51 protein-coding genes (2 of these 51 cut by a window edge) are annotated in these 56,792 nt (G+C 62.0%); 25 read left to right on the forward strand and 26 right to left on the reverse strand.

Annotated features, from left to right (window positions below; translation table 11 throughout):
- Nucleotides 1-2,326: the 5' portion of an excinuclease ABC subunit UvrA gene (uvrA, locus tag J3P93_RS03440; RefSeq protein ID WP_203419689.1), read on the reverse strand. 509 nt of this gene lie to the left of the window's left edge; the window shows 2,326 of its 2,835 coding nt (coding positions 1-2,326); the start codon lies at nt 2,324-2,326; the stop codon falls past the left edge of the window.
- Between the two features lie 191 nt (nt 2,327-2,517).
- On the opposite strand from uvrA, the gene J3P93_RS03445 reads away from it, so the two are divergent.
- On the forward strand, nt 2,518-3,909 hold the full coding sequence (locus tag J3P93_RS03445) for an MFS transporter (protein ID WP_090286764.1): 1,392 nt from the start codon (nt 2,518-2,520) through the stop codon (nt 3,907-3,909).
- A gap of 15 nt (nt 3,910-3,924) precedes the next feature.
- Entirely contained in the window at nt 3,925-4,446 is a 522-nt protein-coding gene (locus J3P93_RS03450) for a single-stranded DNA-binding protein (protein ID WP_042610650.1), read from the forward strand.
- Between the two features lie 196 nt (nt 4,447-4,642).
- On the opposite strand, the gene J3P93_RS03455 is transcribed toward J3P93_RS03450, so the two are convergent.
- The 7 genes from J3P93_RS03455 to J3P93_RS03485 form a co-directional block, all read right to left on the reverse strand.
- Nucleotides 4,643-5,800: a glutathionylspermidine synthase family protein gene (locus J3P93_RS03455; RefSeq protein WP_434595088.1), complete on the reverse strand. Its 1,158-nt coding sequence runs from the start codon at nt 5,798-5,800 to the stop codon at nt 4,643-4,645.
- A gap of 2 nt (nt 5,801-5,802) precedes the next feature.
- Complete coding sequence (locus J3P93_RS03460) at nt 5,803-6,498, reverse strand: DUF1190 domain-containing protein (protein WP_434595090.1); 696 nt, start codon at nt 6,496-6,498, stop codon at nt 5,803-5,805.
- A 17-nt stretch (nt 6,499-6,515) separates the two neighbouring features.
- On the reverse strand, nt 6,516-6,941 hold the full coding sequence (locus J3P93_RS03465; RefSeq protein WP_434595093.1) for a DUF350 domain-containing protein: 426 nt from the start codon (nt 6,939-6,941) through the stop codon (nt 6,516-6,518).
- 14 nt (nt 6,942-6,955) lie between these two features.
- Nucleotides 6,956-7,606 (reverse strand): DUF2491 family protein, encoded by a 651-nt coding sequence (locus tag J3P93_RS03470; RefSeq protein ID WP_434595095.1) that lies wholly within the window; start codon nt 7,604-7,606, stop codon nt 6,956-6,958.
- 212 nt (nt 7,607-7,818) lie between these two features.
- Nucleotides 7,819-8,517, reverse strand: coding sequence for a PspA/IM30 family protein (locus J3P93_RS03475; protein ID WP_090286755.1), 699 nt, complete (start codon nt 8,515-8,517; stop codon nt 7,819-7,821).
- Nucleotides 8,518-8,534: 17 nt separating this feature from the next.
- The gene (locus J3P93_RS03480) at nt 8,535-9,116 is read right to left on the reverse strand and encodes a YjfI family protein (protein WP_203419683.1); all 582 of its coding nucleotides are present in this window, start codon (nt 9,114-9,116) and stop codon (nt 8,535-8,537) included.
- Nucleotides 9,117-9,346: 230 nt separating this feature from the next.
- Nucleotides 9,347-9,901, reverse strand: coding sequence for a cysteine hydrolase family protein (locus J3P93_RS03485; RefSeq protein WP_434595097.1), 555 nt, complete (start codon nt 9,899-9,901; stop codon nt 9,347-9,349).
- Between the two features lie 101 nt (nt 9,902-10,002).
- Here J3P93_RS03485 and J3P93_RS03490 point away from each other — a divergent pair, with 101 nt between their 5' ends.
- From J3P93_RS03490 to J3P93_RS03500, 3 genes are all read left to right on the forward strand, one after another.
- Nucleotides 10,003-10,983 carry a GlxA family transcriptional regulator gene (locus J3P93_RS03490; protein WP_434595099.1) on the forward strand — a complete coding sequence of 327 codons (981 nt, stop codon included), beginning with the start codon at nt 10,003-10,005 and terminating at the stop codon, nt 10,981-10,983.
- A gap of 299 nt (nt 10,984-11,282) precedes the next feature.
- Nucleotides 11,283-12,392 (forward strand): DUF3182 family protein, encoded by a 1,110-nt coding sequence (locus tag J3P93_RS03495; protein WP_434595101.1) that lies wholly within the window; start codon nt 11,283-11,285, stop codon nt 12,390-12,392.
- A complete protein-coding gene (locus tag J3P93_RS03500; RefSeq protein ID WP_093097875.1) occupies nt 12,382-13,140 on the forward strand; it encodes an alpha/beta hydrolase family protein in 759 nt (252 codons plus the stop codon). The genes J3P93_RS03495 and J3P93_RS03500 overlap by 11 nt, the downstream gene beginning before the upstream one ends.
- 114 nt (nt 13,141-13,254) lie before the next feature.
- Here the strand turns inward: J3P93_RS03500 and J3P93_RS03505 are convergent, their stop codons facing one another.
- The 4 genes from J3P93_RS03505 to J3P93_RS03520 are packed head-to-tail and all read right to left on the reverse strand — an operon-like array spanning nt 13,255 to nt 17,229.
- A complete protein-coding gene (locus J3P93_RS03505; protein WP_090286742.1) occupies nt 13,255-14,241 on the reverse strand; it encodes a lysylphosphatidylglycerol synthase domain-containing protein in 987 nt (328 codons plus the stop codon).
- On the reverse strand, nt 14,238-15,512 hold the full coding sequence (clsB, locus tag J3P93_RS03510; RefSeq protein WP_093097878.1) for a cardiolipin synthase ClsB: 1,275 nt from the start codon (nt 15,510-15,512) through the stop codon (nt 14,238-14,240). Before clsB ends, J3P93_RS03505 begins: the two co-directional genes overlap by 4 nt.
- Nucleotides 15,509-16,306, reverse strand: coding sequence for an endonuclease/exonuclease/phosphatase family protein (locus J3P93_RS03515; protein WP_434595102.1), 798 nt, complete (start codon nt 16,304-16,306; stop codon nt 15,509-15,511). Before J3P93_RS03515 ends, clsB begins: the two co-directional genes overlap by 4 nt.
- Complete coding sequence (locus J3P93_RS03520; protein WP_434595104.1) at nt 16,303-17,229, reverse strand: DUF72 domain-containing protein; 927 nt, start codon at nt 17,227-17,229, stop codon at nt 16,303-16,305. Before J3P93_RS03520 ends, J3P93_RS03515 begins: the two co-directional genes overlap by 4 nt.
- 370 nt (nt 17,230-17,599) lie before the next feature.
- Between J3P93_RS03520 and J3P93_RS03525 the strand changes: the two genes are divergently transcribed.
- On the forward strand, nt 17,600-19,702 hold the full coding sequence (locus tag J3P93_RS03525; protein ID WP_434598280.1) for a mechanosensitive ion channel family protein: 2,103 nt from the start codon (nt 17,600-17,602) through the stop codon (nt 19,700-19,702).
- A gap of 123 nt (nt 19,703-19,825) precedes the next feature.
- On the opposite strand, the gene J3P93_RS03530 is transcribed toward J3P93_RS03525, so the two are convergent.
- A complete protein-coding gene (locus J3P93_RS03530; RefSeq protein ID WP_434595106.1) occupies nt 19,826-24,112 on the reverse strand; it encodes a DEAD/DEAH box helicase in 4,287 nt (1,428 codons plus the stop codon).
- 303 nt (nt 24,113-24,415) lie between these two features.
- On the opposite strand from J3P93_RS03530, the gene J3P93_RS03535 reads away from it, so the two are divergent.
- Nucleotides 24,416-25,300, forward strand: a complete 885-nt coding sequence (locus J3P93_RS03535) for a sugar nucleotide-binding protein (protein ID WP_434595108.1) — start codon at nt 24,416-24,418, stop codon at nt 25,298-25,300.
- Nucleotides 25,293-26,225, forward strand: a complete 933-nt coding sequence (locus J3P93_RS03540; RefSeq protein WP_434595110.1) for an NAD-dependent epimerase/dehydratase family protein — start codon at nt 25,293-25,295, stop codon at nt 26,223-26,225. The genes J3P93_RS03535 and J3P93_RS03540 overlap by 8 nt, the downstream gene beginning before the upstream one ends.
- A 384-nt stretch (nt 26,226-26,609) precedes the next feature.
- Here J3P93_RS03540 and J3P93_RS03545 read toward each other — a convergent pair whose 3' ends face one another.
- The 5 genes from J3P93_RS03545 to J3P93_RS03565 form a co-directional block, all read right to left on the reverse strand.
- Nucleotides 26,610-27,308: an OmpW/AlkL family protein gene (locus tag J3P93_RS03545; RefSeq protein ID WP_016985285.1), complete on the reverse strand. Its 699-nt coding sequence runs from the start codon at nt 27,306-27,308 to the stop codon at nt 26,610-26,612.
- Between the two features lie 221 nt (nt 27,309-27,529).
- Nucleotides 27,530-28,048: a DUF3299 domain-containing protein gene (locus J3P93_RS03550; RefSeq protein WP_434595112.1), complete on the reverse strand. Its 519-nt coding sequence runs from the start codon at nt 28,046-28,048 to the stop codon at nt 27,530-27,532.
- 11 nt (nt 28,049-28,059) lie between these two features.
- Nucleotides 28,060-29,325, reverse strand: coding sequence for an ABC transporter permease (locus J3P93_RS03555; protein ID WP_434595115.1), 1,266 nt, complete (start codon nt 29,323-29,325; stop codon nt 28,060-28,062).
- Nucleotide 29,326: 1 nt separating this feature from the next.
- Entirely contained in the window at nt 29,327-30,037 is a 711-nt protein-coding gene (locus J3P93_RS03560) for an ABC transporter ATP-binding protein (RefSeq protein ID WP_090286721.1), read from the reverse strand.
- Nucleotides 30,038-30,175: 138 nt separating this feature from the next.
- Entirely contained in the window at nt 30,176-30,775 is a 600-nt protein-coding gene (locus J3P93_RS03565; protein WP_434595118.1) for a DUF2796 domain-containing protein, read from the reverse strand.
- Nucleotides 30,776-30,910: 135 nt separating this feature from the next.
- Between J3P93_RS03565 and J3P93_RS03570 the strand changes: the two genes are divergently transcribed.
- Nucleotides 30,911-31,270, forward strand: coding sequence for a hypothetical protein (locus tag J3P93_RS03570; RefSeq protein WP_434595121.1), 360 nt, complete (start codon nt 30,911-30,913; stop codon nt 31,268-31,270).
- A 4-nt stretch (nt 31,271-31,274) separates the two neighbouring features.
- On the opposite strand, the gene trxA is transcribed toward J3P93_RS03570, so the two are convergent.
- The 3 genes from trxA to J3P93_RS03585 all read right to left on the reverse strand — a co-directional run bounded on the left by trxA (nt 31,275) and on the right by J3P93_RS03585 (nt 33,460).
- On the reverse strand, nt 31,275-32,147 hold the full coding sequence (gene trxA / locus J3P93_RS03575; RefSeq protein ID WP_434595122.1) for a thioredoxin: 873 nt from the start codon (nt 32,145-32,147) through the stop codon (nt 31,275-31,277).
- A gap of 198 nt (nt 32,148-32,345) precedes the next feature.
- Nucleotides 32,346-32,999, reverse strand: coding sequence for a class I SAM-dependent methyltransferase (locus tag J3P93_RS03580; protein ID WP_434595125.1), 654 nt, complete (start codon nt 32,997-32,999; stop codon nt 32,346-32,348).
- The gene (locus J3P93_RS03585) at nt 32,996-33,460 is read right to left on the reverse strand and encodes a YbaY family lipoprotein (RefSeq protein ID WP_434595128.1); all 465 of its coding nucleotides are present in this window, start codon (nt 33,458-33,460) and stop codon (nt 32,996-32,998) included. The genes J3P93_RS03580 and J3P93_RS03585 overlap by 4 nt, the downstream gene beginning before the upstream one ends.
- 128 nt (nt 33,461-33,588) lie before the next feature.
- Between J3P93_RS03585 and nrdR the strand changes: the two genes are divergently transcribed.
- The 12 genes from nrdR (at nt 33,589) to J3P93_RS03645 (ending at nt 42,403) form a co-directional block, all read left to right on the forward strand.
- On the forward strand, nt 33,589-34,053 hold the full coding sequence (gene nrdR, locus J3P93_RS03590; RefSeq protein WP_172833237.1) for a transcriptional regulator NrdR: 465 nt from the start codon (nt 33,589-33,591) through the stop codon (nt 34,051-34,053).
- Complete coding sequence (gene ribD, locus J3P93_RS03595) at nt 34,050-35,180, forward strand: bifunctional diaminohydroxyphosphoribosylaminopyrimidine deaminase/5-amino-6-(5-phosphoribosylamino)uracil reductase RibD (protein WP_434595131.1); 1,131 nt, start codon at nt 34,050-34,052, stop codon at nt 35,178-35,180. Before nrdR ends, ribD begins: the two co-directional genes overlap by 4 nt.
- A gap of 47 nt (nt 35,181-35,227) precedes the next feature.
- A complete protein-coding gene (locus J3P93_RS03600; RefSeq protein WP_434595133.1) occupies nt 35,228-35,890 on the forward strand; it encodes a riboflavin synthase in 663 nt (220 codons plus the stop codon).
- Between the two features lie 21 nt (nt 35,891-35,911).
- A complete protein-coding gene (ribBA, locus tag J3P93_RS03605) occupies nt 35,912-37,003 on the forward strand; it encodes a bifunctional 3,4-dihydroxy-2-butanone-4-phosphate synthase/GTP cyclohydrolase II (RefSeq protein WP_434595136.1) in 1,092 nt (363 codons plus the stop codon).
- Nucleotides 37,004-37,093: 90 nt separating this feature from the next.
- Nucleotides 37,094-37,570, forward strand: coding sequence for a 6,7-dimethyl-8-ribityllumazine synthase (gene ribH, locus J3P93_RS03610; RefSeq protein ID WP_003228649.1), 477 nt, complete (start codon nt 37,094-37,096; stop codon nt 37,568-37,570).
- The gene (gene nusB / locus J3P93_RS03615; RefSeq protein ID WP_434595141.1) at nt 37,567-38,067 is read left to right on the forward strand and encodes a transcription antitermination factor NusB; all 501 of its coding nucleotides are present in this window, start codon (nt 37,567-37,569) and stop codon (nt 38,065-38,067) included. The genes ribH and nusB overlap by 4 nt, the downstream gene beginning before the upstream one ends.
- A 27-nt stretch (nt 38,068-38,094) precedes the next feature.
- Nucleotides 38,095-39,060 carry a thiamine-phosphate kinase gene (gene thiL, locus J3P93_RS03620; protein WP_434595144.1) on the forward strand — a complete coding sequence of 322 codons (966 nt, stop codon included), beginning with the start codon at nt 38,095-38,097 and terminating at the stop codon, nt 39,058-39,060.
- Nucleotides 39,057-39,560, forward strand: a complete 504-nt coding sequence (locus J3P93_RS03625) for a phosphatidylglycerophosphatase A family protein (protein ID WP_203419661.1) — start codon at nt 39,057-39,059, stop codon at nt 39,558-39,560. Before thiL ends, J3P93_RS03625 begins: the two co-directional genes overlap by 4 nt.
- A 31-nt stretch (nt 39,561-39,591) precedes the next feature.
- Nucleotides 39,592-40,326 carry a substrate-binding periplasmic protein gene (locus J3P93_RS03630; protein ID WP_434595147.1) on the forward strand — a complete coding sequence of 245 codons (735 nt, stop codon included), beginning with the start codon at nt 39,592-39,594 and terminating at the stop codon, nt 40,324-40,326.
- A 243-nt stretch (nt 40,327-40,569) separates the two neighbouring features.
- Nucleotides 40,570-41,187 carry a GTP cyclohydrolase II gene (gene ribA, locus J3P93_RS03635; RefSeq protein ID WP_090286700.1) on the forward strand — a complete coding sequence of 206 codons (618 nt, stop codon included), beginning with the start codon at nt 40,570-40,572 and terminating at the stop codon, nt 41,185-41,187.
- Nucleotides 41,184-41,603 carry an MFS transporter gene (locus J3P93_RS03640; protein ID WP_090286698.1) on the forward strand — a complete coding sequence of 140 codons (420 nt, stop codon included), beginning with the start codon at nt 41,184-41,186 and terminating at the stop codon, nt 41,601-41,603. Before ribA ends, J3P93_RS03640 begins: the two co-directional genes overlap by 4 nt.
- On the forward strand, nt 41,603-42,403 hold the full coding sequence (locus tag J3P93_RS03645) for a cobalamin-binding protein (protein ID WP_434595152.1): 801 nt from the start codon (nt 41,603-41,605) through the stop codon (nt 42,401-42,403). Before J3P93_RS03640 ends, J3P93_RS03645 begins: the two co-directional genes overlap by 1 nt.
- Before the next feature lie 135 nt (nt 42,404-42,538).
- Here the strand turns inward: J3P93_RS03645 and J3P93_RS03650 are convergent, their stop codons facing one another.
- From J3P93_RS03650 to J3P93_RS03670, 5 genes are all read right to left on the reverse strand, one after another.
- Nucleotides 42,539-44,422, reverse strand: a complete 1,884-nt coding sequence (locus J3P93_RS03650; protein WP_434595155.1) for a TonB-dependent receptor domain-containing protein — start codon at nt 44,420-44,422, stop codon at nt 42,539-42,541.
- 165 nt (nt 44,423-44,587) lie between these two features.
- Nucleotides 44,588-46,486 carry a 1-deoxy-D-xylulose-5-phosphate synthase gene (gene dxs, locus J3P93_RS03655; protein ID WP_434595158.1) on the reverse strand — a complete coding sequence of 633 codons (1,899 nt, stop codon included), beginning with the start codon at nt 46,484-46,486 and terminating at the stop codon, nt 44,588-44,590.
- Between the two features lie 91 nt (nt 46,487-46,577).
- Complete coding sequence (gene ispA, locus J3P93_RS03660) at nt 46,578-47,465, reverse strand: (2E,6E)-farnesyl diphosphate synthase (RefSeq protein WP_434595161.1); 888 nt, start codon at nt 47,463-47,465, stop codon at nt 46,578-46,580.
- Complete coding sequence (locus tag J3P93_RS03665; RefSeq protein ID WP_003228627.1) at nt 47,462-47,704, reverse strand: exodeoxyribonuclease VII small subunit; 243 nt, start codon at nt 47,702-47,704, stop codon at nt 47,462-47,464. The genes ispA and J3P93_RS03665 overlap by 4 nt, the downstream gene beginning before the upstream one ends.
- Before the next feature lie 106 nt (nt 47,705-47,810).
- Nucleotides 47,811-48,944, reverse strand: coding sequence for a Fic family protein (locus J3P93_RS03670; protein WP_434595165.1), 1,134 nt, complete (start codon nt 48,942-48,944; stop codon nt 47,811-47,813).
- A gap of 275 nt (nt 48,945-49,219) precedes the next feature.
- Between J3P93_RS03670 and J3P93_RS03675 the strand changes: the two genes are divergently transcribed.
- The 4 genes in view from J3P93_RS03675 to J3P93_RS03690 are tightly spaced (at most 35 nt apart) and all read left to right on the forward strand, a layout consistent with a single transcriptional unit that may run on beyond the window.
- Nucleotides 49,220-50,014 carry a YfaP family protein gene (locus J3P93_RS03675; protein ID WP_434595168.1) on the forward strand — a complete coding sequence of 265 codons (795 nt, stop codon included), beginning with the start codon at nt 49,220-49,222 and terminating at the stop codon, nt 50,012-50,014.
- A gap of 35 nt (nt 50,015-50,049) precedes the next feature.
- Nucleotides 50,050-51,762: a DUF2138 domain-containing protein gene (locus J3P93_RS03680; RefSeq protein ID WP_434595171.1), complete on the forward strand. Its 1,713-nt coding sequence runs from the start codon at nt 50,050-50,052 to the stop codon at nt 51,760-51,762.
- A complete protein-coding gene (locus J3P93_RS03685; protein WP_434595174.1) occupies nt 51,747-52,412 on the forward strand; it encodes a DUF1175 domain-containing protein in 666 nt (221 codons plus the stop codon). The genes J3P93_RS03680 and J3P93_RS03685 overlap by 16 nt, the downstream gene beginning before the upstream one ends.
- Nucleotides 52,409-56,792, forward strand: partial view of an alpha-2-macroglobulin family protein gene (locus J3P93_RS03690; protein WP_434595177.1) — the 5' portion only. Its footprint extends 191 nt past the window's final position; 4,384 of the gene's 4,575 nt are visible here — the first part of the coding sequence; it begins with the start codon at nt 52,409-52,411; its stop codon lies off the right edge, out of view. Before J3P93_RS03685 ends, J3P93_RS03690 begins: the two co-directional genes overlap by 4 nt.

Genomic DNA, 56,792 nt, shown 5'->3' on the forward strand with positions numbered 1-56,792 from the left:
CAAGGGTTTCGCGGTTATAGCGCTTGCTCTTGCACACGTCGCACGGCACATAGATGTCCGGGAGGAAGTGCATCTCCACCTTGATCAGGCCATCGCCCTGGCAGGCTTCGCAACGACCGCCCTTGACGTTGAACGAGAAACGCCCCGGTCCGTAGCCGCGTGAACGCGACTCCGGCACGCCGGCGAACAGTTCGCGAATGGGCGTGAACAAACCGGTGTAGGTCGCCGGGTTGGAACGCGGTGTACGGCCGATCGGGCTCTGGTCGATGTCAACGACCTTATCCAGATGCTCGAGGCCTTTGATGCTGTCGTGTGCGGCCGCTTCCAGCGTGGTCGCACCGTTGAGCGCGGTGGCGCTCAGCGGGAACAGCGTGTTGTTGATCAGCGTCGACTTGCCCGAGCCGGACACGCCGGTCACGCACGTCAGCAGGCCGATCGGAATGTCCAGATCGACATTGCGCAGGTTGTTGCCGCGCGCGCCTCTGAGCGACAGGTTGAGCTTCTTGTTGCGCGGTGTGCGCTTGGCCGGCACTTCGATCTTCACCCGGCCCGACAGGTATTTGCCGGTCAGCGAGTCCGGGTGGGCCATGACTTCGTCCGGCGTACCTTCGGCAACGATTTGCCCGCCGTGTACACCGGCGCCCGGGCCGATATCCACGACATAGTCAGCCAGACGAATCGCGTCTTCGTCGTGCTCGACCACAATCACCGTGTTGCCGATATCACGCAGGTGTTTGAGGGTACCGAGCAAACGGTCGTTATCGCGTTGATGCAGGCCAATGGACGGTTCATCGAGGATGTACAAGACGCCCACGAGACCGGCACCGATCTGACTGGCCAGACGAATCCGCTGCGCCTCGCCGCCGGACAGGGTGTCGGCACTGCGATCCAGCGACAGGTAATCGAGCCCGACGTTGACCAGAAACTGCAGACGCTCGCGGATTTCCTTGAGGATCTTGTCGGCGATCTCGCCACGGCGGCCGGTCATCTTCAGGTCGGCGAAATATTCGCAGGCATCGCCGATTGGCAGGTTGGTCACGGCCGGCAGGGTTTTCTCGCCTACCCACACGTGCCGCGCTTCACGACGCAGGCGGGTGCCGCGGCAGTCCGGGCAAGCCTGGTGGCTGAGGAACTTGGCCAGCTCTTCCCTTACGCTTGCCGACTCCGTCTCGCGGTAGCGGCGTTCGAGATTCGGCACGATGCCTTCGAACGGGTGCGAACGCTTGACGATGTCGCCGCGGTCGTTGAGGTATTTGAAGTCGACATTCTGCGAGCCACTGCCGTGCAGGATGTTTTTCTGCTGTTCGGCGCTCAGTTCGTTGAAGGGCTTGTCGAGACTGAACTTGTAATGCGAAGCCAGCGAACCGAGCATCTGGAAGTAATAGACGTTGCGCCGGTCCCAGCCGCGGATCGCACCTTCGGCCAGGGTCAGCTCACCGTTTACCAGGCGCTTGATGTCGAAGAATTGCTTAACCCCCAGGCCATCGCAGGTCGGGCAGGCGCCGGCCGGGTTGTTGAAGGAGAACAGCTTGGGTTCCAGCTCGCTGATTGCATGGCCGCAGATCGGGCAGGCGAAGCGCGCGGAGAAGATCATTTCTTCGCCGGGCTCGTCGTCCATCGGTGCCACCAGGGCAATGCCGTCGGCCAGTTTCAGCGCGGTTTCGAACGACTCGGCCAGGCGCTGTTGCAGATCGGCGCGGACCTTGAAGCGGTCGACGATCACATCGATCGAGTGCTTCTTCTGTTTATCCAGTTTCGGCAGTTCGTCGAGCTCGCAGATGCGGCCATTGACCCGGGCGCGGACAAAGCCCTGCGCGCGCAGCTCTTCGAAGACCGACAGGTGCTCCCCTTTACGCTCGCGGATCACCGGCGCCAGCAGCATCAGCTTGCTGCCTTCCGGCTGGGCCAGCACCAGGTCGACCATCTGGCTGACGGTCTGTGCTTCCAGCGGAATGTCGTGATCGGGGCAGCGCGGCGTACCGACGCGGGCGTAGAGCAGGCGCAGGTAGTCGTAGATTTCGGTGATGGTGCCGACCGTGGAACGCGGGTTGTGCGAGGTCGACTTCTGTTCGATGGAGATTGCTGGCGACAGGCCTTCGATGGTGTCGACGTCGGGTTTTTCCATCATCGACAGGAACTGGCGGGCGTAAGCCGACAGCGATTCGACATAGCGGCGCTGACCTTCGGCATACAGCGTGTCGAACGCCAGGGACGACTTGCCGGATCCGGACAGGCCGGTGATGACAATCAGTTTGTCCCGTGGCAGGGTCAGGTCGATGTTCTTCAGGTTGTGGGTACGGGCCCCACGTATCAGGATCTTGTCCAAAGTGGCCTCGCTCGGCGGGCGTCGAAAACGTAGGAGTATACGGCCAAATACTGGATGGATGCACACTATCAAACGAAGGGCGTTTCACCGTTCATGAAGAGAGTTTCATCTATACGCGTCATAGCGTCGCGATATACCCCGTCTTCCGATGGGACTGGTAGAATCGCCGCCGGTTCACACGAGGTTTTTCCATGCACGATCCCCACAGCGAACGCATGAGTGGCAGCGAGACCCGCGCGGCGAGCGGTCTGGCCCTGGTGTTCGCCTTCCGTATGCTGGGCATGTTCATGGTGTTGCCGGTACTGGCGACCTATGGCATGGATCTGGCGGGCGCGACCCCGGCCCTGATCGGCCTGGCGATCGGCGCTTACGGCCTGACCCAGGCGATTTTCCAGATTCCGTTCGGGATCATTTCCGACCGCATCGGCCGCCGTCCGGTGATTTATCTGGGGCTGATCGTCTTCGCCCTCGGCAGTGTCCTGGCCTCGCAGGCCGATTCGATCTGGGGCGTGATCGCCGGGCGGATCCTGCAAGGCGCCGGGGCGATTTCCGCAGCGGTGATGGCGCTGCTGTCCGACCTGACCCGCGAACAACACCGCACCAAAGCCATGGCGATGATCGGCATGACCATCGGCCTGTCGTTCGCCGTGGCCATGGTGGTCGGGCCGTTGCTGACCCGTGCGTTCGGACTGTCCGGTCTGTTCCTTGCCACTGGCGGCATGGCGCTGGTCGGCATTCTGATCATCATGTTCATGGTGCCGCGTTCCACCGGGCCGCTGCAGCATCGTGAATCCGGGGTGGCGCGGCAGGCATTGCTGCCGACGCTCAAGCATCCGGACCTGCTGCGCCTCGACCTGGGCATCTTTGTGTTACATGCCATGTTGATGTCGAGCTTCGTCGCCTTGCCGCTGGCGCTGGTGGAAAAAGCCGGTCTGCCCAAGGAGCAGCACTGGTGGGTCTACCTCACCGCGCTGGTGATTTCTTTCTTCGCCATGATCCCTTTCATCATCTATGGCGAGAAGCGACGCAAAATGAAACGAGTTTTGCTCGGTGCCGTCATGACACTGATGCTGACTGAACTATTCTTCTGGCAGTTCGGCGACAGCCTGCGCGCTCTGGTGATCGGGACGGTGGTGTTCTTCACCGCGTTCAATCTGCTGGAGGCTTCGTTGCCATCGCTGATCAGCAAGGTTTCACCGGCAGGCGGCAAGGGCACGGCCATGGGCGTGTACTCCACCAGCCAGTTCCTCGGTTCGGCACTCGGCGGGATACTCGGCGGCTGGCTGTTTCAGCATGGCGGTCTGTCGGTTGTGTTCCTTGGATGTGCCGGGCTGGCTGCACTTTGGCTGGCCTTTGCTGTTACCATGCGCGAACCTCCCTACGTGACGAGCCTGCGCTTGCCGTTGTCGCCCGAAGCGATCCGCGAAGCGGGTCTGGTCGAGCGTCTCAAGGCCCTCGTAGGGGTAACGGATGCAGTGATAGTCGCTGACGAGGCGGCTGTTTACATCAAACTGGACAAAGAATTAGTGGATCGCGACACCCTCGAACGCCTGGTGAACAACCCGGCCGGGGCTGCGTGCTAAACCTAGGAGAACGTTATGGCCCGTGGGGTTAACAAAGTCATATTGGTCGGCACTTGCGGCCAGGATCCCGAAGTTCGCTACCTGCCTAACGGTAACGCCGTGACCAACCTGAGTCTGGCCACCAGCGAACAATGGACCGACAAGCAAACCGGTCAGAAGGTCGAGAAGACCGAGTGGCACCGCGTTTCGATGTTCGGCAAGGTTGCCGAAATCGCCGGCGAATACCTGCGCAAGGGTTCGCAGGTGTACATCGAAGGCAAGCTGCAGACCCGTGAATGGGAAAAAGACGGTATCAAGCGTTACACCACTGAAATCGTGGTCGACATGCAAGGCACCATGCAACTGCTCGGCGGCCGTCCACAACAGGGCGACCAGCAAGGCGGCGGCAACAACTACCAGCAGCAGGCGCCACGTCAGCAGGCTCCACGCCCGCAGCAGTCGGCACCGCAGCAGCGTTCGGCGCCGCCAGCGCCACAGCAGGCCGCACCGCAACCGGCTCCGGATTTCGACAGCTTCGATGACGATATTCCGTTCTGATTTGCCGCTGCATCCGCTGAAAATGAAAAAGGCCCGTCGCATTGCGCGACGGGCCTTTTTTGTGCCGCAAATCCAAGGTTGCCTTCGATCCCCTGTGGGAGCGAGCCTGCTCGCGAAAGCAGTCTGTCAGTCACCCTTTGCATTGACTGACCTGACGCCTTCGCGAGCAGGCTCGCTCCTACACGGGATTGGTGTTTTAGCCGAGGATCAGGTGGGGCAGGAAGCGACTGGAGTCTTTTGTGATCAGGCTATTGTCCTCTCGCACGCCAATCCCCGCCGCCTCATCACCAATCACCCACGAGCCGATCAGCGTGTAGCTGTCGCCAAACTTCGGCAACGGCGCAAACTCCTGCAGGATAAATGGCGCATCGGTGTAGGGGCCGTCCTCTTTGACGATTATTCCTTCAGCGGTTTGCAGCTCGATGTTGGCGCCTTCGCGGGAAAAGTACGGCTTGCGCACCCAGCCTTTCGGCACTGCATTTTGCGGATTCGGATCGAGGTGCGCCGCCAGCAGATTCGGGTGGCCCTTGTGCATCTCCCATAACAAGGGCAATACGCCTTTGTTGGACAGAATCGCTTTCCACGCCGGTTCGAAGAACTGCGTATCGCATTCGGCAATCGCTGCGCCGAACGGTTCGTGGAAAATGAATTCCCAGGCATGCAGTTTGAACAGGTGCGGGATCCAGCGATCCTCGAGGTCGACAAAGCGACCCTGGGCCGTCAGGCCGATGTCTTCGATATCGATGTGGCGCGACTCGATGCCGACCTTTTCCGCGATCAGCCGCAGGTAATCGGTGGTGCCCTTGTCTTCGACCGAATCTTTCATCGAGGCGAAATAGAACGGACGCTTGAGTTGCAGTTCGGCGAAAGCCTGGTGCAGTTTGGTGTCGATGCTGTTGAACTGGTCGGCATGGCGCGGCAGCGTGCCGCGCTCGATGCACTGTTCCAGCCAGCCCCACTGAAACGCGGCGGCTTCGTAGAGGCTGGTCGGCGTGTCGTAATTGAGTTCAAGCAGTTTCGCCGGGCCGTTACCGCTGTAGGAAAAGTCCATACGCCCGTACAGATGCGGGTGACCTTCCAGCCAGGATGTGCGGATCATGTCGTAGTACGAGGGCGGAATGCTCAGGCGGTCCAGCAGTTCTTCGCTGTGCACAACGCGGTCGACCAGGTCCATGCACATCTCGTGCAATTCGGTGGTCGGGTCCTCGAGATCGTTTTCGATCTGCGCCAGGGTGAACTGGTAATACGCACTTTCGTCCCAGTACGGCTCGTCGTCGATGGTATGGAACATAAAGCCGAGGCTCTCGGCGGTGCGCTTCCAGTCGGGCCGCTCGGCGCAGGCAATTTTCTTCATGATCAGCTGCTCGAGCGCCCGGAACTGCTGCTCCAGCCACCCCAGCCGCTGCGGGCGCTGGACTGACTGCCGAAGCCACCGCGGGAGGTCGAGGAAGCCACGTTGACCGGTTTGCTCTTGCTGCTTTCGTAGTCCGCTTGGCTGCGCGCGGTCGTTTCGGCGCGGCGGTACTGCGTCGAGGTGTTGTAGGTCTGGCGGGTTTCGCGATCGCGATAAACCGTACGGTCGGCGTTGTTGCTCATGGCATTGCCGATCAGCCAGCCGGTCAGCCAGCCATTGCCGCCGCCACCACCGCCACCGGAATAGTGCGAGGTGGCTTGCGCATTCTGTGCGGTGCTGTCACCGGCAGGCATCTGCGCGTTGGCGATGGCATCGAGGTTCTGTGCGGCTTCACCGTTCTGCGGGACCTTGAAGCCACCGAGTTTCGGCACGAAGCGGCCATCGGAATTCTTCTGACACCAGTCAGCGGCGAAATCCGCATCGCACTTGGCCTTGTTGTCGTACGCCGGCGCGATGCGTCGGTGTTCGGTCAATGCCGCGACGTAGGCGTTGGAACAGACATCGGCGGCCACTTCGGCATCGACGCATTGCTCGACGCTTTGAAAATTGCGCGGTTGATCGGCGGCGCTCACCTGGCCGGAAATGGCCATGGCCACCGAGGCGGCGAGGGACAACTGGACGTATTTGCTGCGTTTCATCGAAGGCTTCCTGCCGATCAGTTGGACGGGGTCATGCAGGCGGCATTGAGCATGCCGACGCTGATCGCCACCGCAGCCACATAAATGCCGGCAGCTACTTCGCCATTGGCGATGCGCTGAGAGGTGCCTTTGAGCACTAGCCCTGTCGCGACGAACGCCAGCAATTGCACGACGGCGGCAATGACTGCCCAGAGTATGAAGTCGAGCACGTTGACCGAATAAGCAATCACGTTACTGGCGGGAATCGCGAAACCGATGATCGCGCCGGACAGTGCGATAGCGGCGGCGATATTGCCGGCGCGGATCAGCTCGAATTCCTTGTGCGCAGTGATGCGCGTATAGACGAATTGAAACAGCATGAACAGCAGTACGGCGCCAATCAGATAGACGACGAAACCGACCAGCGCGGTCTTGTTCAGGGAAACGGCCAACACTTCTAGCATGAAAAACTTCCTTTTTAGATGGCGCTCAAATCAGTCGTGTACAGCGAGATGCCCAGCGAAGTGCTCAGGCTGACGGTGCCTTCTTCGTCCTGTTCGACGGAGAACAGCAGCAATTCGCGGCGATCGGTCAGGCCGGTTTCGCGCGCGTAAAGCATTGAATGGTGGTTGATGGTGTAGCTCTCGTCCGGATTGACCACGTGTTCGGTCATCGGTACCAGCTCGGTCTGGCCCTGTTCGGTGCCCCATTCGCGGATATAGGCGATGCCTTCGTGGGTGTAGTTCGGCAAACCGATCTGGCTGTTCGGGCCGGCCAGACGCTGCAGTTCGGCGTCACTGTTGACGGTCACGTAACTGAGGTAATTGAACAGCGTGACGGATTCGATCTGGTCTTCACCGGTGACGTGAATCTGCACCCAGAAATCTTCGTCGTTCATGTAATAGCGGTGCAGTTTGTTGGACTGGCCGAGGTCGACCCAGCCTGCGCTCCAGACTGCCTGATCGAAGGGCACCCGCACCGAAGTCGAGCCCTCGAGCAGCAAGGCCAGGGTCGTATCGAAGCGCACGCCTTTGCCCTGCGCCATCCCGAGCGGGCCGCCGGCCACGTGTGCAGTCGGCGCAGGCGCCTGCCAAGTGCTGGTGCCCAGCAAATCTTTAAACCATCCCATGGGTACGTTCCTTGAAGCGGGTGGACGTGTTCGTTGGCGAAAAAGTGGCGCTAGTGTACCGGGCGCAGCGGTGAACGAGCAGAGGCATTTTCACGCCGAAAAACATGTAGGAGTGAGCCTGCTCGCGATGGCGGCGGTTCAGACAACATTGATGTTGAATGTACCGGCCTCATCGCGAGCAGGCTCACTCCTGCAAGGGTTTTACGCAGGTGTTACTGGGCGGATTTTTGCTTCAGACGCTCAAGAATCGCATTGGCGCTGCCTTCGTTCGGCGTGATGCCGGCGTCGCGCAGTTTGCGTTCCAGGTCGTTGCCGGTCGAAGCGTCGGCCAGTTCGTCGGCAGCGCTCAGTTCAGCGGCGCGTTGCTGCTGCTTGGCTTGCAGACGGTTCAGGGTGCCGACGGCGGTTTCCAGTTTGCCGTTGGCGCCACCGCTGGCGATGGACGCGCTGACCTGCGCTTTCTGTACGCTGTCGCGGGCCTTGGCCATGTCCACTTGCTGGCGCAGGCTCTTGATCCGAGACTCGGCCTTGCTGATGTCCTTGCGCATGTTGTCGGCGTAGGCGCCGAATTCATCGCTGAGTTTTTTCTCGGCATTCAGGTCGTTGGTCAGGGTCGAGATCGCTTCGGCGACTTCCAGCGCCAGGTCTTCGCGACCGGCGTTCAGCGCCGAGACAGCCTTGGCTTCGAGGTCCTTGATCTTGGCGTCGTACTCGCTGACGCGGTCGGCGGCCAGTTTGTGCTTGGCCATGATGGTGACCAGTTCGCGACGGGCATTGGACAGCGCGGTGTCGGCGTCGCGGATTTCCTGATCGAGGATGCGCAGGGCCTGCTGGTCGGCGATGGCTTCGCCGACTTCATTGGCGCCGCCGCGCAGTGCGGTGAACAACTTGCTCCAGATGGACTGAGTCATTGGATATTCCCTGTTGATTACTTGAAGAAGTGTTCGAAGGCTTCGCTGGCGCGCTGCACGTTGTCGACCAGGGTTTTCACCTCGGTGACAATATTGGTCAGGCTCGAGTCGGCGCTGAGCGCGCCAAACATGTTGTAAACGGTCTGCCCGTTGGGCATCGACTCGATGCCGATCGACGACAGCGGGAACATTTCCCGGCTGCGCAGCACGGCGTCGTTGAAGGCTTGGACATTGCTGATCGAATCGACATCCACCAACACGGTGTCGACGATGATCTGCTGGCCAGCCAGGGCGATGTGAATCGGCAGACCGCCGAATTCGTTCATTTCCAGCTTGATGCTCGGCTCGGAGCTCTGGATCAGCGACAGCGTGATTTCTTGCGAAGCCACCTCGTCCAGGGCCTTGAGGGCGTTGAAGAGGCTATCGATGGTCCAGTTGTTGCCTGCGCTCATGTAATTCTCCGACATGAATGAGCCAGCCAGAATCGGTTGGCGTAGCTGTTGCTCCATTTGCTTGAGCAAGCTTCGGTTTTCCGGAAGCACCCAAGTCTCGTGTTTCACATAACCGGCAGCCGCCAGACCCGCGCGCATCTGCTTCATGTAAAAGCTCGATGGTTTCTTTGCGGAGGTTTTGGCGCGCTCGCCTTTCGAGCTTGCTGCGGCGTGCGCCTTCGTGCGGCTTGTCATGGCTGAAATCCGGTTATGAATGTCTCACGCGTGGGCCACACTACAACCAATCCAAAGTGCCATCAATGACTCACGCGTGAGATTTTCATGACAGCTGCAAAAAGGCCCGCGACGCGGCGGGCCAGTGGACATTGCAGTTGTTGCTAGGCGTTGCTGTGCAGGAATTTGTCAGTCGAGACCACGCTGGCGTAAGCGAAACCCAGCGCCGACATGAACGCGGCATGCACATGCGCGGCTGGCACGGTCAGGCCGTTGAACTGCAGATCACGGCTGGCGCAGGCGTCATGAATGACCGTGACGCTGTAGCCCATGTCTGCCGCTGCGCGGGTGATGCCATCGACGCACATGTGGCTCATGCTGCCGACCACGATCAGGTCAGTGATGCCTTTTTCGTCGAGGAGCGCTTTCAGCTCGGTTTCGCGGAACGAGTTGACGAAGTGCTTGAGCACCACCGGTTCGTCGGCACGGTTGAGCACTTTCGGATGCAGCTTGGCGCCGTCCGAGTCGGGAGTGAAAAACGGTGCGTCTGGCGAAGTGAATTCGTGGCGAATGTGCACCACCGAATCGCCCGCCTCGCGGAAGGCTCCGATCAGTCGGGCGGCATTGTCGGCAGCGGCGTCGGCACCGGCCAGCGGCCACTTGCCTTGAGGGAAGTAGTCATTCTGGATATCGACTACGATGAGCGCTTGCTTGGCCATGAGTGTGTCCTCGATGTGTTGGCTGGAAGTGACTTAAGTATTGGCGCTGATGAGCGATTCGAGGATTGGCCGCACCGACAATAGACAGGGGAAAACTGACAATGGGCGCAGAAAACGCCGCCATCGCTGAACTCGGTGTGCTGATTTATCCCGGCGCGCAGATGGCGGCCGTGCATGGGCTGACGGACCTGTTTGCAGTGGCCAACCGGATTGCTGCCGAGCAGCAGGCGGCGCAATTGCCAAGGCTGCGGGTCAGCCACTGGCAGGTCGAAGGCAATCTGCCGCCGACGCGGATCTACGCCAGTCTTGCAGGCGATGAATCCAGTTTGCAGGCCGTGCTGATTCCGCCGTCGATCAGTGGCTTTTCGGCGGCGCAAACGCCGACTCGGCTGATGCAATGGCTACGTGATCAGCACGCAAGCGGGGCGACGCTGGGCGGGGTTTGTGTGGGTTCGCTGATGCTCGCCGAAAGCGGCTTGCTCGATGGCCGCAGCGCCACGGTGCACTGGACCGCGGCGCAGGGCTTCAGCGAACGCTACCCGAAGATCCAGCTCAAGGCCGACACGCCGATTGTCGACGATGGTGACTTGATCACCACCGCTGGATTGATGGCGTGGTCGGAACTGGGCCTGCGCCTGGTCAACCGCTTGCTCGGGCCGAGCATCGCCACCCGCACCGCACATTTTCTGGTGATGGAACACAGCGACAGTGCCAGCGCCTGCGGCAGCAATTTCGCGCCGATACTCAGCCATGGCGACGCGGCGATTCTCAAGGTCCAACACTGGCTGCAAAGCACCGGCGCGACGGATGTTTCGTTAGCCGCGATGGCCGAACGTGCGGTGTTGGAGGAACGCACGTTTCTGCGCCGGTTTCGTGCCGCGACCGGGTTGAAGCCGACTGAGTATTGCCAGCATTTGCGGGTGGGCAAAGCGCGGGAGATGTTGGAGTTCAGCAATGGCACGATCGATCACATTGCGTGGACGGTGGGCTATCAGGATCCCGGCGCGTTTCGCGCGATTTTCAAGAAGATTACCGGGCTGACGCCGAGTGATTACCGGGGGCGGTTTGGTCTGTCCCGTTAGTCAAACCAACGACCATCCATTGTAGGAGTGAGCCTGCTCGCGATAGCGGTGGGTCATTCCATACGGTTGCGACTGATAGACCGCTATCGCGAGCAGGCTCACTCCTACAGGGGGTGGTGCGATATTCGAGATCGTGCAATTTGCCAGAATTTTCTGCGCCGTCGTGCAGTTTGAAACAGGCGTGGTGCCAGCATCTTTTTCTTAACTGATTGATTCCAAGAAGCTTTTCTACGCGATGCCGTTGGCCTGATCTCTGCACCTCTCAACTGGAAACCATTGAACCAGCAAAAGGGGAACGCATGACCCCGACACCGCGCAAGAAAATCGTTGTCGCTCACTCGGTGCGTCCCGACGCGCCGCAACATGAAGTACAAACCAACAAAGCCCTGGCGCGCTGGCTGGCGCAGATTCTCGGGTGCAAATTCGGCGGCAGTTTCGATGCGCAAAAGCACCGCGGCCGCGACCTGTATCTATTACCCACGCAAACCATCGTCGGCGCCGCCCACGCCGAGGAACTCGGCATCAGCGGCCCGGACGATCTGTGGGGCGGCTTTGTCGAACATGAGTTCATCTGCACCAAAGCCATCAGCCACGGTTTGCGCAGCCACCTGGCCCACGCGCCGCCGGGCTGGTCGCCGCTGTTTTCCGAACGGGTGCGCAATGTCGTGCTCGATGGGCTCAGCGTTTTCGCCCTGGAAGATGCACGGCCAGCCGCCGAACATCTGCTGTATGCCGGGCCGATCCGCATCAAGCCGATTCATGCGTGCGCCGGTCGCGGCCAGGAAGTCATCAAAAGCCTCGACGCCTTCGATGACATCCTCGCCCGGCCCGATGCCGAAAAGCTGTTCAGCGAGGGCGTAGTGCTCGAGCAGGACCTGAGCAAAGTAGTGACCCACAGCGTCGGGCAGTCATTCATCGGCGGCAAAGTGCTGAGTTACTGCGGCGATCAATACCTGACCGAGGATGGCCAGGGCGAGGAGGTCTACGGCGGTTCCAATCTGCTGGTGGTGCAGGGTGGTTACGAAGCTCTGCTGGCGCTGGATCTGCCCGACGACGTACGTCTGGCCATCGAACAGGCCCAAGTGTTCGACAGCGCCGCTGATGAAGCCTACCCGCGCTTCTTCGCCTCCCGACGCAATTATGACATTGCCCAAGGCCTCGACAGCAGCGGCAATCCGCGTAGCGGCGTGCTTGAGCAATCCTGGCGCATGGGCGGGGCGAGCAGCGCCGAGGTCGCGGCGTTGCAGAGTTTCGTCAACGATCCGGGGATGCGCGCGATTTGTGTGTCTTCGGTGGAAACCTACATCGATCAGGCTCTGCCGGCGGACGCCATCGAGGTCTATCGCGGCCCCGCCGAGAGCAGCGAATTTCTTCTCAAATATGTAACGGTCAAATCTTATGACGGCTAGAAGCGAAAGCATTCAAATCGACATCGACGATGAACAGATGAGCGGGACTTTCCTCAGCCCGAAATCGAAGGTGCCGGGCGTGCTGTTCGTGCACGGTTGGGGCGGCAGTCAGGAGCGTGATCTTGAACGCGCCAAGGGTATCGCCGGTCTGGGTTGCGTGTGCCTCACCTTCGATTTGCGCGGGCATACCGGCGGTACCGGTATCCCGCTGAGCCGCGTGACCCGCGAGGACAATCTGCGCGATTTGCTCGCAGCCTATGACCGCCTGCTGGCGCATCCGGCACTCGATACCTCGGCCATTGCCGTAGTCGGCACCAGTTACGGCGGCTATCTGGCTTCGATCCTCACGTCATTGCGCCCGGTGCGCTGGCTGGCGTTGCGGGTGCCGGCGCTGTACCGCGATGAGCAATGGCACACGCCCAAGCGCGATCTGGACAAGGCAGATCTGCGTGACTATCGCGGCACGCTGGTGCGCGCGGACAGCAACCGCGCCCTGCATGCCTGTTCGCAATTTACCGGGGACGTGTTGCTGGTGGAATCCGAAACCGATGACTTCGTCCCACACGCGACGATCATGAGTTATCGCGCGGCGTGCCAGCAGACCCATTCATTGACGCACCGGATCATTGATGGTGCCGATCATGCGCTGAGCGATCCGGTGTCGCAGCAGGCGTATACCTCGATTCTGGTGGACTGGATAACCGAGATGGTGGTCGGGGAGCGGTTGAGTATCATTCAATCCAGATGATCTGCGTCGTTTTGCAGGACGCCATCGCGAGCAGGCGAAGGCCTACAAGGGAACGCATTCCAAATTGTAGGCCTTCGCCTGCTCGCGATAGCGGTATCCCATCCAACATAACTTTCAGGAAGGTTTCTTCTCGATCCGCAACGCCTTCGCCTTCGCTTCCACAACCAGATACATCACCAGCGTGATCAGCAGCGGCAACAGAAAGTAAATCGCCCGATACGCCAGCAATCCCGCCACCAGACTGCCGCGCGATACCTCATGTTGCAGCAGCGCGACGAACACCGCCTCGAGCACGCCAAGCCCGGCCGGGATATGCGTGATGACCCCGGCAATCGCACTGATCAGCAACACGCCCAGCACCAACGGATAATCGAGTTTGCTTGGCAGCAAGGTGAAAATCACTGCCGCCATCAGCGACCAGTTCAACGCGCCGAGCAGCAGTTGCAAGACCGCCATGCGCAGCGACGGCAGGTTGATTTCGACGTTGCGAATCGACCATTCACGGCGTTTGGAAAAGCGGCACGCGGCCAGATAGCCAGCGCTCACCAGCAACAGCAAAACGCCGATGCCCTGCAACGCGGTGCTGCTGATTTTCCAGCCCGGCGGCATGCTCACCAGGCCGCTGGTGAAAACCACGCCAGCGATGGTCATGTAGCCGAACCAGTTGGTGGCCAGGCTCAGGCCGAGGATCTTGGCAATGTTGCTTTTGCTCACTCCCAGTCGTGAATACAGGCGATAGCGCATGGCGATCCCGCCGACCCAAGCGCTGAGATTGAGGTTGAATGCGTAGCTGATGATTCCCACCGGCAGGATCTGTTTCCAGGTCAGATCCTGACGAATGTAAGTGCGGCCGATCAGGTCGAAACTGGCGTAGACGAGGAAACTCAGCAGCGTCAGGCTGGCAGCGATGATCAGCGTGCGCACTTTGAAGTCGGCAAGAGTCTGCAGGACCTCGGCCCATTCGATGCGCATGGCGAACATGGTCAGCAAGACGATCAGGGCGAGAAAGAACAGCAGCGTCAGCGGACGCTTCCAGCGGCTCCATTTCGAATGTTGCGCCGGCGCCGACTGCTCGGCCGAATGCGTTTCGGTATGGCTCATGTCAGGTTCCCTCGAAATGGCTTGAGCCTTGGTTTATGTGCCGGCAGCCATCCGGCCATTGCCGGGAAGTGCCTCAGGAAGTGGAACACCAGAAACCCCACGGTCATGTGCCAGATGCGCCCGCGCGGCAACTTCGCCGGGTCCATGGCTTTGCAGTGGTTGCGGCTGAGGTCTTCGAGGCGCTCGTACAGATGTTGATTGAATGCGCGATCGCGGATCAGCACATTGGCTTCAAGGTTCAGTGACAGGCTCAGTGGATCGAGATTGCTCGAACCGACGGTGCTCCATTCTTCGTCCATCAGTGCGACTTTGCCGTGCAGCGGACGCTGGCAATATTCGTGAATCTGCACGCCGGCCTTGAGCAGATAATCGTAGGTCATGCGCGCGGCGATCTTGGCCACCAGCATGTCCGGCTGACCTTGCAGAATCAGGCGTACCTCGACGCCCCGGCGTGCGGCATTACGGATCTCGCGCAGCAAGCGATAGCCGGGGAAAAAGTAGGCGTTAGCAATCACCACACGGTGCTTGGCGTGGCGCAGCGCCTGCAAATACACATCTTCGATGTCGGTGTGGTGCTGATCGTTATCGCGAAACACCAGACGCACCTGACCGTCGTGGTCGTTGAAAGCCATTTCGGCACGCCGTTGGCGCCGGCGTTGCCACCAGAATTTCGCCCGTCCCGGACGACCGCTCTGCAGCAAGGCGAAGTGGTGAATATCAGCCACCGCCGGGCCCTGGATTTCCACCGAGTAATCCTGCTTGGCTTCGGGGCCGAAATCGGCCAGGTGATCGCCGGAGAAATTGATCCCGCCGATGAACGCGATCGTGCCGTCGACCACCACGATCTTTCGGTGCAGACGGCGGAACCAGTTGGTGCGAATGCCCAAGTGCTTGGGGGCGGGGTCGAAGATCTGCAAATGCACGCCGGCGTCGCTGAGTGCCGTGAGGTAGCTGGTGCTCAGCTCGCCACAGCCAAAGCCGTCAAGGCTGACCGTGGTGCGCACGCCACGCCGGGCGGCGTCGATGAGAATTTCTTGCAGCTCGGCGCCGACCTTGTCTTCGAAAACGATAAACGTCTCGAGGAGAATTTCACTTTTCGCCGCACGCATTGCCGCGAACACCCGCGGGAAATATTCCTCGCCGTTCTCCAGCAGTTCGATGCGGTTGCCGCCGTGCCAGCGGTACTGCACGTCAACGTGGCCGGGCTCGCGCACCGGCGGGGTGATGGTCATCGGCTCCACGGCGGATTTCTCCAGTGGCGAGCTGCTCATAGTTGGATCTCCACCGACAACGGGACATGATCGGAAAGGTGTGACCAGGGCCGGTTCGCCAAAACTTTCGGCTGACTGGCCTTGAGGTTGCGCACGTAGATGCGGTCCAGGCGCAGGGCCGGCAGGCGCGCCGGAAAGCTGCGTGCCGGTTTGCCCTGATGCTCGGCGAACACTTCGCGCAAGCCGCACGGCTTGAGCTGCGCATCGGCACGCTGGCGCCAGTCATTGAAATCGCCGGCAACGATCACCGGCGCGTCCTGCGGCAACTCGGCCAGGCGTTGCATCAGCAGATCCAGTTGCGCGTTGCGATGACTCTCACGCAAGCCCAGATGCACGCAGATCGCATGCACCTCGGCGCCGTCGCCGGGCAAGCGCAGCACGCAATGCAGCAGGCCGCGGTTTTCGTGGCCGCTGATCGACACGTCGAGATTTTCGTGACGGATGATCTGGAATTTCGACAGCAGCGCATTGCCGTGGTCGCCATCCGGGTACACCGCATTGCGCCCGTAGGCAAACTGCGGCCAGAGACTGTCGGCGAGAAATTCGTACTGCGGCATCGTTGGCCAATTGTCGAAGCGCTTGTGGTGATGTTCGTGGGTGCCGTGGACCTCCTGCAAAAACACCACATCGGCGGCGACGCTGCGCACTGCTTCGCGCAACTCCGGCAGGATGAAGCGCCGGTTGAGCGCAGTGAATCCCTTGTGTGTGTTGACCGTCAGCACGGTGAAGGTGCGTACCGCAGGTGCGACCACCGAGCCTTCGTCGGTAAAGCCGACCGGTTCTGGAATGCTCATGCCAACACTCCTTCGCCAGCGGGTTCGCCAGGCGCGGTGGCGAGGTCCTTGTCGAGATCGAAACGCTGCAACAGGTTGCGCGCGTCATAGGGCGCACGGACTTTGATGTCGTTATCGAAATAGCAGAACACTTCGCGGGATTTGCGCGGTCGCGGTTTCAGGCGCGGGGCGATCAGCTGCGCATCTTGCGGCTGTCCGCCGTGGTGCCAGGCATCGATGCGCTCGGCCCAGCGTTCAAGGGCTTGGGCGCTATAGCCGCTAGCGTAGAGCTCTTCGGCACCGTGCAAACGCAGGTAGACAAAATCGCTGGTGACGTCTTCGCGGTACGGCCATTTATTCGCGGTGTCGGCGATCACCAGCGCGGTGTTATGGCGCTTGAGCAGGCGTACGAATTCGGGATCGATGAAGCTGTCGTTGCGGATTTCCACCGCATGGCGCAGGGGCTTTTTACGCCAGGCTTTGACGCTGACCGAGCCACGCAGGTGCTCATCATGCTGACGGGCGAGCGCGGCGGCGGCTTCGGTGTCGCGTGGCAACTGAGCGAGGAAGTTTTCGAAGCGCTCGGGCTCGAACTTGAAGTTGGGCGGGAACTGCCAGAGGATCGGCCCGAGCTTTTCCTTGAGTTCCAGCACGCCTGAAGCGAAGAAATTCGCCAGCGGTTTTTCGATCTCGCGCAAGCGCCGCACATGGGTAATGAAGCGCGGTGCCTTGACGCTGAAGACGAAGTTGTCCGGGGTTTCGGCGTACCACTGGGCGTAGCGTTCCGGCCGTTGCAGGGCGTAGAACGATCCATTGATTTCGATGCTGTTGACGGCGCGCGAGGCGAATTGCAATTCGCGCTTCTGCGCCAGCCCCTTCGGGTAGAAGTCCCCGCGCCACGGGGTGTAACGCCAGCCTGAAATACCGATGTGAATCGCCGCCATCCCATCCTCCCGTAGAAAGTCCTCGTGTTGCCGGTGTTTTGTGATGACTGCGGCGGGGGCGGGAAAGTTTCGGCGGTGTTACGGGCGGTCGGCGTGGGGGATTGTTCAGAAGCGAAGATCAAAAGCTTACCCCCTCACCCCAACCCTCTCCCCCAAGGGGGCGCGGGGGAAAGGGAGCAGATCTTCATGGTCTTCAGGACTTGAGTTCGACTCAAGACTTGCAGTTGGTGAGTTTGGTCATGCAACGCGGTCGGCTCCCTCTCCTGGGGGAGAGGGCTGGGCGGGCGGCGTTCCGATGAGGGACGCTCTTGAACTTGCCGCGCAATTACCGATCAGTTCCTTACAGGTTCACCCACAGGAGCTCCGCGTGTTGACCAGGTTCAGGATCGCCATTGTGCTGGGAGCGCTGCTGTTTCTCGGCGCCAGTGAAGTCGAGGCTGCCGCGTTGCCGGGGGTTCCTGCCAGCGCCGAAACCAGCGAAAAAGCCGCCGAGCCCGAGCCGCTGGTGCAAGGCGGGCTGCTCGGTGCGATCAGTACCAGCATCGATGACGTGCAGGAAAAACTCGACCTCAACGAAGATCTGGTCGACGCTTGGCGCCTGCGCGCCGACCGCGCCGCCGATGAGGTCGACAAACTGGTCAAGCAACCCTCCAACCGCTCAGGCTGGAGCGTTGCCGGCGATTTTCTCACCTTGTCCGGCGTGTGGCTGGGCAGCTTTGCCGTGCTGACCGTCCTCGGCAGCCTGTTGACCAAACGCCTGCGCGAAGGCCGCTGGCTGCGTACGCGCCAGCGCGGTCAGGATTTGCTCGGTTATCTGCTGCCGTACACCGTGCCAGCGTTGATCTGCCTGCCGCTGACCCTGTACGTCAGCCACTTTTTGCAAGCCTCGGTTGGCCGCGCGCTGGCGCTGTGTCTGGCGTACGCGACCAGTAGCGGCATCTTTTCCACCTCGATGCTGCTGTGCGTGGTCGTGGTGTTCAATGTCGGGCACAAACGCACCGCCGCGCGAATCATCCGCCAATATTGCCCGCGACCGCTGTTCCTGATCGGCTTTCTCGCCGCGCTCAGCGATGCCTTGACCAGTCCGCAGATCGCCCGGCAACTGGGCGGCAACATCACCAGCAGCATCGCCGTGTTCACTGGCCTGATCGCCTCGATCATCTTCGGCTTGCTGGTGATCCGCCTGCGTCGTCCGGTGGCGCATCTGATCCGTAACCGCTCGCTGAGCCAGCGCCTGAAACAGCCGTCGCTGCAAGAGTCGCTGCGGATTTTTTCCGGGCTGTGGTATTGGCCGATCGTGCTGATGGTGCTGGTCTCGGCGGTGAGCCTGATCGGCATCGGCGAGGACAATCAGAAAGCCCTGCGCTGCGCCTTGCTCACCACGGTGTTGCTGATCGGCACGGTGTTTCTCAGCACCGTGCTGCAGCACCTGTTCAAGTCGCGCAAGGCCGAAGCGATCCAGCGCAGCAGCGCCTACAAGGAACGTTTTCTCAGCCTGTTGCATGCGTTGTTGCGGATCGTCATCGCGATTGCCTTTCTCGATATTCTCGGGCGGATCTGGGGCGTGTCGCTGCTTGATTTTGCCCAGAGCAGCGCGGTGGGCCGGGCGATCAGCGAGGCGTTGAGCAGCATCGGTCTGATCTTTCTGGTGACGTGGCTGCTGTGGGTGGTGCTGGACACGGCGATTCAGGAAGCGCTGAAACCGCCGCTGAGCAAACGCGCGGCGCGCCAGCCGAGCACGCGGGTGAAAACCATCCTGCCGCTGCTGCGCAACGCGATCAAAATCATCCTGGTGGTAATCTGCGCGATTACCACCATGGCCAATCTTGGGATCAACGTTGCGCCATTGCTGGCGGGTGCCGGGGTGGTCGGTCTGGCGATCGGTTTCGGTTCGCAGCAACTCGTTCAGGACGTGATCACCGGGTTGTTCATCATCATCGAAGACACCCTGTCGATCGGCGATTGGGTGGTGCTCGATTCCGGGCATGCCGGTACGGTCGAAGGGCTGACCATCCGCACCCTGCGCCTGCGCGACGGCAAGGGCTTCGTGCACTCGGTGCCGTTCGGCCAGATCAAAGCGGTCACCAACCAGTCGCGGCAGTTCGCCTTCGCATTTTTCTCGGTGCAGTTCACCTATGACACCGATGTGGACAGGGCCATCGAACTGATCCGCGAGACCGGCGATTCGATCCGTGAAGATCCGTTCCTCAAGTACAACCTGCAGGGGCCACTGGATGTGTTCGGGGTCGACAGGATGGACCTCAACGGTGTGGTGCTGACCGCGCAATTCCGCACGGTGTCGGGCGGACAATATGCGGTGAGCCGGGCGTTCAACCAGCGTTTGAAGAAGCTTGTGGATAACACCGCGAATGTGCATTTCGCCCAGACTTATCCACAGCAGGTGGTGTTGCCCAAGCGTCAGGCGGTGGAGGAGGTGCCAAGGGTGGAGGCGCCGCAGGAATCGCGGACCTGATCTGAATGATGCGTTGCATGTCCCGGCCTCATCGCGGGCAAGCCCGCTCCCACATTGGTTTTGTGTAAACCGCAGAACTCTGTGGGAGCGGGCTTGCCCGCGATGAGGCCAGAACAGACACCCTCAATGTCGGATCAGCTTGCTGTGCAACTGCTCCGCCGAAGCCTGATCCAGCTCCACCCAGATCTGCTGTTTGCCGGCAATCATTGCCGCCGCCGCAACCCCATCGCGATACACCAGCCGATTACTCGCCAGCGCCGGCACTTTCACTCCCGGCAACAAGGTCCCGGCGAGGTTCAGCGGGTCGACCCCGCAGACCATCACCAGACTGCCATCGTGCGGACGGCGGCGCACTTCGCGCAACAAGGGAATCGCCTCGGGCAGGGCAAACTGCTCACCCGCCAGACCACTGACAAAGCGCCCGCCACGAATTTCCCCGCGTGCCTCCAGCCGATGGAACGTGCGCAATAGCTCGCGCCAGCTCGGCAACCAGTCCGCCTCACGTTCAAGCAAGCGCCAGAACACCACGCCGTAGCGGCGCAGCAACGTCATGGCGACATGCTCTAGCGTTTGGCTGTTATCCACAACCGCACCGCGCCGCAACAAAGCCCAGCGTCCGGCATCGTCCATGCCGCCGACAAACGCACCGCGCCCGCGCCGACTGCTGCGCTGCTGGCGCTTGCTCGGTGGGGTGATCAGTGCGCGCAGGCCGGCGAAGCTGTCGGCATTCACCAGCCCGGCGCCGACCAGTTCCTGCAAGGCGATTTCCAGTTCGCTGCGCAATAGATGCGCTTCGTGAATCAGCTCGTCGAAAAACAACGCGCCGTGCTGGCTCAGCGCGTCAAACACCTTGCGGGTTTTCGGCGACAGTTCGTCCACCGGCGTCTGTGCGCCCAGCGCGCTCCACAAGCCGACCTGACTGCGCGGCAGCAACACGATCGGTGTGCTGCGCAACGCCGTGCCGCTGACCTTTTGCCGGGCGCTGAGGCGCGTCCATACCAGTTTGCCGTTGCGGCACAGATCGTCCAGCCAGCTCGGTGAATAGTCCTTGAGCCGAGCCGGCAGAATGTCGCTGTCCCACGCCGAAGCCGCCGCTGCGTAGCCTTCGAACTGGCCGACAATCGCCGGCAACACCGCGCTGCCCTGACCACGCGTCGAGGCCGACAGGTGCTGCCAGTCGAACAGAAAGCGCATGAAATCCTGCAACGCCACCGGTTCGATTTCCCGACGCAGGCGCTTGACCGTGTAGCGATGAATGCGCGCGAGCAGATGCCGTTCGCACCATTCCTCTTGATCAAGGTTCGGCGTGAATTGGCCGCGCAGCACATAACCTTCGCGCTCCAGTCGGGCGAGGGCTTGAGCGACTTGCGCAGTCGGCAACGCCAGCGGTTGGGCGATGGCGAGTAACGGCAGCGGGCCGAACCCGGCGAGGCGCGCGCGGACCACTTCGAGCAGGGCGTCATCGAAACTCCACGCCGCGTCGAAGCCCGGTAATGCGTCCAGCTCGGGATGCGGCGTGGCCTGTGGATAAAGCGCCTGCAGGCAGGTCAGGCGTTCGCGGGCCAGCCACAAAGAATGCTCGGCATCGACCTGCAGACAACACGCGCGGCCACTGCTGGCCAGGGTCTGCAGCCACTCGCGCCAGCCGTCATTCGCGGCAACTTCCGCTGCGCTGATGCAGGCCAGGCTCATCAGCGCTTCGTGCATTTCATCCGCCGAATTCGCCGTTGGCCAAGCTTCTTCGCGTACGGCTGTAATGGCGTCGGCATCCAGCGCACCGAGGTCATCGGTCGATTGCGGATCGCTCCAGCGTCGGTTGATCACTGCTTGTGTGCGGCGCTCTTCCAGCGGCGCGTCATCGAGAAAGGTGTACGGCCGCGCGCTGAGAATTTCTGCGGCGAGCGGCGAGGGCGCCGGCAGGTCGCGGCTGATCAGGCGCACCTCGCCGCGCTCCATGCGGCGCAACAGCGTCAGCCAGCCTTCGCTGTCCATCGCTTCGTGCAGGCAATCGTCGAGGGTTTGTTCGATCAGAGGGTGTTCGGGAATCTCTCGCTCGCCGGCAAGGTTTTCCAGGCAGGCGATCTGATCGGGGAACACGCTGGCGATCAGGTCTTCGCTTTTCATGCGCTGCAACTGCGGCGCGACTTTGCGCCCGCCGGTAAACCGCGGCAGCGCCAGCGCGACCCCGGCGTTCCAGCGCCAGCGCACGCCGAACAGCGGCGCGTCGAGCACCGCCTGGATCAGGACATGTTCGGCACTGTTGCTGTGCAGGTATCGCCAGACCTCGTCGAGTTCAAAGCTGTGACTGGTCGACAGCGACAGCACGATCGCGTCTTCGCTGGCGGCGGCCTGCAATTCGAAATTGAAGGTGCGGCAAAAGCGCTTGCGCAGGGCCAGGCCCCAGGCGCGGTTGATGCGGCTGCCGAACGGCGTGTGGATGATCAGTTGCGTACCGCCGGATTCGTCGAAAAACCGCTCCATCAGCAGCGTGTCCTGCGAGGGCAGGGCGCCGAGGGTCTGCCGTGCGCGGGCCAGATACTCGACCAGTTGTTCGGCGCTGGCGAGGTTGAGGCCCAGGGTCTGGGTCAGCCAGTCGAGCGCCGGTTGCAGATCGCCGGGGCTGGCGCCGAGCAATTCGTCGAGCTGTGCTTGCAGGCGTGCCACCGCGGCGGACAGCTCATCGCTGCGCCCCGGGGCTTCGCCGAGCCAGAACGGGATGGTCGGCGGCTGGCCGTGGGCATCCTCGACGCGCACCTTGCCGGCCTCCACACGCAGGATGCGGTACGACGTATTGCCGAGCTGGAACACGTCGCCGGCAATGCTCTCGACGGCGAAATCTTCGTTGACGCTGCCGATGTTCAGGCCTTGCGGTTCGAGCAGTACGCTGTAATCGGCATTGTCCGGAATCGTCCCGCCGCTGGTCACCGCGGTCAGTTGCGCGCCGCGCCGGCCGCGCAAGGTGCGGCTGACGGCGTCGCGGTGCAGATACGCGCTGCGGATGCCCTGGCGGCCGTTGTAGCCTTCGGCGAGCATGCTCAGCAGCGCCTGATAGTGTTTTTCGTCGAGATCGCGATAGGGCGCGGCGCGGCGAAACATGGCCAGCAAGGCGTCTTCCGGCCATTCCTGACAGCTGACCTCGGCAATGATCTGCTGCGCCAGCACATCAAGCGGCGCCTGGGGAATATGCAAAGTGTCGAGTTCACCACGACGCACGCAATCGAGCAGGGCGGCGCATTCGATCAGATCGTCACGGGTGGTGGCGAACAACCGTCCCTTCGGCGTGCCGCCGACCTGGTGGCCCGAACGGCCGACCCGTTGCAGGAAACCGGCAATCGAGCGCGGCGAACTGATCTGGCAGACCAGATCGACTTCGCCGATATCGATGCCCAGTTCCAGCGACGCGGTGGCGATCAGCACCTGCAGTTCGCCGCGCTTGAGCCGCTGCTCGGCATCGAGGCGAAATTCCTTGGCGAGACTGCCGTGGTGCGCCGCAACGGCGGATTTGCCGAGGCGTTCGCTGAGGTGTCGACTTAGGCGTTCGGCCAGGCGCCGCGTGTTAACGAAAATCAGCGTGGTGCGATGTTCCCGGGCCAGTTCGGCGAGGCGGTTGTAGACCAGCTCCCAGACGTCGTTGGCCATCACCGCCGACAACGGCACCGGCGGTACTTCAATGCCCAGATCCCGTGGGCGGGCATGACCGATGTCGACGATTTCGCAAGGCCGTTCATGGCCGACGAGAAACTGCGCCACGGCTTCGACCGGTTTCTGCGTGGCGGACAGGCCGATGCGCGTCAGTGGTTCGCTGCACAAGGCTTGCAGGCGTTCCAGACTCAAGGCCAGATGACTGCCGCGCTTGCCGGCAGCCATCGCGTGAATTTCGTCGATGATCACCGTGCGCGTGGTGCCGAGCATCTTGCGGCCTGACTCGGAGCCGAGCAGTACGTAGAGCGATTCCGGCGTGGTCACCAGAATATGCGGTGCGGTCTTGCGCATGGCCGCGCGGTCTTTCTGCGGGGTGTCGCCGGTGCGCACGGCGGTGGTGATCTGCAGCTCGGGCAGGCCCAGTTGGCGCAGTTGTTCGGTGATGCCGGCCAGCGGATTCTGCAGGTTGATCTGGATGTCGTTGGACAACGCTTTGAGCGGCGAGACGTAGATCACCAGGGTTTCATCGGGCAGGCCGTCGGAGTTTTCCAGGCCGCGATGAACCAGATCGTCGAGTACGGCGAGAAACGCGGTCAGGGTTTTGCCGGAACCGGTCGGCGCGGCGATCAGCGTCGAGCGGCGCTGACGGATCAACGGCCATGCACGGGCCTGGGCAGCGGTGACCGCCGGGAACGTGTGGCTGAACCAGGCGCTGACGGCAGGGTGGAAACCGGCCAGGGCGCTGTCGGCGGGTAGGGGCAGATTCATGAATAAAGTTATGCGGGCGGGGGAGGGAAGATGCAAGTACCGCTGGGGATCTTCAGAGACAGTCGAGCCCTTATCGTCGGCAAGCCAACTCCCACAGGATTCATGTCTGGCACAGAACCTGTGGGAGCTGGCTTGCCAGCGATGAGGCCGGTTGCCTCAACACAAATTGCGGGATGTGCACATTACGGATGACGGTTGCGCACTAAACCCGCAAAATGCAACGATTCCGGCAATTATCGACGACGGTTCCACGAGATCCGTCGCCAAAGCCATCGTTCCAATCAGACTGGGCCTGCTGACTCTATGCGAATGCGCCTTATGTTACTGGGCGGCGGAAATGCCCTTGGGCAGGCGCTGATTCGCCTCGGTGCGGAGGAAGACATCGGTTTCCTCGCCCCCCGCCCGCCCGAAAACGGCTGGGATGCCGCGAGCCTGACGCAACTGCTGGACGACACCCGTCCCGATGCGTTGATCAACCTCGCCTACTATTTCGACTGGTTCCAGGCCGAGACCGTCAGCGAAGCCCGCATGGCCGGGCAGGAACGCGCGATCGAACGTCTGGCCGAACTGTGCCAGCACCACAACATCGTCCTCGTGCAGCCGTCGAGTTACCGGGTGTTCGACGGTTCGCGCGCCACCGCCTACAGCGAAAAAGACGAACCGGTGCCGCTGGGCCTGCGCGGGCAAGCCTTGTGGCGTATCGAACAGAGCGTGCGCGCCACCTGCCCGCAGCACGTGTTGCTGCGTTTCGGCTGGCTGCTCGATGACAGCCCGGACGGCACCCTCGGGCGTTTCCTTGCCCGCGCCGAGCAACCGGAAGAGTTGCTGCTGGCCGATGACCGCCGCGGCAACCCGACCCCGGTCGACGACGCTGCACGGGTGATCATTTCGGTGCTCAAGCAACTCGATTGCGCGGCGCCGCTGTGGGGCACGTATCACTACGCCGGCCATGAAGCGACCACGCCGCTGGCGCTGGGCCAGGCGATTCTCACCGAAGCACGCAGCCTGCACGCACTGGCCATCGAAGCGCCGACCGCCCAGGCACACGCCGCACGGCCCGACGCTGCCGAAGAGCCGCAACACGCGGTGCTGGCCTGCAAGAAAATTCTGCACACTTTCGGGATCAAGCCACGCGCCTGGCGTGCCGCACTCCCGGGCTTACTGGACAGGTTCTACCGTCATGGCTGAAGGTATCGTTCTAATCACCGGCGGAGCCGGTTTCATCGGCTCGCACCTGACCGACGCGTTGCTCGCCAAGGGTCACTCGGTGCGGGTGCTCGACGACCTGTCGACCGGCAAACGCAGCAACCTGCCGCTGGATAATCCCAAGGTTGAACTGATCGTCGGCGATGTCGCCGATGCGGCACTGGTGGCGCAAGCCATGCACGGCTGCAGCGCAGTCGCCCACCTGGCGGCGGTGGCGTCGGTGCAGGCGTCGGTGGACGATCCGGTGAAGACTCACCAGAGCAATTTCATCGGCACGCTGAATGTCTGCGAAGCCATGCGTCTGGCCGGCGTCAAGCGGGTTTTGTACGCCTCCAGTGCAGCAGTCTACGGCAACAACGGCGAGGGCGAGTCGATCAACGAAGACACGCCGAAAGCCCCGCTGACCCCGTACGCCTCGGACAAACTGGCCGGCGAGCAATATTTCGATTTCTATCGCCGCCAGCATGGCCTGGAGCCGGTGATCTTCCGCTTCTTCAACATCTTCGGCCCGCGCCAGGATCCGTCCTCGCCGTACTCCGGGGTCATCAGCATTTTCAGCGAACGCGCGCAGCAAGGTTTGCCGATCACCGTGTTTGGCGATGGCGAGCAGACGCGCGATTTTCTCTATGTCGAAGATCTGGTCAGCCTGCTGGTGCAGGGGATTGAAAAGCCTGAGGTGCAAGTGGGCGCGGTGAACGTTGGCTGGAATCAGTCGATGAGTCTCAAGCAGATGTTGGAAGCATTGAAAGTGGTGGTCGGTGAACTGCCACCGATCAGTTATGGCCCGGCGCGGGCGGGTGACATTCGCCATTCGCGGGCGGATAACCGGCGTTTGCTGGAGCGGTTTGAGATGCCGCGGCAGACGCCGATGAGTGTGGGGTTGGCGCGGTTGTTGGGGCGTGGCTGAAAAAGCCCTCATCGGAACGCCGCCCGCCTAACCCTCTCCCAGAGGGAGAGGGAACTGACCGAGGTGTTTGTGGGAAATACGGCGACCTGAAAACACCGAGCCGAATTCAGGTTTTGAAGAGCCCCCCTATCGGCTCCCTCTCCCTCGGGAGAGGGCTGGGCGGGCGGCGTTCCGATGAGGGGCGAGGATTTCGAACGCACCCAAAATCCCCACCAATGAAAAAGGCGCCCTTTGACAGGCGCCTTTTTCACGGCCGGAATAAACAATCCATCCCAATGGCAAGGGAATATTGTCCCCCGATCAACGGCGTACCGTCGTCGTCAGTTCCACGCCTGCCTGCCACGAAGCCTCATTCACCACCACGTGAACGTTCGGTCAATCGACTTAGAACTTATAGCCCAAACCGACCATGTAGATGAACGGATCGACATCGACGTTGACCCGAGCGCGAGTGCCCGGCGCGACGGCGTTGTTTTCGACGGTGGCGCGGGTGTCGATGTCGATGTAGCGCACCTGGGCGTTGAGCATGATGTTGTCGGTCAGCATGTAGTCGGCACCGACCTGCCAGGCCAGGCCCCAGGAGTTTTTCGCCTTGAAGTTGCTGAACCCGTTGGCGCTGGCTTCACTGCCGACGTGCTCGTCATAGATCCAGGTGTAGTTGATGCCACCGCCGACGTAGGGCTGGAACGCCGATTTCGAATCCAGCGGGTAGTACACGACGCTGAGGGTCGGTGGCAGGTGTTTCAGGGTGCCGAGCTTGCCGTTGGCGGCCGGCAGGGCGGTGCCCTTGAGCTTGACGTCGTGCTCGAATGGCGTGGCGGCGAGCAGTTCGAGGCCGACATGGTCGGTGAGCATGTAAGCGAAGTTCAGACCCAGTTGGGTGTCGCTGCTCATGGTCGCCTTGCCGCCCAGATTCGCGCCGCTCAACGGACCCTGATCGACCTTGACGCTGGAGCTGTCGGCCTTCGGGTTGACGGTGATCGCACCGGCGCGGATCAGAATATCGCCGGCCTCGTGGGCGTGGGCGAGCGGGGCTGCGAGCGCAAGGGCAAACAGCGAGGCGCTGAGCAAGGACTTGTTCATGGGGGCTCCGAAAGGACATAAGAAAAATCTGATGCCCTATGGTACGAAGCCAGCTGATCCGGTCTTTTGACTCAGCTCAATGAAACTGTGATGGGAAAGTTTTGCAGAGCCTTTGATGGCCCTATCGCGAGCAGGCTCACTCCTACATTTGGAACGCGTTTCCCTGTAGGAGTGAGCCTGCTCGCGATAGCAATTGATCATACGATACAAAACTGCCGGACTTACTCCGGCAGCTCATACGCATAAATCTTCTGCGCCTCCATCTGATATCCGGCGTCCGCCAGTTCGCTGCTCGATGCCTTGACCTGCAACGGCCCCTCGACCCAGTACGGCTGATACAGCTCATCGAGCTTCACGCCGAGTTCGCTTTTCACATGCACGATCTGGTTCGACGGCGGTGGCGGCACGTGGATGCAGGCGCCGAAATACGGCACCAGCAGGAAATCCGTGGTGCGGCCTTCTTCGCTGACTTCCAGCGGCACGATGTAGCCCGGCAAACGAATGTTCTGTCCGTCGAGACTTTTCACCACCGGCGCATTCGGCAGGTCCTGCTTGGCCGCCGGGGCGGACTCGGCCGACAGCGCATCGCCCATCTTCGACAGGTCATGCAGCGGGGTCATGTTCGGCACTTCCGGTGCGGCGTCCGGCGGAATCATTTCCGACCACGTCAGGTCCTTCGGCGCTGCCGCCCAAACGGGCAGCGCGATCAGCAACAGCAGCGCGAGCACGGCGCGGGGCATGGTGAACTTCCTCATAAACGGATCGACAGGCCATCGGCCAAGGATTGGCGGTAAGCACGCCAGGCCGGCACGCTGCCCATCAGCAGCGCGGCCGCCAGAATGCCACCGAGCAGCGTCCATTCATACTCGCTCGGCCACGCCAGCGGCAGATACAAACCGTAATTGGCTTGCACGTATCCTTGCGCGGTGGCGATGCCGATGTACAGCAGCGCCAGCCCAGCGATCACCCCGGTCAGCGCCAGGGCAAATGCCTCCAGCACCAGCAGGCTTGCGATGTGCCATGGCCGCGCACCTACCGAACGCAGAATCGCCATCTCGCGGCGCCGCTCGTTGAGGCTGGTGAGAATCGCCGTGAGCATGCCGATCAACCCGGTCAGCACCACAAACAACGAGACCACGAACAACGCTTTTTCCGCGGTGCTCATCAGGCTCCACAATTCCTGCAAGGCCACGCCCGGCAGGATCGCCAGCATTGGCTCACCGCGGAATTCATTGATCTCGCGCTGCAAGGCGAAGGTGGAAATCTTGCTGTTAAGGCCGAGCATGAACGCGGTGATCGCTTGCGGCGTCAGGTCCATGTTGCGCGCCTGATCCGCGGTGATCCGGCCGTTACCGCGCGCCGGCACACCGTTGTGCCAGTCGATGTGGATCGCTTCCATGCCGCCGAGGCTGATGTGCAGCGTGCGATCGACCGGGGTACCGGTGCGCTGCAAAATGCCGACCACGGTGAACGGTTTGTCGTCGTGCTTGACCAGACTGATCGCCGCCACGCCGTGGGCCAGCACCAGTTTGTCGCCGAGCTTGTAGTGCAAGGCTTCGGCGACTTCTGCGCCGAGCACCACTTCGAACGGATCTGTCGCAAACGCGCGTCCGTCGGCCAGCGCCAAGTGCTGCTGACGGCCGTACTGGTAATGCTCGAAATAGGCTTCGGTGGTGCCCATCACGCGGTAGCCACGATGGGAGTCGCCGAGAGACATCGGGATCGCCCACTTCACTTTCGGGTTGTTGGCGAAGTGCTCGAAGCTGTCCCAGCGAATGTTGTTGGTGGCATTGCCGATGCGGAACACCGAGTACAACAGCAGGTTCACCGAGCCGGAGCGCGCGCCGACAATCAGGTCGGTGCCGCTGATGGTGCTGGCGAAACTGGCTTTGGCTTCGGTGCGCACGCGCTCGACCGCCAGCAGCAAGCACACTGATAAAGCGATGGCGAACGCGGTGAGCAAAGCGGTGAAACGGCGGTTGGCCAGGCTGGCCATGGCCAGACGAAACAGATACATCTCAGACCTCGGCAGACGTGGCGGCGCGATTGAGCTCGGCCAGGGACAGGTGACGATCGAACAGCGGCGCCAGGCTCTGGTCGTGGCTGACGAACAGCAGACTGGAGCCCGCCTCGCGGCATTCGGCGAACAACAGGCGAATGAAGTTCTCGCGGGCGTCGTAATCCAGTGCTGAAGTCGGCTCGTCAGCGATCACCAGTTCCGGCTGGCCGATCAGAGCGCGCGCAGCGGCGACCCGTTGTTGCTGGCCGATCGACAAGGAATCGGCGCGGCGGCTGAGGAGGCTTTCGTCCTTCAACCCCAAGTGAGCGAGCAGGGTCGCGGCGGCTTGATCGACGCTGCCATGGCGCTGTTTCGCTCGCTGGGCGCGCAGTTTCGAAAAATGGCAGGGCAGTTCAACGTTCTCGCGCACCGAGAGAAACGGCAGCAGGTTGAACTGCTGGAAAATGTAGCCGGTATGGTCGACACGAAAGGTGTCACGGGCACCGGCGGAAAGCTCGGTCAGTTCCTGGCCGAGCAGGCGAATGCTGCCACGGCCCGGCTTCTGCACACCGCCGAGCAAACCGAGCAGGGTGGTCTTGCCGCTGCCGCTCGGGCCTTTGAGGAACAGGGTCTCGCCGGCTTCCAGACGAAACGCCGGAATGTCCAGCAACGGCGGGTGACCGGGCCAGTTGAAGCCCAGGTCGGACAGTTCGATGAGTGCTTGGGTCATGTGCAACCGGTCAGGTAATTGAGTGACGCTTTTGTAGGAGTGAGCCTGCTCGCGATAGCGTCGTGTCAGTTGATATCAAGTTGTCTGACATACCGCTATCGCGAGCAGGCTCACTCCTACAGGGGATCTTCATACAGCTCAGAATTTCAGCGACGCCGCCTTGGCCGTCACTTCCGTACCTTGCTGGCCGCTGGCGCTGATCAGTTGTACCTGAATCTTCTGCGTGGCTGGGAAGGTCTTGAACAGATTCGTCAGATCCAGCGTCTTCAACGCGCCTGGCGCAGTGCAGGTGAACTGATAGTGCGCATGGATTTCGCTGTGTTCATGGTGTTGCTCGTGGCCGTCCTTGTCCGCTTCATCTTCGTCGTGATCGTCGGCATCCGGCTTGTCGCCGAACAGCGGACTTTCCAGTTCCTGACTGGCCACCTTGCAACCGGCTGCAGCAGGCAGGCTGAACAGCGCCAACGGTTTTTCCAGCTGCGCACGAGCGGCAGCGACCTTGGCCTTGTCAGCGTCCGAAGTGGCCGCATGCTCGAAACCCACCAGGTTCATCGCCGGGCTTTCCAGCTCAAGCTCCAGAGTCTGGCCGTCGAGCGCGGCATTCAGTCGACCCACGCCATGCTCATGCGCACCGAGGCTGCCGTGCTCATGATCGTGATCGTGGTCATGCTCGTCAGCGGCGTAGGCAACGGCCAGCGGTAACAGGGCAAACGGCAAAGCGAGCAACAAACGACGCATGGCGAACTCCGGGGCGTAAAGTGAAAAGTTTGTTATGTAATCTTATAACGAAAGTGCGCAGAGTTTGCCCGTGTGCTTGGCGTTACACAAGTCCCGTGGGAGCATGCAGGTCGGAAAAAGGCAGGAGCGAATTCAATGTTGCGGATACGCGGAACCGTCGGCGCGGTGCCGGTGGATTTGACGGTGGAGCTGGATGACAGTGACTGGGCCAGGCTTGGTTTGGTGCTGAGTGCTCAGGCGCCGCTTGCTGAATCTGAAGTGGCTGCATCGGTGCCGGCGGCGAAACCGCAGGGGCAGGACGATGCGTTGTGGCAAGTGGCGAAGGATCTGTTGCGCCAGGCCGGGCAGCTCAGCGGGCCGGACCTGCTTGATCAGTTGGAAGGGCTGACCGGCAGTGCGGCGGCCGGCAAGCGTTTGCTGGTGCGCTTGCGCCACAGTTCGCAGGTGAAAGTGCAGAGCGGCGCCGACACGCCGCTCTATAGCTGGATCGAGTGAACGCTTAGTACAGCGCGGCGAAGACCTTGCGGCGGTAAGCGGTCACCAGCGGGTGATCGTTGCCGAGCAGTTCGAACACTTGCAGCAGGGTCTTGTGCGGCAGGCCTTCGCCGTAGCTGCGGTTGCGGATGAACAGTTTGAGCAGGGCTTCCAGCGCCGCCTCGTATTGCTGACGCGCCAGTTGCTGGATCGCCAGTTGATACGCCGCTTCGTCGTCCTGCGGGTTTTGCGCCAGACGGCTTTTCAGCTCGGCGGCGTCCGGCAGGTCACGGGCCAGCCCGAGGAACTGGATCTGCGCCTTGGCGCCGGCCAGTGCCGCTTTGTGCTCGTCACTCTTGACCGCGTCGAGCACGGTCTGCGCTTCGCTCAGCTCACCGCGCTCGGTCAGGCAGCGTGCATACAGAATCAGCGCCTTGGCATTGCTGTTGTCCTCCTGGAGCATAACTACCAGCGCCGCTTCGGCGTCGGCGTACCGCCCATCATCGAACAGCGCCTGAGCCTGTTCGAACGGGTCAGCAGCTGCCGGAGGCGGCATTTTTACATGCGGTTCCAGCAGGGCGCGCACCGCGGACTCCGGTTGCGCACCGGCAAAACCGTCGACCGGTTGACCGTCCTTGAACAGCACCACGGTCGGCAGGCTGCGTATGCCGAAGCGGGCAACGATGTCCTGTTCGACGTCGCAATTGACCTTGGCCAGCAGCAACTCGCCCTGATAGCTCTCGGCGATGCCTTGCAACATCGGCATCAGCGCCTTGCACGGCGCGCACCATTCGGCCCAGAAATCCACCAGCACCGGTTTGTTGAAAGAAGCCTCGATCACCGACTGGTCGAAATCGGCCGTCGTGGCGTCGAAGATGTACGGCGTTTGCTCACTCATGGGGGATCTCGTCAAAGCGTGGATGGGGCAACTATAAGGCTTGGTGGGGTGTGGCCGGAAGCAGGGCAGATTTGAGAGGTGTACCGCTAAGCAAGACGCCATCGCTGGCAAACCAGCTCCCACAGGGTTCTGTGTCGTATACCAAATGTTGGTTCGACTCGGTCACTGTGGGAGCGGGCTTGCCCGCGATGCTTTTAGCTAGCGCCGCGCATGGTAGAGGCTGACATGTCTGAATTCTTCGGGCTCGGCCAGATCGGGGAGGGTCATCGCCTCAAGCATTTCAATTCGCTCATACAGCGGATGGCGAAAGTCCCGCACCCGCGAATCCGCCACCAGCGCCTCGCGGCCACGGCTGAGAAAGGCATCGAGCAGCGGCAGATTCGCCCGGTCGTACAGCACGTCCGCAACCAGGATCAGATCGAAGCGATCGGCCTCGGCGAAGAAGTCGGTCGAATAACTCATCTCGACATCATTCAACACAGCATTCGCCCGGCACGCAGCAATCGCCAACGGATCGAGATCGCAGGCCACCACTTCCAGCGCGCCGGCTTTCACCGCCGCGATCCCGGCAATTCCGGAACCGGCGCCGAAATCCAGTACGCGCTTGCCGCGCACCCACTCGGGAAACGCCGCCAGATAGCGCGCCACCGCCAGCCCGCTGGCCCAGCAGAAACTCCAGTAGGGCGGCTCGTGCAGGATGCGCTGGGTCTCTTCCTGGCTGAATTCGCGGGCCATGTTGTCGCCGTCGATCAGCCACAGCTGCAAATCGGTGTCCGGCAACGCGCAGGCTTTCAGTCTGGCGTCGCCGAGCAATTCGCCCAAGGCCTTTTGCAGGTCGAGCGGTGCCGTCATGGGGCTTTGACAAATTGCAGTTGGCCCAGCGCCTGGGTGGTCGGCTGGGTGATGGTCTGCGACGGCAGGTGCAGAATCAACTGGCCGGACTGGCTGGCGCGCCCGCGCAGCTCAACCCGCGCACCGGCCGGGAAGGCTTCCGGATTGAAGCGCAGGCGGAAAGGCAGGAGCTGATTGGTGCCGATCAGACTGGAGCTGGCGAGCAGTTGTTGCGGGCGATCCTTTTCATCGATCACCAGCAGCGCCAGCTCGACTTCGGCTCCGGCGGGTACGCCTTGCAGGGTGCCGCTCAGCTCACGTTGATAGGCCGGCAGCGGGCCGAGTTCGGCGGCCTCTTTGGCTTTTTTCTGTGCTTGTTGCGGCGCAGGGCCAGGTGTCGGCGGTTGCGGCTTGGGTGCGTCGCTGCCACAGGCCACCAGCAGGCTGAAAATACTGAGCAATACGAGCGGACGTAACGGCATTGGAGGCTCCGGCAGAATGAATTCCATGGATCAAACGATCATGCCGTTCTGTATACCGCAAAGGCTATGGCTTGTCTTGCCACCGGGATGCGCTACCATGGCCCTCCCTTTTTTTGTTGCCAGCCACCATGCACTGTCCCTTCTGCGGTGCCAACGACACCAAGGTCATCGACTCGCGTCTGGTCGCCGAGGGCGAACAGGTGCGCCGCCGGCGTGAATGCCTGGCCTGCGGCGAACGTTTCACGACGTTCGAGACGGCCGAACTGGTGTTGCCGCGCCTGATCAAAACCGACGGTAGCCGTCAGCCGTTCGACGAAGAAAAACTCCGTGCCGGCATGCAGCGCGCGCTGGAGAAACGTCCGGTGAGCGTCGAGCGCCTCGAATCCTCTCTGGTCCACATCAAGCACAAGTTGCGCGCCACCGGCGAGCGCGAGGTCAAATCCCTCGTCGTCGGCGAACTGGTGATGGCCGAACTGCAAAAGCTCGATGAAGTCGCCTACATCCGTTTCGCCTCGGTGTACAAACGCTTCCAGGACCTCAACGAATTCCGCGAAGAGATCGACCGCCTCGCCCGCGAACCGGTGCAAGAATGACCGCCGCCGAGCAGGCCATTCTCGACGCGCATTTCATGGCGCGCGCGCTGGAACTGGCGCGCAAAGGTCACTACACCACCCATCCCAACCCGCGGGTCGGTTGCGTGGTGGTGCGCGACGGGCAGATTGTCGGCGAAGGCTGGCATGAACGCGCCGGCGAACCGCACGCTGAAGTTCACGCGTTGCGCGCTGCCGGTGAGCAGGCGCGCGGCGCCACCGCTTACGTCACCCTCGAACCGTGCAGTCACCATGGCCGCACGCCGCCGTGCGCCGATGCGCTGGTGAATGCCGGCATGGCGCGGGTAGTGGCAGCGATGCGTGACCCCAATCCGCAAGTTGCCGGACGCGGTTTGCAGCGCCTGGCCGATGCCGGCATCGCCACCGAAAGCGGCGTGCTGGAGGCCGAAGCGCGCGCACTCAATCAAGGCTTTCTGAAACGCATGGAGCACGGCTTGCCGTTTGTGCGGGTCAAACTGGCGATGAGCCTCGATGGCCGCACGGCGATGGAGAGCGGCGAGAGCCAATGGATCACCGGCCCTGCGGCGCGTTCGGCGGTCCAGCGCTTGCGCGCCGAGGCAGCGGTGGTGCTGACCGGCGCCGATACCGTGCTGGCCGATGGCGCGCGCTTGACCGTACGTGCTGACGAGTTGGGTCTGGACGCCGAGCAAACCGCGCAAGTCATGAGTCGCCCGCCGTTGCGCGTGCTGATCGACGGCCGCCTGCGGGTGCCGCTGGATGCGCCGTTCTTCAAGGCCGGCCCGGCGCTGGTCGCCACCTGCGTGGCCGTCGAAGAACAGTATGCCAACGGCCCGGAATGTCTGATCGTGCCGGGCGATGACGGCCAGGTCGATCTGCATCAACTGCTGCTGGAACTGGCCCACCGCGGCGTCAACGAGGTGCTGGTCGAGGCAGGCCCGCGTCTGGCCGGGGCTTTCGCGCAGCTTGGTCTGGTCGACGAGTTCGTGATCTTTATGGCCGGCAAGTTTCTCGGCTCCACGGCGCGTCCGCTGCTCGACTGGCCGTTGGCTCAAATGAAGGATGCGCCTGAGCTGGAAATCACTGAAATCCGTGCGGTCGGCGATGACTGGCGAGTCACTGCCCGCCCTGTCCCTGCGGCGCGCGTATAATTCCCGGCCATCGCCTTAGCGCTGGCCCCGTTCTCAAGGAGAACCCCATGTTTACCGGCATCATCGAATCCATCGGCAGCATCCGTGCACTGACCCCCAAGGGCGGCGATGTGCGTGTGCATGTCGACACCGGCAAGCTCGACCTGAGCGACGTCAAACTCGGCGACAGCATCGCCGTCAACGGGGTCTGCCTGACCGCCGTTGAGCTGCCGGGCAACGGTTTTGCCGCCGATGTCAGCCGTGAAACCCTCGATTGCACCGCCATGAACGACCTGAAAAGCGGCAGCCCGGTCAATCTGGAAAAAGCCCTGACCCCGACCACCCGTCTCGGCGGGCATCTGGTCAGCGGCCACGTCGACGGTGTCGGCGAAGTGGTATCGCGCAGCGACAATGCCCGCGCCGTGGAATTCTGCATTCGCGCGCCGAAGGAGCTGGCCAAGTACATCGCCCATAAAGGCTCGATCACTGTCGACGGCACCAGCCTGACCGTGAACGCGGTCGATGGCGCCGAATTCATGTTGACGATCATCCCGCACACCCTCAGCGAAACCATTATGGCGTCGTACCAGCCAGGTCGCCGGGTGAACCTTGAGGTCGACCTGCTGGCGCGTTATCTGGAGCGCCTGCTGCTGGGTGACAAGGCCGCCGAGAAGACCGCCGGCAGCACGATCACCGAAAGCTTTCTGGCCCAGAACGGCTACCTTAAATAATTCAAAAGAAGGGGGTGCCTTGTGGCGCTCAATAGCATCGAAGAACTGGTTGAAGACATCCGCCAAGGCAAGATGGTCATTCTCATGGATGACGAAGACCGCGAGAACGAAGGCGACCTGATCATGGCGGCCGAATGCTGCACGGCTGCGCACATCAACTTCATGGCCAAGCACGCCCGTGGCCTGATCTGCATGCCGTTGAGCCGCGAGCGCTGCGAGCTGTTGAAGCTGCCGTTGATGGCGCCGCGCAACGGTTCCGGCTTCGGCACCAAATTCACCGTCTCGATCGAAGCCGCCGAAGGCGTGACCACCGGCATCTCCGCTGCTGACCGCGCGCGCACCGTGCAGGCGGCTGCCGCCAAAGACGCCAAGGCTGAAGACATCGTCAGCCCGGGCCACATCTTTCCGCTGATGGCCCAGGCCGGCGGCACCCTCGCGCGCGCCGGCCACACCGAAGCGGCGTGCGATCTGGCGCGCATGGCGGGTTACGAGCCAAGCGGGGTGATCTGCGAAGTGATGAACGACGACGGCACCATGTCCCGTCGCGCCGAACTCGAAGCCTTCGCCGCTGAGCACAACATCAAGATCGGCACCATCGCCGACCTGATCCACTACCGGATGATCCACGAACGTACCGTTCAGCGGATTGCCGAGCAGCCGCTGGACAGCGAACTGGGCCAATTCAACCTGGTGACCTATCGTGATTCGGTGGAAGGCGACGTGCACATGGCACTGACCTTGGGCACTGTTTGCGCCGAAGAGCCGACGCTGGTACGCGTGCACAACATGGACCCGCTGCGCGACCTGTTGATGGTCAAGCAACCGGGCCGCTGGAGCCTGCGCGCCGCCATGGCTGCGGTCGCCGAGGCGGGCAGCGGCGTGGTGTTGTTGCTCGGCCATCCGCTCGATGGTGATGTATTGCTGGCGCACATCCGCGAAACCGGCGATCAGCCAGCGCCGAAAAAACCGACCACCTACAGCATCGTCGGTGCCGGTTCGCAGATCCTGCGCGACCTCGGCGTGCGCAAAATGCGTTTGATGAGCGCACCGATGAAGTTCAATGCGATATCCGGTTTCGATCTGGAAGTTGTAGAATACGTGCCCTCCGAATAATGACCGGCTGTTTGCGGACTGCAATTCGCGGCAAATAATCACTGAGGGGCGCGTAGCAGACGCGTCCCGGCTCTTTAAGAGAACTGACGAATGACCCTGAAGACCATCGAAGGTACCTTCATCGCCCCCAAAGGCCGCTACGCTCTGGTAGTGGGCCGCTTCAACAGCTTCGTGGTTGAAAGCCTGGTCAGCGGTGCCGTTGATGCCCTGGTTCGCCACGGCGTGAGCGAAAGCGACATCACCATCATCCGCGCACCGGGCGCCTTCGAAATCCCGCTGGTTGCGCAGAAAGTCGCGCAGAAAGGCGAGTTCGCCGCAATCATCGCCCTCGGCGCGGTCATTCGTGGCGGCACCCCGCACTTCGAATACGTGGCGGGCGAATGCACCAAGGGTCTGGCTCAGGTGTCCATGGAGTTCGGCGTGCCGGTCGCTTTCGGCGTCCTGACCGTTGATTCCATCGAGCAAGCCATCGAACGTTCCGGCACCAAGGCCGGTAACAAAGGTGCCGAAGCTGCCCTGTCCGCTCTGGAAATGGTCAGCCTGCTGGCGCAGTTGGAGGCCAAGTGATTAGCGACGAAAGCGATCGTTTCAACCCGCGCGATCCGAAACCTGCGGATGCCGGCAAGCCCTCGAAAAGCGTCAAGCGTCGCGAAGCCCGTCAGCTCGCGACTCAGGCGCTGTACCAGTGGCACATGGCCAAGCAATCGCTGAACGAGATCGAAGCGCAGTTTCGCGTTGATAACGATTTCACCGATGTCGATGGCGCCTACTTCCGCGAGATCCTGCACGGGGTTCCGCAGTTCAAGAGCGAAATCGACACTGCCCTGACGCCTTGCCTGGATCTGGCGATCGAAGAGCTGGACCCGGTTGAACTGGCGGTTCTGCGCCTGTCCACCTGGGAACTGCTCAAGCGCGTCGACGTACCGTACCGCGTGGTGATCAACGAAGGTATCGAGCTGGCGAAAGTCTTCGGTTCGACCGACGGCCACAAGTTCGTCAACGGCGTGCTCGACAAGCTGGCCCCGCGCCTGCGTGAAGCTGAAGTGAAGGCGTTCAAGCGCTGATTGGCGCTTGAGCACTTTGTCTCAGTCATGGGCGAGTTTGAGCTGATCCGCAATTTCTTCGCCGCCGCGCCTTGTGCGCAGGGCGGCGAAGGCGTTGCTCTCGGGATTGGCGATGACTGTGCCTTGCTGACGGTTCCCGTTGGGGAGCAGTTGGCCATTTCTACCGATACGCTGGTGGCCGGTGTGCATTTCGCCGACCCGTGCGATCCGTTTCTGCTCGGTCAGCGCTCGCTGGCCGTCGCGGTCAGCGACCTGGCCGCCATGGGCGCCACGCCCGTTGCCTTTACCCTTGCCCTGACTGTGCCGACGGTGACCGCCGATTGGCTGCAAGCCTATGCCCGCGGTTTGAACCGCATGGCGCAGAGTTGCGGCGTAACGCTGGTTGGCGGCGACACCACACGTGGCCCGTTGAGCCTGACGGTCACGGTGTTCGGTCGCGTACCCATGGGCCAAGCCTTGACCCGCAGCGGTGCGCAACCCGGCGACCTGCTCTGTGTCGGCGGTGAGTTGGGCAATGCCGCCGGGGCGTTGCCGCTGGTGCTGGGGCAGCGTGACGCCGCGGCCGAAATCGCCCTGCCACTGCTTGATCATTACTGGTCGCCACAGCCGCAACTGGCCCTCGGTCAGGCCTTGCGGGGAAAAGCTACAGCGGCGCTGGACATCTCTGACGGCCTGCTCGCCGACTGCGGCCATATCGCGCTGGCGTCGAAGGTGCGACTTGAGATTGAACGCGAGCGTGTACCGTTGTCGGATGCCTTAGTGGCGTTTCTCGGTCAGCGCGGTGCCGAGCGTGCAGCGCTGAGCGGTGGCGATGATTACGTACTGGCCTTTACGCTGCCGTCCGTCGAACTCCCGGCACTGCTGGCTGCCGGTTGGCCGATCCATGTGATCGGCCGCGTCAGCGACGGCCAGGGCGTGGTGCTGCTGGATCGTGACGGTCGCGATATCACCCCGCATACCCGCGGTTATCAACATTTTCAGGAGACACCGTGACAGATCACCCGAAACAGGTTCCGGCTGACTTCGTGCCGCCGTCGGTCTGGCGCAACCCCTGGCATTTCCTCGCGTTCGGCTTCGGTTCCGGCACGCTGCCCAAAGCCCCGGGCACCTGGGGCTCGCTGGTGGCGCTGCCGTTCATTCCGTTGTGGCAGATGCTGCCCGACTGGGGTTACTGGCTGATGCTGGGCATCACCATGCTGTTCGGCTTCTGGCTGTGCGGCAAAGTCGCCGATGATCTGCGCGTGCACGACCACGAAGGCATCGTCTGGGACGAAATGGTCGGCATGTGGATCACCTTGTGGCTGGTGCCGGAAGGCTGGTACTGGCTGCTCGCGGGATTTCTGGTGTTTCGCTTTTTCGATATTCTCAAGCCGTGGCCGATCCGTTGGATCGACAAACACGTGCATGGCGGCGTCGGCATCATGCTCGACGACGTGCTCGCCGGGGTGTTTGCCTGGCTGGCGATGCAGGGGCTGGTATGGCTGTTCGCCTGATCAGGGTCAGGGGCAAGTGAGGGGCAGGTAAATGCTGCGACGCGGGTTGGCGATGCTGGTTTTGGCTCTGTTGGGCGCGTTCGCCCATGCGCACGAAGCGCCGACGCCTGCGGTGATCCATCTGGCCAGCGAAGACTGGGAAGACTATAGCGCCGCCGACGGCCATGGCCTGGCGTGGGACTTACTGCGCAAGGTGTTCGAGCCGGCCGGTGTGAAGCTTGATATCCGCACGGTACCGTACACCCGCTCGATCGGGCTGGTGCAGTTGAAAGAGGTCGATGCCATGGTCGGCTCCTATCGCGATGAAGCCGAGCAGGTTGTTTACCCGCACTGGAATTTCGATACCGACCATATCCATGCCCTGGGCCTTTCGAGCAATCCGGCGCCAACGCTGACGACCCTCAGCAAATATCGCCTGGCGTGGGTGCGCGGTTATCGCTACGAAAACTACCTGCCGAACATCAAGCGCTTCAACCAGATCCAGCGGCGCAGCGGCATCCTGTCGATGCTCAAGCAGGGGCGGGCCGATTTCTATATCGATGCGCTGTCCGAGATAGAAGTCGTGATGCGAACAGCGCCCGATCCGCTTCAATATCGCGCTACACATCTGGCTGAATTGCCGGTGTTCCTCGGCTTCGCCGACACTCCGCAAGCCAGGTCGTTGATGGCCCTGTTTGACCGGCGCATGGCGCAATTGGTCAAGAGTGGCGAGCTGAGGCCGATTTTCGAGAAGTGGAAGCAGCCGTATCCGTTTGACGCAAACTGAAGCCCAACACACATCCCCTGTAGGAGTGAGCCTGCTCGCGATAGCGGTAGATCAGTCGACATCAATGTTGAATGTCAGTCCGCTATCGCGAGCAGGCTCACTCCTACAAGGGACCGATGCAAGGCGGTCTGTCATCAAACTTTTTGATCGTTATCGCTGATAATTCAGCCTAAGCGTCTGTAGGAACCTGCTGTTACAATGCCGGCCTGCGAATTTCAGACTCTTCAGATCAGGAGCACAACGGTGCCTGTCGTCTTTGTTGCCGCTTGCAAGCTGCCAACGCCTTATGCGCAATTCACCATGCACGGGTTTCTCGATGAAACCACCGGCCGCGAGCACGTCGTGCTGAGCCTGGGTGAAATTGCCGACGGCGCTCCGGTACTCGGCCGTTTGCACTCCGAATGCCTGACCGGCGATGCCTTGTTCAGCCAGCGTTGCGACTGTGGCTCGCAACTGGACGCCGCCCTGCAGGCGATCGCCCGCGAAGGTCGTGGCGTTCTGCTGTATCTGCGTCAGGAGGGCCGCGGCATCGGTCTGTTGAACAAGATCCGCGCCTACGAATTGCAGGACGGCGGCGCCGACACCGTAGAAGCCAATGAACGTCTGGGCTTTGCCGCCGATCAGCGCGACTACGCCATGTGCCTGCCGATGCTCGAACATTTGGGAGTCAAATCCCTGCGTCTGATGACCAACAATCCACGCAAGGTCAAAGCCTTGACCGAGATGGGCATCGTCGTCGCCGAGCGTGTGCCGCTGCACACCGGCCACAACCCGCACAACAAGCTCTACCTGGCGACCAAGGCCAGCAAGCTCGACCACATGATGGGCAACGAGCACCAGGGCGAGGTCGACCGCGCGTGACGCGCGGACAGGTGCGGCGCCGATTGTCGGTGGCCTGGTGGCAGTACCTGGCGCTGGCGCTGGTACCGCTGTTCGTCATCAATGCGTTGTTCGGCGCGGGTGAGGGGCTGCTGCCCGTCTTGGCGATGCCGTTGTTCATCGCCGGCGTCGCGTCGATGTTCGTCAGCCTGAAGTTTTTCGGCCGCTACAAACATGCGCTGATCGCCACGCAAAAAGCCCTCGATACGCCCGATGAACCGGCCGCGTGGATTGCGCTTGCGGCGCGCCGTCGCGCGGCGTTCCTGGTCGCATCCCTGCCGGCGTGGATCGGTGCGCTGGCGGTGTTCGTCGGCCTCGAAGCCGTGCCGCTGATGTTGCTGGCGCTGTCGACGGCGGTGCTGTTTTATCTCTACCGTATTCCGCGTCAACTCGGCTGATGCGCCGGCTCTGGCTGGCGGTTCTGCTGCTGATCGGTGCTGGGCCGGTGTTAGCGGATCTGCGCGTGGTCAGCCTCGCCCCGTCGTTGTCGGAAATTGTCGTTGAACTGGATTCAGCCGATCTGCTGGTCGGCGTGCTCGATGCCGGGGAGCGCCCCGCGCCGATTGCGCATGTCGCCTCGGTTGGACGTTACGGCCAGCTCGACATCGAGCGTTTGCTCAGCCTCAAACCTGACCTGTTATTGCTCTGGCCCGGCAGTGTCGGCGCAGCGCAGCGTGATCAGCTCAAGCGCCTCGGTATCGCGACTTTCGTCGTCGAGCCGCATTCCCTCGAACAACTGATAAACCAGATCGAAGCGATTGCCACGCGCCTGGGACGACCGGAGCGCGGACTGAAGCGCGCGGACTATTTGCGCCAACAGCTTGCCGACCTGCGCCAGCGCTATCGCCGCGAGGTGCCGTTGCGAGTGTTCTATCAGGTCTGGGACAAGCCGCTGTACACCATTGGCGGCGGGCAAATCATCAGCGATGCGCTTGAGGTCTGCGGGGCGCGCAATGTCTTCGCCGACCTCAATCTGCCAGCGCCGCAAGTGAGTGTCGAGGCGGTGTTGCAGCGTGATCCCGAGGTGATACTGGCGGGGGATCAGGCGCAGTTGGAGGCGTGGAAGAGCTGGTCGCAGGCGGCGGCGGTGAAGCAGGGGCGGTTATTGTTGGTTGCTGACAAAGGGCTTGAAAGACCTAGCGGGCAGATGATTGAGGCAACTGCAAAGCTTTGCCGGTTGATTGCGCCCGACCGTTGAGACCGCAGCGCCTGCATTCGCGAGCAGGCTCGCTCCCACCTTTGATTGGGTTTTAACCCGGGATCTGAGCGCAACAGAGATCCACTGTGGGAGCGAGCCTGCTCGCGAAGAGGCCCGCAAATCACCAAAAAAGGATCAGAGCTCCGGCGTCCAGCTCACCCCAAACATCCACACCCGACCTTCCTCGCGATACCCATACGAATTGCCGTCATAGCTGTAATTGGCCCGGCTGTAACCCTTGTCGAAAATGTTATCGACCTTCAGATCCAGCTTGATCTCGCGATTCAAAGCCCAACTGCTGCGCAAGCCGAACAGCGCATAGCCACCCAATGATTGCTGGTTGTCGCGATCGTCATAACTGCTGCTTACCGTCTGCCAGCTCGCGCCCAGGCTCATGCGGTCGAACTGCCGATCCAGATCCCAACTCAGTGTCCGCCGCGCACGGCGTGCCAGGGTGTGCCCGCTGTCGCGGTCGCGCGGGTCGATGATCGAGACGCCCAAGTTGCTCTGCCAACCGAACAGCTCCTGTTTCAGTGCCGCTTCAAAACCATTAATCCGCGCTGAAGCGACGTTTTCCGGGCGTGAATTGCTGCCGAAGATGATCGCGTCTTCCAGATCGGTGCGATAAATCGACGCCTCGAGGCGACTGCGGTCGCTCAACTGGCTGCGCCATTGCAGCTCGTAGCTTTTCGAGGTTTCCGGTTTCAGGTCGGGGTTACTGAAATCCGGGTAGTACAGGTCATTGAAGGTCGGCGCACGGAAGCCTTCGCTGTAGCTCAGCAACAGGTCGTTGTCCGGGTTAAGCGGCAGGCTGAACGTGCCGCTCCAGGTGTTCTGACTGCCGAATTGCTGATTGTCGTCGTGACGCAGACCCAGCTCGGTGGAAAAACTGTCGCCCTGGTAGCGATGCTGGATGAATGCGGCGCGGTTCCAGCGGCTGTCCTCGTCGAACGCGGTGCTGCTGTTGATGCGGTCTTCGTACCAGTCGCCGCCGAGAATCAGGCTGTTGCGCGGATCAAGGGTCAGGTCGTTCTGCCAGTTCACCGAATCACGGTAAGTATTGAACACTGAGCGCTCTTCGCTGAGCTTGTCGAAGGTTTTTTCGCGGTTCTCTGTGTGGCCAAACTCGAGGCGGGTTTTCCAGCGTTCATTGACCCGCGCGTCGACGTAGCTGTTGAGGCTGCTGACGTTGAAATCGCTGTAGGGCTGTTGCTGCAGCGACTCGAACGTAACCGGGTCGAAGCGGCCGAACGGATTGTCGAATTCACTTTTACCACGGTTATCCAGCAGATTGGCGCCGACTTCGATGTCGTCGGTCAGCGCATGGCTGAGGCTCAGGCTGACGGATTTGTTGCGGTAGGCATCGTGATCGCCGTCGCTCGGGTAGGAGTCGTGAGTGCGGTCGATGCCGGCGCTTTCATCGAGGCTGGCGCCAAGGTTGAAGCGGGTTTTGTCGTCGCCCCCGGACAAGCCGAGGCTGCGCTCCCAGCTCTGGTTGCTGCCCAAGCCCATGTGCAGGCGTGGCTGCAAGCCTTGGCCGTTGCCGCGGCGGGTGAAGATCTGGATGACGCCGCCAATCGCATCGCTGCCGTAAATCACCGAGCGTGAACCACGCAGCACTTCGACGCGTTCGATCTGCTCGATATTCAAATGCTGCAGGTTGCTGTCACCGGACGTTGAGTTGCCGATGCGTTGGCCATCGACCAGCACCAGACTCTGCGCCGACTGTGTGCCGCGGATGTAAATCCCCGGCAGACTGCCGCGCCCGCCGGTCTGTGCCACTTGTACGCCCGGCACGCGGCGCAGCAAGTCCGGTACGTCGCTCGGTTGCAGGCGGTCGATGTCTTCGCGGGTGAACACGGTATTGGCGGCGCTGCTGTCGTTGCGGGCTTCGACCTGGCGGTTGGCGCTGATCAGTGTGTCGGGCAGCTTCAGGGCCTGATCGCGTTCGAAGGTATCGGCGACAGCGCTGGCGGTCGGCAGCAGGAAGAGAGGCAGGGCGAGGCGCGAGAGGTTCATCGGTGGTCCGTGAGAAATTGCAGATGTACACAAACTTTATGCTTCCACAAAACACTGTGGGAGCGGGCTTGCCCGCGAAGAGGCCGGTACATTCAACATCGAGGTTGACTGTGCCGACGCCTTCGCGGGCAAGCCCGCTCCCACAGGTATTGTGTGTTCAGCGAGTTAGCGGTCGAGCAATGCCAGCCGCTGACGAATCGACGCTTCGATCCCGGCTTCATCCAGACCGCATTCGGCCAACATCTGCGCAGGCTTTGCGTGCTCGACGTAGATATCCGGCAAGCCCAGGTGCAGCATCGACTTGAGGATGTTCTCGCGCGCGAGGAATTCGCTGACCGCGCCACCGGCACCGCCCATGATCGCGTTTTCCTCGATGGTCACCAGCAGCTCGTGGCTGGCGGCGATTTCGCGAACCAAGGCTTCGTCCAAAGGTTTGACGAAGCGCATGTCGACCACCGTGGCATCAAGCTTCTCGGCGACTTTCAACGCTTCGGCCAGTTGCACGCCGAACACCAGCAGGGCGACTTTGCTGCCCTGACGGCGGACGATGCCTTTGCCGATTTCAATCGGTTCAAGGTCTTTCTCGATGTTCGCATTCGGGCCGCTGCCGCGCGGGTAACGCACTGCCGCCGGGCCGTTGAACAGGTGACCGGTGGTGAGCATCTTGCGCAGTTCGTTTTCATCGCTCGGCGTCATGATGAGCATGCCCGGGATGCAGCGCAGGTACGACAGGTCGAAGCTGCCGGCGTGGGTCGGGCCGTCTTCGCCCACCAGACCGGCGCGGTCGATGGCGAACAGCACGTCGAGGTTCTGTACGGCGACGTCATGCACCAGCTGGTCGTAACCGCGCTGCAGGAACGTCGAGTAAATCGCCACCACCGGTTTCGCGCCTTCGCAGGCCATGCCCGCGGCGAACGTCACCGCGTGTTGCTCGGCAATCGCCACGTCGAAGTAGCGCAGCGGGAAGCGTTCGCTGAACGCCACCAGATCCGAGCCTTCCTTCATCGCCGGGGTAATCCCGACCAGACGTGGGTCGCTGGCGGCCATGTCGCACAGCCACTCGCCGAACACCGCCGAGTACTTCGGCCCGCTGGCGGCTTTCGGCGCAGCAGCCGGCGCGTCCAGCGGCTCGAGTTTGGTGATGGCGTGGTAACCGATCGGGTCGACTTCCGCCGGGGCGAAGCCTTTGCCTTTCTTGGTGACGATGTGCAGGAACTGCGGGCCTTTGAGGTCGCGCATGTTGCGCAGCGTGGCGATCAGGGTCGGCAAATCGTGGCCGTCGATCGGGCCGATGTAGTTCCAGCCCAGCTCTTCGAACAGCGTGCCGGGGACCAGCATGCCTTTGGCGTATTCTTCGGTGCGACGGGCGATTTCCCAGGCGCCCGGCAGGCGCGAGAGGACTTTCTTGCTGCCTTCGCGCATGCTCGCGTAGGTGCGGCTGGAAAGGATCTTCGCCAGATAATTCGACAACCCGCCGACGTTGCGCGATATCGACATGTCGTTGTCGTTGAGGATCACCAGCATGTTGGCGTTGACTTCCGGCGCGTGGTTCAGCGCCTCGAAGGCCATGCCGGCAGTCAACGCGCCATCGCCGATCACCGCGATGGCCTTGCGATCGCTGTCCTGCAGGCGCGCGGCAATCGCCATGCCCAGCGCGGCGCTGATCGAAGTGCTGGAGTGGCCGACGCCAAAGGTGTCGTACTCGCTCTCGGAGCGGCGCGGGAACGCGGCAATGCCGTCCTTCTGGCGCAGGCTGGCCATGCGCTCGCGACGGCCGGTGAGGATCTTGTGCGGATACGCCTGATGGCCGACGTCCCACAGCAAACGGTCGTCCGGCGTGTCGAAGACGTAATGCAGCGCGATGGTCAGCTCGATCACGCCCAGGCCGGCACCGAAATGCCCACCGGTCTGGCCGACCGTGTAGAGCAGTTCCAGGCGCAACTCATCGGCCAGGGTTTCCAGCTCGGCTTCGCCTAACCGGCGCAGGCCGTCCGGCGTGTTCGCGCGGTCGAGCAGGGGCGTGGTCGGGCGCTTGCGGGGAATCTCATGAAACGTCGTGGGCATCAGGCGAATCGTTATAGGTATAGAAGATGCGGCAGTTTACCTGATGCATCGGCCCCTGCCCACGCGTTGGTCTTTTTTGGCCGATTCGCCGTCAGTTGCGCCGCTCGACGATATACCGGGCCAGCTCACGCAACGGCTCGGCCGCCGCGTCAAACGGTCGCAGGGCGTGCAGCGCCTGATCACGCAGCTCCAGCGCATAGGCTTTGGCCGCGTCGAGGCCGAGCAGCGCAGGGTAGGTCGGCTTGTCGCGGGCGATGTCGGCGCCCTGGCGTTTGCCGAGGGTCGCGGTATCGCTTTCGACGTCGAGAATGTCGTCCTGAACCTGAAACGCCAGACCTATGGCCTGTGCATAAGTCTGCAGGGACTTCAGTTCGTCCGCCTCGGCCCGGCCGCTGGCGAGGGCGCCCAGGCGCACGCTGACTTCGATCAGCGCACCGGTCTTGTGCCGGTGCATCTGTTCGAGGGCTTTCTGATCGAGTTTCAAGCCCACCGAGCCGAGATCGATGGCCTGGCCGCCGACCATGCCCGCCGGGCCTGCGGCCTGGGCCAGCGCGGTGACCATTTGCAGGCGAGTGTCGCTGCTGCAGTTGCTCAGGCGCGGGTCGAGCAGGGCGCTGAACGCCAGACTCTGCAAGCCGTCACCGGCGAGAATCGCGCAAGCTTCATCGAATTTCTTGTGGGTGGTGGGTTGGCCGCGACGCAAATCATCGTCGTCCATCGCCGGCAAATCGTCGTGCACCAGCGAATACGCGTGGATCAGCTCCACCGCGCAGGCCGCGCCGTTGGCTTGCTCGGCTTCGCCACCGAGCGCTTCGCACGCGGCGTAAGCCAGCAACGGGCGTACGCGTTTGCCGCCGTTCATCACGCTGTAGCGCATGGCTTCGTAGAGCCGCGCCAACTCCGGCAACGGTGCAGTGAACAGGCTCTCCAGCGCCGCGTTGACTCGGGCCTGGCTGGTCGCCGAATACGCTGCAATCATTCTGGCTGTTCCGCGTCGAAGGGTTCCTCGGCGAGTTCGCCATCGCGCTCCAGCAGCACTTGCACCTTCTGCTCGGCCTGCGCCAGCGCTGCCTGGCAATCACGGGTCAGACCGATGCCCTGCTCGAAAGCGGTCAGCGAGTCTTCCAGCGACAATTCCCCGTTCTCCAGACGCTCGACCAGTGTTTGCAGGTCGGCGAGGGACTGTTCGAAATCCAGTGCAGCTTTTTTGCGGGCCATGGCGGCAATTTCCGGTAGACGTTAAACCGGCGCGACACTAGCAGATAGGGGGGGTATGGGCAAATGAGCGGAGCTGGCGCCGGGCGCAGACTCAATGATTCAGCGATCAGTCCGGATAGTTGATCCGATAGCGCGTACTGCGGCCCCCTCCGGGCAAGCGCTGCAGGCAACCCTTGTCCAGTAGCTCGGCAAGATGCCGGGTCGCGGTGGCTTTCGACACCTTCGCCACCGCCTGGTATTGCCCGGCACTGATGCCCTGTTCGAAGCCGCGTTCGCCGCCGTCTAGCAATCGATTGAGCACCTTTACCTGTTCGACGGACAGCTCCGATTCGCGGTGCGCCTGCCAGAAGCGCGTCTTGCCGAGGACGCTGTCGATGCGCGCAATCGCCTGGCGCAGACTGCGCAGCAAGGTTTGCAGGAACCAGTCGAGCCACTCAGTGATGTCGAGGGTGGCTTTCTGGCTCGACTCCAGAATCCGGTAATAGCCCGAGCGATCATCAAGGATGCTTGCCGACATGGCGTAGAAACGGATCGCCTGCGCCTCACCCTGCGCCAGCGCCAGATCGGTGATGGTGCGGGTCAGACGGCCATTGCCATCATCGAAAGGGTGCAAGGTCACGAACCAGAAATGCGCGATGCCGGCGCGCAGCAGAGGGTCCAGTGCAGTTTGATTCCGGCTCGCTTCGAACCAGTCGAGAAACTGCTCCAGTTGCCGTTCAAGACCTTTGCGCGGCGGCGCCTCGAAATGCACGGTCGGGCGATCAATGCGACCGGACACTACCCGCATAGGCTCTTCACCGCGCAGCGCGCCAACGTGCATCGCTCTCGCGTTAAGGTCGTTGTTTTGATCGGGGAACAACCATCGGTGCCACTCAAGCAAGCGCGCGCAGGTCAGCGGTTCGGCAAAGCGCCGGGTCGCATCGAGCATCAGTTGTGCCAGCCCCTCACTGCGCGGACTGACGCTATTCCCGTCAACCAGTTCCAGGCCCAGACGCCTGGCCAATGATGAGCGTACCGAGCCGACGTTGAGTTGTTCACCCTCGATGGCCGAAGAGGTCACGATGTTCTGCAGCAGGGCGTCGAGTTCGGTCTGCGCCCCGAGGGCATGACTGACCGACCCCGCCATGCCCATCAGCTGACCTTGCGCCTGCACGCATTCGCGCAACAGACCCGCCAGGCGTTCTGCTTGCCATTTGAAGTCCGGCCAATCGGGTTGCTGCCAGATCCATTGAGTTGCCATTTGAATGCCTGCGTCGGTTCGTGAGCCGAATGGAAAAGCTATTCGGCTCATTTAGTGAGCCGAATATGACGGCTATTCGGCTCATCGTCCACTGGGTTGGCGCAATTCCTACAGCAAAAGCACATGTATCCGATTGTTAAAAAACTGCCGAATCGCTAATCTTCGCGCCTTCGACGACCCGCATCCGCGGGTTCATCAGACGAAACGCAGTTCATCGCTGTGAAGCGCCGAGGATCGGGTGCAAGGTTTCGTTGGGGCATGGCAGGAGGCATCACATGCGTTCATTTCTGTTGCTGCTGATCGGCCTGGCCTGTGCGCCGGGGCTGTGGGCGGCCGCGCCGAGCGCCGAATTGTCGGAGCCGGTGGGTGGCTGGCGCTATCACGGCTTGCTCGATCGCACGGAAAACCCCCAGGTCGCCTATCCGACGCCGCCGATCGATCGCGGCGTGCAGCGCAATCGCGCGATGATCCAGGGTCAGCTCAAGGCTCTCGGCCCTATGCGCCCGCCGCACAGCCTCGCGGTGAATGGCAATCCACTCAATCTGTACACCGACGATCAGGGCCGCTTCGCCCGGCCGTATGCGTTCGGCGCCGGTTCCAACAGTGTCGAGGTGATCAGCGCCGAGGGCCAGTCGCTCAAGCGTGTGCAATTTTATGAAGCCAATAATCTGCGCACGCCGGCGCGGATTCGTCTTGTCCTGGGATGGGACGACCCGAAAGCCGAACTCGATCTGCATATTGTCACCCCCGACGGTCAGCATGCGTTCTGGGCGCGGCCGGCGCTGAGCAATGGCGGCGGTCTCGACCCGGATGGCGTCGACGGGCCGGGTCCGGAAATGTTCACCATGACGGCGCCGCTGCACGGCACCTATCTGGTTTACGTCAACTATTGGGGCAACTACGGCGCCGGCGGCTATAACTTCGAGGAGACCAGCAACCAGAACGAGGTGATCACCTCGCAAATCACGCTGGTGCTCAACGAAAACACCGTCGACGAAAAACGCGAAACCTTCATCGTGCCCCTGCGCGCGATCGGTGATCTGCTGCTGGTCAAGACTTTCAACTATTAAGCATCCCGCCACGGATGAACTCGGATGTTGTGCACATGAGCGATAACACTGCTACCCCGGCTGCCACTACGCCACCGGCCAAACCTCCGCGGCGCTGGCCGTTGCTGTTGCTCGGGCTGTGCCTGATCGCCGGCGTGGCGGGCGGTTTCGGCTGGCTGCTGCTCAAGCCCAAGGCGCCGCCGGCCGAGCTGGCCAGTGACAAGCTCGGTCTTAGCCGCCCGGACGCGTTACTGGAAACCCGCTCGCTGAGCCAGTTGCCCAAAGACCTGCTGACGGTGCCGTTCCTCAAGGCCACGCTCACCGAGGATTTCGTCTTCTATTACGAAACCCACGCCGACCGCCTCGGCCTGATTGGCAGCCTGCGGCGGATCGTCTACGAGCATGACCTGAAGTTGCAGGACAGCCTGATCGAGCAGCTTTTTGATCAACCGGCCGATGTCGCGCTGTGGCGGGGCGCTGATGGTCGCTTGAAGGATTTTTTGTTGGTGATGGATCGTGGCGGGCTGGCGAAACTGCTCGAGCCGCTGGCGAAAGTCGCGCTGGATGACAGCCAGCTCAGCGCCATCGGCAACCTCAAGGTTGGCAGCGACGAAGTCCCGCTCTATCAGCTCAGCTACAACGCCAGCAAATCGCTGTTGTTCGCCTCGCGCGGCGACAAACTGGTGGTGTTGTCCAACCCGGCCAAATACTACGACCCGGAAAACGGCGCGTCTGAAGAATCCGGCCACGTTTCCTCGCAAGCGCTGGCGGCATTGCTCAACGGCGAAAAACTCTTTCCCGAAGCGTTCGGTCTGCCGGCGAAGAGCCCTGAAACCAAGCAGCGGCTGTCGGTCAATTCCAGCGTGCTTGCCATGGGCTATCAGCGCTTTATCCCGAATTTCGCTGGGCTGCGCTTCGACATGGACGACAAGGGCTGGCACAGCTACCTGGCCATGGACGAACTGCAGAACCAGCCGGATTTCGATTTCAAACCGGTGTGGCAGGCGATGCCGCTGGGCGCCAGCGCCTGCGTGACTTTGCCGGTAGCAGCCGAACCGCAGAAACCGCTGCTGATCAAGCTCGGCGCCGATGACGCCGTGGCGCAGACGTTGACCGGGCACGTCGCCGGTGCGGCGGGTCTGTGCTGGTACGCCGACTCACGGTTGTACACGCCGCTGCTGGTCGCCGGTTTGAAAGACGAAGACAGCAGCAAGCTCGATGGCGATCTGGGCAAGCTGTTCGGCTCGATGGTCGGCGCGTTCGAGCCCAACGTCGCGGACAACGTGTTCCCGGTGGTCGAGAAGCAGGAAGGCCAAAGCCACGTCTGGCAGCGCCAGGTCAGCTCCAGTTTCGGTCCGTATGCGGCGAAGACTGCGCAGAACCCGGAGGCGATATCCGGCAAGGCGTTCATGAAAGTCAGCCTCGCCCGACACGGCTCGACGTTGCTGTTTTCGCTCGACGACAAACTCATCGACAAGGCCCTCGGCACTCTCGACAAGCGCTTCCCGCCGATGGCCGACGTGCTGCCTGAAGATGTGCTGATGCCGATCTATTTCGGTCCGGATTCGATGGCCCGGCTGATGCAGCAGGAAACCCTCGACAGCCTGCCGCAGGACATGGAGCCGGTGTTCTACAACGCCGCGCAAACCTATCTGCTGCCGAAACTGCGCACCCTCGGTGGCTATGGCAAATATGCCCTGACCTTGCCCGAAGGCAGTGAGCCGGACGGCCACTGGCAGTGGCTGCCGCTGGAATGGAAAGCGCTGTGAACGCACTGATCCGCAGCCTCGGCCTGCTCGCGCTGCTGCTCAGTGCGGGCGCCCGCGCCGTCGACTCGCTACCTATAAAAACCCCGGCGCTGGATCCTGCGCAATCGCAGGTGTTCCGCGCCTGGTTCGTGCGTATCGCACAAGAGCAACTGAGCCAGGGCCCGAGCCCGCGCTGGTATCAGCAGGACTGCGCCGGGCTGGTGCGCTTTGCCGCCAATGAAGCGCTGAAAGTCCACGATGACAAATGGCTGCGCAGCAACGGCCTGTCCAATCGCTACCTGCCGCCAGAGCTGGTGCTCAGCGACGAGCAACGCAAGCTCGCGCAACAGTGGCAGCAGGGCGGCGGCAAGGTCGGGCCTTACGTCAACGCGATCAAACTGATTCAGTTCAACAGCCATCTGGTCAGCCGTGATGTGTCGCAGGCGCGCCCCGGTGACCTGATGTTTTTCGATCAGGGCGACGACCAGCACCTGATGATCTGGATGGGCCGCTACATCGCCTATCACACCGGCACCACCACCCCCACAGACAACGGCATGCGTTCGGCAAGCCTGCAGCAACTCATGACATGGAAGGACACCCGATGGATACCCGACGCAGCCAACCCCAACTTCATCGGCGTCTATCGACTGAATTTTCTCTCCCAATGACCGGTGCCCGCATGCTGCGTATCTGCTCCCGAATTCCTCTGCTGCTGGCGCTGTTGCTGCCACTGGCAAGCGTGAATGCCGACGATTCGGTCGAGCCCAGCGGCTATACGCCGGTGTCCGGCGAAAGCTTCTTTCTGCTCGCCGACAGCAGTTTCGCAGCGGACGAACAGGCCATGGTGCGTCTTGAGGCGCCCGGTCGTGATTACCGGCGTTTCCGCATGGAACCGTATGGCGGCGCCGACATTCGGGTGTACCGCATCGACAAGCCGCTGGATTTTCTCAAGCGTCAGAAGAACCTGCACCGGGTGGTCAGCGACGGCCAGTTCAAGGGCGAAGGGCTGTCCAACACCCTCGCGTACCTGTGGGACAACTGGTACCGCAAATCCCGTCGGGTGATGCAGCGTGCGTTCTCCTACGAGTCGCGCAAACAGGTCACCGAAGAAGTGCCGGAACTGAAAATGGGCGACGCCATGGCCGCGCCGACGCCGTACGACGCGCAACCCCAATTTGCGCTGATTCCGGGCCTGCCGGTGGTCAGTCAGTTCCGTTATCCACTGTGGCAGGCCAAGCCGATCCAGCCGCCGGCCGGGGTCGATCTGGCCGGCTCTTCAAGTGATTTCGTCAGCGTCGCGCCAGGCAACGTCTACATTCCGTTGGGTCAGCTGAAACCGGGTCTGTACCTGGTCGAAGCGCTGATCGGCAAGTACCGCGCGACGACCATGGTCTTTGTGTCCAACACCGTGGCGGTGAGCAAGATTGCCGGTGACGAACTGCTGGTCTGGGCCGCACGCAAACATGAAGGCAGCTCGGTGGCGAAGGTCAATGTGCTGTGGACCGACGGCCTCGGTGTAATGAGCAGCGGCGCCACCGACAGCGATGGTTTGCTGCGCCTGAAACACGTAAGCCCCGAGCGTTCATTCGTCATCGGCGAAGACGAAGAAGGCGGCGTGTTCGTTTCGGAAAACTTCTATTACGACAGCGAAATCTACGACACCAAACTGTATGCCTTCACCGATCGGCCGCTGTATCGGCCGGGGGATTGGGTGTCGCTGAAAATCGTCGGTCGCGAATTCAAGAATGCCCGCGACTCGGTATTGCCGGGCGCTGCGGACGTCACCGTTAGCGTGCTCGACGCGACCGGCACCGAGCTGCAACACCTCGATCTCAAACTCGATTCCAAAGCCGGGACTCAGGGCCGTTTCCAATTGCCGGACAATGCCGTGGCCGGCGGTTACGAGATCCGTTTCAGCTACAAGGATCAGGCCTACAGCAGTGCCTTCCGCGTCGCCGAATACATCAAGCCGCACTTCGAGATTTCCCTGAATCTGGCCAAGCAGGACTACCGCACCGGCGAGCCGGTCAAAGGCAATCTGGTACTGCTCTACCCGGACGGCAAGCCAGTGGCCAATGCCAAACTGAGCCTGAGCCTGCGCGCCCAGCAATTGTCGATGGTCGACAATGAGCTGCAATATCTGGGTCAATTCCCGGTGGAATTGACCAGCACCGAACTGACCACCGACAGCAAAGGCAATGCGACCCTCGACCTGCCAGCCGCCGACAAACCGAGCCGCTACATGCTCACCGTGTTCGCCAGTGATGGTGCGGCGTATCGGGTCAAGACCACCAAGGAAATCCTTATCGACCGTGGCGCCGCCAGCTTCCGGTTGAGCGCGCCGCAGCGCTTCAGCGCGGCCGGCGACAAGGTTGCGTTCAGCTACGCCAACGAGGGCGGCAGCGAGCCGAGCAAAGCGGTGACGCCAAGCAGCTATGGCTGGGTGCGTCTCGAAGATCAGAGCACTGGTGAAGGCAAACTCGCCGCCACCGACAAAGGCTTCAGCCTCGCGTTCGAACGTCCGGGCACCTACAACCTGACGCTGAAGGATCAGCACGGTCGCGTCCTCGGCGCCACCGGCCATTCGGTGACAGGCGATGGCGTCAAAGCCGTGCCGGGTACCGTCGAGATCGTCCTCGACAAGCCTGAATACCAGGCCGGCGATGAAGCGCTGGCGCTGATCACTTTCCCTGAGCCGGTCAGCGATGCGCTGCTGTCGCTGGAACGCGACAAGGTCGAAGCCACCGCGCTGCTGGCCAAGGGCGCTGACTGGCTGAAACTGGAAAAACTCAGCGACACCCAATACCGCGCGCGCATCCCGGTGAAAGACAATTTCGCGCCGAACCTGACCTTCTCCGTGCTCTACACCAAGGGCGGTCAGTACAGCTTCCAGAACGCCGGGATCAAAGTGGTCGCGCCACAGATCGACGTGGCGATCAGCACCGACAAAGCGGTGTACCTGCCGGGCGATACGGTCACGGTTGACCTGACCACGCAATTCGCCGGCAAGGCAGTGCCGGCGCACCTGACCGTCAGCGTTGTCGACGAAATGGTCTACGCGCTGCAACCGGAAGTCGCGCCGACCATCGACCAGTTCTTCTATCACCCGCGCCGCAACAACGTGCGTACCAGTGCCAGCCTGTCGTTCATCAGCTATGACGTGGCGTTGCCGGGCAGCCCCGGCGCTCCGGGCAAGGCCAACCGCAGCGAACGCGGGGTGAAAGTGCTGGAGCGGCCGCGTCGCGAAGACGTCGACACCGCCGCCTGGCAGCCGGAACTGCTGACCGGCACCGACGGCAAAACCCGTTTCACCTTCAAGATGCCGGACTCGCTGACCCGCTGGCGCATCACTGCGCGCGCGATCGCCGATGACGGTCAGGTCGGGCAGAAGAAGCAGTTTGTTCGTTCGGAGAAACCGCTGTACCTGAAGTGGAGCGGGCCGAGCAAATTCCGCCAGGGCGATCAGCCGCAACTGGGCGTGTTCGCGTTCAGTCAGGCCGAGAAACCGCTGAAGGCTGAACTGGTCACTCGTTATGCCGGCGCTGAGCAGCGCCTGCCGGTGACCTTGAACAACGGCATCAACTACCTGCCGATCCCGGCGTTCGCCCTGGCTTCCGGTGAGTGGACGGCGGAGCTGGTGCAGGACGGCAAAACCGCTGACGCCTTGGCGGTGCGCCTGAGTGCAACCGGCGATGGCTGGCAAGTGACACAAACGCAAAGTCTCGAGGTTGCCAGCGGTGATACGCCGTTGAGTCTGCCGGCTGATGCCACGGATATTCGCCTGCGTCTGGATGACAGTCCGCAAGCGCTGTTCCGTTCTGCCCTTGATGATCTGCTCAGCTACCCGTACGGCGGCGTCGAGCAGACCGCCAGCCGTTTGCTGCCGCTGAGCATTGCTTATCCCTCGCTGGCGTCGAACCCGCAGATTCGCGATCGCTTGCGCCTGATCATGCAAAACAGCCGCTTGCGGCTGGTGCAAATGGCCGGACCGTCGGCGAACTTCACCTGGTGGGGCTATGACGGCGAGCCGGATGCATTCCTCACGGCCTACGCTTACTACGCTGACTGGAACGCCAGTCAGGTGCTCGAACTGACCTTGCCGCCGGAGCATTGGCAGCGGGTGCTGGAGGTCTACGCCAAGCAAGCGCCGAACACGCCGCTGCTGCAACGGGCGCTGATTCTGTCGTTCGCCAAACAGATGCACCTGCCGGTGAACACGCTGCTCAGCGGTTTGATCGACGATCTGGCCAAGGCCGGTGAGGGCAGTGCCGAAACCGTGCTGGATGATGGCGAAGACAGTCTGGTGATGAACGATCCGGATTCGGCGCTCGGTCTGGCGGCGGCGCGGGTATTGGCTGCCTCGCTGGCCACGCAAGCGAAAGTGACTTTGCCGCAAGCGTTCAATGGTCAAGTGTCTGCGGCACAACAGCGTCTGGCGGTCAGCTCGCAGCCATTCGTCGAGGCGCTGAACCTGTCGCTGCAACCGTTCGATCAGAGCCGTGCGACAGCGCTGCTGCAACGTCTGCTGCCACAGCAATCGGCCCTCGAACGCGCGCTCGCGCTGACCTGGCTGCAACGCAGCATCGCCCAGGCGTCGCCGACCATTGCCCTCGCACCGGGTGAAGGCTGGAAGAAACACTATGGCGCGAGCGGCGAGATGTACTGGATCTGGCAGGGCCCGACGCCGGTGCCAAGTGTGTTGAGCGTGTCCGGCACACAAGAGCGTCCGCTGCGCGCGGCGCTGAGCTTCCAGACCCAACAGCCGGCGGTCGATCCGATGGCCGTGACCATCACCCGTCGTCTGTTGCGACTGGTGCCGGGCGACGAAGCGTTCACCTTCAAACTCGAGCCGGTCGGCAGCAAACCGCTCTCCAGCGACAGTCTGTATCTGGACGAAGTGATCCTCACCAGCAAAGCGCCGAAACCGCTGCGCTACGGCATGCTCGAAGTGCCGCTGCCGCCGGGCGCCGATGTCGAGCGCACTACCTGGGGCATCAAGTTGCAAGGCAAGGACGGCAGCGAGCCGACCGCGCTGGAGAAGGCCCGCT

This window comes from Pseudomonas sp. R3-57 (assembly GCF_051132065.1).
Taxonomy (GTDB): domain Bacteria; phylum Pseudomonadota; class Gammaproteobacteria; order Pseudomonadales; family Pseudomonadaceae; genus Aquipseudomonas.

Coding starts and splice junctions, on each gene's coding strand:
- J3P93_RS03685 (WP_434595174.1), top strand. CDS start 51,747: ATGGAAAGCGCTGTGAACGCACTGATCCGCAGCCTCGGCCTGCTCGCG.
- J3P93_RS03540 (WP_434595110.1), top strand. CDS start 25,293: ATGGCTGAAGGTATCGTTCTAATCACCGGCGGAGCCGGTTTCATCGGC.
- J3P93_RS03495 (WP_434595101.1), top strand. CDS start 11,283: ATGACCCCGACACCGCGCAAGAAAATCGTTGTCGCTCACTCGGTGCGT.
- J3P93_RS03645 (WP_434595152.1), top strand. CDS start 41,603: ATGCGCCGGCTCTGGCTGGCGGTTCTGCTGCTGATCGGTGCTGGGCCG.
- J3P93_RS03665 (WP_003228627.1), bottom strand. CDS start 47,704: ATGGCCCGCAAAAAAGCTGCACTGGATTTCGAACAGTCCCTCGCCGAC.
- J3P93_RS03455 (WP_434595088.1), bottom strand. CDS start 5,800: ATGAAGAAAATTGCCTGCGCCGAGCGGCCCGACTGGAAGCGCACCGCC.
- J3P93_RS03550 (WP_434595112.1), bottom strand. CDS start 28,048: ATGCCCCGCGCCGTGCTCGCGCTGCTGTTGCTGATCGCGCTGCCCGTT.
- nrdR (WP_172833237.1), top strand. CDS start 33,589: ATGCACTGTCCCTTCTGCGGTGCCAACGACACCAAGGTCATCGACTCG.
- J3P93_RS03480 (WP_203419683.1), bottom strand. CDS start 9,116: ATGAAGCAGATGCGCGCGGGTCTGGCGGCTGCCGGTTATGTGAAACAC.
- J3P93_RS03505 (WP_090286742.1), bottom strand. CDS start 14,241: ATGAGCCATACCGAAACGCATTCGGCCGAGCAGTCGGCGCCGGCGCAA.
- trxA (WP_434595122.1), bottom strand. CDS start 32,147: ATGAGTGAGCAAACGCCGTACATCTTCGACGCCACGACGGCCGATTTC.
- J3P93_RS03650 (WP_434595155.1), bottom strand. CDS start 44,422: ATGAACCTCTCGCGCCTCGCCCTGCCTCTCTTCCTGCTGCCGACCGCC.
- J3P93_RS03570 (WP_434595121.1), top strand. CDS start 30,911: ATGTTGCGGATACGCGGAACCGTCGGCGCGGTGCCGGTGGATTTGACG.
- J3P93_RS03630 (WP_434595147.1), top strand. CDS start 39,592: ATGCTGCGACGCGGGTTGGCGATGCTGGTTTTGGCTCTGTTGGGCGCG.
- ispA (WP_434595161.1), bottom strand. CDS start 47,465: ATGATTGCAGCGTATTCGGCGACCAGCCAGGCCCGAGTCAACGCGGCG.
- J3P93_RS03450 (WP_042610650.1), top strand. CDS start 3,925: ATGGCCCGTGGGGTTAACAAAGTCATATTGGTCGGCACTTGCGGCCAG.
- J3P93_RS03500 (WP_093097875.1), top strand. CDS start 12,382: ATGACGGCTAGAAGCGAAAGCATTCAAATCGACATCGACGATGAACAG.
- ribH (WP_003228649.1), top strand. CDS start 37,094: ATGACCCTGAAGACCATCGAAGGTACCTTCATCGCCCCCAAAGGCCGC.
- ribD (WP_434595131.1), top strand. CDS start 34,050: ATGACCGCCGCCGAGCAGGCCATTCTCGACGCGCATTTCATGGCGCGC.
- J3P93_RS03515 (WP_434595102.1), bottom strand. CDS start 16,306: ATGAGCATTCCAGAACCGGTCGGCTTTACCGACGAAGGCTCGGTGGTC.
- J3P93_RS03580 (WP_434595125.1), bottom strand. CDS start 32,999: ATGACGGCACCGCTCGACCTGCAAAAGGCCTTGGGCGAATTGCTCGGC.
- J3P93_RS03485 (WP_434595097.1), bottom strand. CDS start 9,901: ATGGCCAAGCAAGCGCTCATCGTAGTCGATATCCAGAATGACTACTTC.
- J3P93_RS03490 (WP_434595099.1), top strand. CDS start 10,003: ATGGGCGCAGAAAACGCCGCCATCGCTGAACTCGGTGTGCTGATTTAT.
- J3P93_RS03445 (WP_090286764.1), top strand. CDS start 2,518: ATGCACGATCCCCACAGCGAACGCATGAGTGGCAGCGAGACCCGCGCG.
- J3P93_RS03465 (WP_434595093.1), bottom strand. CDS start 6,941: ATGCTAGAAGTGTTGGCCGTTTCCCTGAACAAGACCGCGCTGGTCGGT.
- J3P93_RS03460 (WP_434595090.1), bottom strand. CDS start 6,498: ATGAAACGCAGCAAATACGTCCAGTTGTCCCTCGCCGCCTCGGTGGCC.
- J3P93_RS03670 (WP_434595165.1), bottom strand. CDS start 48,944: ATGGCAACTCAATGGATCTGGCAGCAACCCGATTGGCCGGACTTCAAA.
- clsB (WP_093097878.1), bottom strand. CDS start 15,512: ATGAGCAGCTCGCCACTGGAGAAATCCGCCGTGGAGCCGATGACCATC.
- thiL (WP_434595144.1), top strand. CDS start 38,095: ATGGGCGAGTTTGAGCTGATCCGCAATTTCTTCGCCGCCGCGCCTTGT.
- J3P93_RS03555 (WP_434595115.1), bottom strand. CDS start 29,325: ATGTATCTGTTTCGTCTGGCCATGGCCAGCCTGGCCAACCGCCGTTTC.
- J3P93_RS03560 (WP_090286721.1), bottom strand. CDS start 30,037: ATGACCCAAGCACTCATCGAACTGTCCGACCTGGGCTTCAACTGGCCC.
- J3P93_RS03475 (WP_090286755.1), bottom strand. CDS start 8,517: ATGACTCAGTCCATCTGGAGCAAGTTGTTCACCGCACTGCGCGGCGGC.
- J3P93_RS03585 (WP_434595128.1), bottom strand. CDS start 33,460: ATGCCGTTACGTCCGCTCGTATTGCTCAGTATTTTCAGCCTGCTGGTG.
- J3P93_RS03600 (WP_434595133.1), top strand. CDS start 35,228: ATGTTTACCGGCATCATCGAATCCATCGGCAGCATCCGTGCACTGACC.
- J3P93_RS03535 (WP_434595108.1), top strand. CDS start 24,416: ATGCGAATGCGCCTTATGTTACTGGGCGGCGGAAATGCCCTTGGGCAG.
- J3P93_RS03545 (WP_016985285.1), bottom strand. CDS start 27,308: ATGAACAAGTCCTTGCTCAGCGCCTCGCTGTTTGCCCTTGCGCTCGCA.
- J3P93_RS03530 (WP_434595106.1), bottom strand. CDS start 24,112: ATGAATCTGCCCCTACCCGCCGACAGCGCCCTGGCCGGTTTCCACCCT.
- J3P93_RS03470 (WP_434595095.1), bottom strand. CDS start 7,606: ATGGGATGGTTTAAAGATTTGCTGGGCACCAGCACTTGGCAGGCGCCT.
- J3P93_RS03520 (WP_434595104.1), bottom strand. CDS start 17,229: ATGGCGGCGATTCACATCGGTATTTCAGGCTGGCGTTACACCCCGTGG.
- dxs (WP_434595158.1), bottom strand. CDS start 46,486: ATGCCCACGACGTTTCATGAGATTCCCCGCAAGCGCCCGACCACGCCC.
- J3P93_RS03675 (WP_434595168.1), top strand. CDS start 49,220: ATGCGTTCATTTCTGTTGCTGCTGATCGGCCTGGCCTGTGCGCCGGGG.
- J3P93_RS03565 (WP_434595118.1), bottom strand. CDS start 30,775: ATGCGTCGTTTGTTGCTCGCTTTGCCGTTTGCCCTGTTACCGCTGGCC.
- J3P93_RS03680 (WP_434595171.1), top strand. CDS start 50,050: ATGAGCGATAACACTGCTACCCCGGCTGCCACTACGCCACCGGCCAAA.